Below are 53,269 nucleotides of genomic sequence, written 5' to 3'. Positions count from 1 at the left end.
ACGCCTGTTTCTGTGGGAGGGCGAGGCGGCATTTCCCGGCGCGTTCCTGATCTGGCCGACATACTGGTGCGCCCAGTTCGCGTTGATGTGGGGGTTCGAAAGGTCGCGGGCGTGACCCGTCACACCATCCGGATCACGTCCTTGTCGATCGACAGCATGTAGCCGCGCCGCGCGATGGTCTTGACCAGAAGCTCGGCCATCATCTGATTGCCCAGCGAGTCGCGCAGGCGCTTGATGCGGGTGGCCCCTGCCGCCTCTTCGCAGTCCGAGGCATCGCGGCCCGAGATCACGCCTTCCAGCTCGGCCCCCGTCAGCACGTCTTCGTCCATCCGCGCTTCGGCCAGGACGGCGAGGGTTTCAAGCGCGGCTTCGGTCAGCGAGAATTCCATGTCGTTCAAAAGCACGGTTCGGTCGTTGCGGTTGATGACGAGGGATTTGACGCGAAGTCCGGCGCGCTCGATCTCGTCCATCCGGCGGTTCTGGCCGATGATGATAACGAGGAAGACGAGCGCCGCGACGAGGAGCGCGGTGGCGAAGACCATCAGCACGAAGATGACCACCCGATAGCTGGTGAGCGTGTCGGAAAAGGCGGTGCCGGACTGGGCGAGGATTTCGAGCAGCTTGATCTCGGCCTCGCCCGTGAGCGCATCGTTCTCGATGAAGATCTGTTCGACCCGCGCGTTGAACGCGTTGGCCGACGGCAGGTTCAGGAAAAGAAAGATCGCCGCGACGGTGAGGATCGCGACGATGGCGGCGATGCCGATGGCGACCACGCGGTTGCCGGTCAGGCGCGTGTCAGTAGCGAAGGAAGTAGGGGCCGGCACTCGCTTTCCTCTCCTCAAGACCTGCATCGCCGAACACGCCCAGAACATTGAGCAGCGTCCAGCCGTCGGCGGCGATTCGGCGGCTCACCTCGGGCGCGGCGTCCTGGGCCGAGCCGCAGGCGACATCGGGCAGTTCGATGACACCGTAATGCAGTTTCAGCGGGTTGTCCTGTTTGGCCTTGTAGTCGGCATAGCAGGCGGCAGTCGCCGGAAGGGCGAGCAGGGTGGCGGCGGCAATGGCCGTGGAAAGAAGGCGTGTTTTCATGGGGGTAGAGATGCGCCGGAAGCCCCTGTTATGCGATATCAAACCACCTTTTCCGGGCCGCTATCCGATGTCAACGCGGCGATATTCCATGTCCGGGGCGAGGGCGGGCAGTTTGGGTTCATCGACATCGCGGATCACTCCGCACACACCCAACAGGACCCGAAAGGACACGTTATGAAATTGATTTCCAAGATCACCCGCCCGGTCACCGCCATGGCGCTCGCCGCTTCGGTCGCCTTGTCGCCGGTGGCCGCCACCGAAGCGCGCGCCGGGAGCGAAGAGGCCCTGATCGCAGGCGCCATCGGCACGATCATTCTGGGTGCCATCGCGACGCAGGCGATCGGCAACGGCAACATTCGTTTCCACTCCAATACGCAGTCGCATTATCAGCCGCGCAATCCCGCGCCGACCTATGGCAATACGCATGGCGGACGCCATGATGGGAACCGGGGCGGCCATCACGACAACCGCGGAAACCATGGCGGCAACCGGCACAACGCCAAGCAACTGCCGTCGAGCTGCATCGTGAACAACATTCCGGGCGAGCGCGGCGTTCTGTTCGGCAACCGCTGCCTTCAGCGCAACTTCACGGGCGCCTCGCGTCTGCCCGCGCAGTGCAAGGATCATGTCTACAACCGCAACACCGGGAACGTCCGCAACGTCTATCGCGGTCACTGCCTGCGCCAGTATGGCTACACCATCGCCGCGCGGTAAGAACATCGAGCAGGGAGCGGCACGTCTGTCCCCGATCTTCCGAATGCCGCTCCTCCCCGGCGGCGGGCCCATAGAAGGCCCGCCGCCTTTTTCTTGTCCTTGCCTGCGGGGTTTCGTTGCCGCAGGTAGGCGGCATGACCGATGGACCTGATTATTCGCATGAGACCGTCGCGTTCGCCCGTGGCCTTGCCCGTGTTGCGGGTGTGGACGAGGTGGGGCGCGGGCCGCTCGCCGGCCCCGTGACCGCTGCCGCCGTGATCCTCGACCCTGACAACATCCCGGACGGGCTGAACGACTCCAAGAAACTGTCGGCGAAGAAGCGCGACGCGCTGTTCGACGCGATCATGGCCGGGGCGCAGGTGGGCATCGCCCATGCCAGCGTCGAAGAGATCGACACCCACAACATTCTGCGCGCCTCCCACATCGCGATGATGCGCGCGGTCGAGGCGCTGTGCACGCCCCCGGATCACCTGCTGATCGACGGCAACCTGATCCCGCGCGGCTGCACTGTTTCTGCCGAGGCCGTAATCAAGGGTGACGGCAAATCACTGTCCATCGCCGCCGCTTCGATCGTGGCGAAAGTGACACGCGATCGGATCATGGTGGACTTGGCGCAACAGCACCCCGGCTATGGGTGGGAGCGCAATGCGGGTTATCCATCAAAAAGCCACATTTCGGCACTCCAAGAATTAGGTGTGACCCCACACCATAGGCGATCCTTCAAGCCGGTCCACAATATCTTGTGTCCACCAAAACTGTAAGACACTGATTTAAAAAAGAAATTGACCACGAATCGCGTCTGACTCAAACTTATCCACAAGATACGAGGTCGAAAACGACCCGGGGAACGAGGCAGACGAATGAACAAAATGATCCCTGCGGCAGAGGCTCTGCCGCTCAATCAGATTTTGCCCGGTGATTGCATCGAGGTGATGAACAGCCTTCCGGAAGGCTCTGTCGATCTGATTTTTGCGGACCCGCCCTATAACCTTCAGCTCAAGGGCGACCTGCATCGCCCGGACAACTCCAAGGTCGACGCGGTCGATGACGAATGGGACCAGTTCGCGAGCTTCAAGGTCTATGACGATTTCACGCGCGAATGGCTGGCCGCCGCGCGCCGCCTGCTCAAGCCGAACGGCGCGATCTGGGTGATCGGCTCTTACCACAACGTGTTCCGCATGGGCGCCGAGCTTCAGAATCAGGGCTTCTGGATTCTGAACGACGTTGTGTGGCGCAAGTCGAACCCGATGCCGAATTTCCGGGGCAAGCGCCTGACCAATGCGCATGAAACGCTGATCTGGGCGCAGAAGTCCGAGGACAGCAAGGCGACCTTCAATTACGAGGCGCTGAAGTCGCTGAACGAAGGCGTGCAGATGCGGTCGGACTGGGTCATCCCGATCTGCAACGGCGGCGAGCGGCTGAAAGACGACAACGGCGAAAAGGCGCATCCGACGCAGAAGCCCGAGGCGCTGCTCCACCGCGTGCTGGTCGGCACGACCAACCCCGGCGACGTGGTGCTCGACCCGTTCTTCGGCACCGGCACCACCGGCGCCGTGGCCAAGATGCTGGGCCGCGAATTCATCGGGATCGAACGGGAAGAGGCCTATCGCAAGGTGGCCGAGAAACGCATCTCGAAGATCCGCAAGTTCGACAAGGAGGCGCTGACAGTCTCGACCTCCAAACGTGCCGAGCCGCGCGTCGCTTTCGGGCAACTGGTCGAGCGCGGGATGCTGCGCCCCGGCGAAACCCTGATCGGCCCGCGCGGCCAGATCGCCAAGGTCCGGGCCGACGGCACGCTCATTTCGGGCGAAGCGCGGGGGTCGATCCATCAGGTCGGCGCGGCGCTGGAATCGGCGCCTTCGTGCAACGGCTGGACCTACTGGGCGTTCAAGCGCGACGGCAAGACCGTGTCGATCGACGTTCTCAGACAACAGATTCGCGCAGAAATGCGCTGACGGCATTGCCCCTCGGGGCAAACGGCGTACCGCCTGTGCCAGTGGCATCGACCACGGCACAACTTACCCCGCCCTCGTGGCGGGGTTTTTTTGGTTTGGCGTTGAACCGGGGCGGGGGCCGGGGGCACCTTGTCAAAAAGAGGACAGGTCCATGAAGCTACTGATTATCGCCGTGGGGTCGCGGGGCGACGTGCAACCGTTCGTGGCCTTCGGGCGGGCCGCCACGGCGGCGGGGCACGATGTGGTGCTGTCGGCACCGCAGGGGTTCGACGCGATGATCCGGGCGGCGGGGCTGACCCCCGCGCCGCTTCCCGTCGATTTTCAGGAGCTTCTGCAACAGCCGGAAATGCAGGCCGCGTTCAACTCGCTCACCGGGCGGCTCAAGGCGTTTCGCTGGGCGAACGAGATCATGAACGACCAGCTGTCCGAGATGTGGCGCATCGGGCTCGAGGTGTCGCCGGACCTGATCCTTTATCACTTCAAGGGCGCGATGGGGCCGTATCTGGGCCGCAAGCTGGGCGTGCCCGCGCTTCCCGTTGCGCTTCAGCCGGGGTTCGCGGCGACGGGCGAATATCCAATGTTCCTGATGGGGTCCAATGACCGGGGGGCTGCGCTCAACCGTGCGACGCACCGGATCATCCATGCCACGATGCGCATGGGAACGAATGTGATGGTGAAGCGGTGGATCAAGGCGACGGGGGCCGAGATCGGACCCTTGATGGAGGTGCGACTGGGCTATGCACCCACCGGTGCGCCGACCCGGCTTCACGCGTTTTCGCCCACGCTGGTTCCGCGCCCCGCGGATTGGGGCGCAGGGGACGTGCAGACCGGGTACTTCTTTGAAGACCCCGATGCAGGTTACCTGCCCGACCCCAGCCTCGCGGCGTTTTTGGAGGCTGGCCCTCCGCCGATCTACGCGGGCTTCGGGTCGATGCCGGGTCTGGACCACGAACGCACGACGCGGGCGCTGCGCGGGGCGCTGGAGAAGACCGGGCAGCGGGCGGTTCTGGCGACCGGCTGGGGTGGGATCGAGGGGTTCGAGACGGGCGAGAACATCCACGTCCTCGACGCCGTGCCGCACACATGGCTGTTTCCGCGCGTCTCGGCGGTGATCCACCACGGCGGATCAGGGACCACGCATGAAGGGCTGCGATGGGGAAAACCGTCGGTCGTCTGCCCGCTGTTTGCCGATCAGCCTTTCTTCGGCGCGCGTGTCGCCGTATTGGGCGCAGGGCCGGACCCGATCCGGCAAAAGCGGCTGACGGCAGACAACCTCGCCGCCGCCATCGATGTCGCGCTCAAGCCCGAGACGGCGAAGCGAGCAAGCGCGCTGGGCGATGCGATACGGACTGAGACCGGGGTCTCCGATACGCTTGCCTTGGTCGAACGGCTCGCCTAGCGCGGGCCGGGGATTGGGTGCTCGCCGTTCTTGTAGGGCCCCCAATCCTCGATCTCGGGGTAATACTGCCGTCGCCATGCCCGCACGCGCTTGTTCATCACGCGCCGCCAGATCGGCGGAACCATCGCGCCCATCGCCATGAGCGGATAGCCATAGGGAAGCTGCGGGGCCTGTGTTTCGTCGTAGGTCTGGAGCAGCGGAAAGCGCCGCGCGGGTTTGTAGTGGTGGTCCGAATGGCGTTGCAGGTTGATGAGCAGCCAGTTCGTCGCCCGGTGGCTCGCATTCCACGAATGATGCGGGCGCACGGGTTCGTATTTCCCGTCGCCCAGATGTTTGCGGGTCAGGCCGTAGTGTTCGACATAGTTGGTCAGCTCAAGCTGCCAGATCGCGATGAACGCCTGAAACAGAAACAGCGCGAGGCCGAGCCAGCCGCCGATCAGAAGCGCAAGGATCACCGCGCCGCCCTGTAGCGCCCAATAGCGCCAGAACGGGTTCGCACCGTCCCAAGGCGACAGATCGCGCCGCGCCAGCATCGCCCGTTCCGCCCGCCACGCCGACACCGGGCCTTCGCGCAGGACGCGGAAGAAATAGCGGTGGAAGCCTTCGTTATACCGCGCCGTGACCGCATCGCGGCGGGTGCCGACCCACGGGTGATGGACCAGCAGGTGCTCGGTGCGGAAATGGGAATAGAGCACGGTGGCAAGCAGCAGGTCGGCAAGCCAGCGTTCGAAGCGATCCTTCTGGTGCATGAGTTCGTGGGCATAGACGATGCCGATGGAGCCGCCCATGACGCCGACGCCGAAGAAGACGCCGAACTTCTCCCACAGAGCGAGGTGTTCTGCCCGCGGAACGAAGGCGATCATGCCGTAAAGAGTGACGACCTGGATGGGCAGCCAGATCCAGGTGATGAGGGAATACCAGTAAAGATGCGCATCGGTCGCGGCGGGGTCAGGGTTGTCCTCGTTCCGGCCCAGAAGCCGGTCGAGCGCGCTGAAGGCCCACCAGGTTCCCGCAATGGGCAGGATCAGTGCCCAGCCGCCATATGTCGCCGCGAGGAGGACGAGCGGGATGATAACCAGCGACGACCAGAAGGGCGCGGCGTGACGGAAATCTATGGCGGTGTCGGTCGGGGCCATCTGCTCACTCCTTGTCCCCCGTGGCCGAGTCTACGCCCGGTCGGGGAAACGGGCAACGGGGCCGGTCAGGACAGGGTGCCGCGGGCCAGATCGAACGCTTTGCGCATGACGGTGGGCAGGTCGGACGGGGCAAGGCGCGGCTCGAAATGCCCGCGTTCGGGGGCGGCGTCCTGTGGCAGCGTGGCGGTGCGGATACGCAGGATCAGGTGGAAATGGGTGAAGGTGTGGCGCACGTCGCCGGGCAACTCGGCCCAGTCTGCTGCGATGGGCGGCAGATCCTCGGCCTCGTCGCCCCAGTCGCCCCCCGGCCAGCCCAGCATCCCGCCCAACAGCCCCTTGTCCGGGCGCGTCTCGACCAGCCACGCCCCATCTTCGCGCCGCGCGACATAGGCGATGCCGTGGCGGATCGGCTTGGGTTTCTTCGCCTCACGGGCGGGCAGGGCGGCCTGAATACCTTTGGCTCGGCCCGCGCAATCGTCGCGCCAGGGGCAGATACCGCAGGCGGGCGACTTGGGGGTGCAGATCGTCGCGCCAAGGTCCATGACCGCCTGTGCATAGTCGCCGGGCCGCGCCTTGGGCGTAAGCGTCGCGGCGGCGTCGCGCAAGGCGGGCTTCGACCCCGGCATGGGCGCCTCGATGCAGAAAATCCGGGCCATGACCCGCTCGACGTTTCCGTCCACCACCGTTTCGCTTCGGTCAAAGGCGATGGCGGCGATGGCGGCGGCCGTGTAAGGGCCGATCCCCGGCAGCGCCTTCAGCCCGTCGAGCGTATCGGGGAACACGCCGTCCAACTCGTGCGACACGACCCGCGCGCACTTCAATAGGTTGCGGGCGCGGGCGTAATAGCCAAGGCCCGCCCATTCGCCCATCACGCGCGCATCCTCGGCTGCGGCCAGATCATGCACCGTGGGCCAGAGCGCCATGAACCGGGTGAAGTAATCGCGTACGGCGGCCACCGTGGTCTGCTGAAGCATTACTTCGGACATCCAGACCGCGTAGGGGTCAGGCGTCACTCCGGCGGTCCGATCCGCCGGCCCCACGCGCCACGGCATCGCGCGGGCGTGGCGGTCGTACCAATCCAGAAGCTCCCCGGCCATCACCCCGGCGTCACGCATGTTTTATCCTTGTAACCTGATCGATCATGGCGTCCCTTGCCCGCGAACCGTAGTATCCGGCCTGACATGGAGAGGCCAGTGACCGACGCCAAAACCAAACGTGAGCGCCGCATGCGCGGGTTCGAGCGGACCAGCAAACTGCTGGGCAGCCGGATTCGCAAGGCGGGCGAATCGCGCGGGTTCGCGGTCACGCGGCTTATCACCCATTGGGACGAAATCGCGGGTGAAGGCGTCGCCCAGATTTCCCGGCCCGTCGAGGTGTCTTATGGCCGGGGCGGGTTCGGTGCCACGCTGACCCTGCTGACCACCGGGGCCAACGCGCCGATGCTGGAGATGCAGAAAGAGCAGATCCGCGAAAAGGTGAACGCGGTCTATGGCTATGCCGCGATTTCGCGCATCCGCGTGACCCAGACCGCACCGACAGGTTTCTCCGAAGGGCAGGTGGAGTTCGCGCCGCGCAAGGCCGAGACCCCGAAAGAACCCGATCCCGAAATCACCTCCCGCGCAAGGGCGACCGCCGACGGCGTGGAGAGTGAGGCGCTCAAGGCCGCGCTGGAGGCGCTGGCGGCGAACGTCTATACCCGCAATTCATCGAAAACATGAGGCAGACCCCATGAACAAGATCCTTCCCATCGCGCTCGGCGCTGCCGTCCTTGTCGGCGGCGGAGCCTATTTCGCCACGCAGTCCGGGCCGACCCCCGGCACGTCGGCCCTGTCGCCGATTTCCGCCGCCGTCGCGCAGGACGCCGACGTCGAGCTCGCACCCGACATGGTGCTGGGCGAAGAAGACGCCCCGATCACGATGATCGAATACGCGTCCTTTACCTGCCCGCATTGCGCGGATTTCCACGAACGTGTGTGGGAAGACCTCAAGGCCGACTACATCGACACCGGCAAGGTCAAGTTCGTGAACCGCGAAGTGTATTTCGACAAGTATGGCCTGTGGGCCGGTCTGGTCGCCCGCTGCGGTGGCGAAATGCGCTATTTCGGCGTGATGGACATGCTGTTCGAGACCCAGAAAGACTGGATCGGGAACGGGCAGGAGGCCGCGATTCTCGAGAACCTCACCACCATCGGCAAAAAGGCCGGTCTGAGCGAGGAACAGGTCACCGCGTGCGTGAACGACAAGGAAATGGCGCAGTCGATGGTCGCCGCCTATCAGCAGAACGCGGGCGCGGACGAGATCACCGGAACGCCGACTTTCATCATCAACGGCGAGAAGTATTCGAACATGACCTATCACGATCTGAAAAAGATCCTCGACGGTCTGGCCGAAGGCTGAACCCGGTTCTTTCGAACGAACGAAATGGCGGCTCACGGGCCGCCATTTTTCGTTAGCGCGCAGCCATGAAGGCGAGGCGGATGAGCGTGCGTTCGATCAGCGCCATCTGCGGGGCCTTGGATGTCGAGCGCAGCGTGAGGTCGGCCTCGATAATCATGTCGAGCGCGGTTTCCAGCTTGGCCGCACCCCAGCGCGCGGCCTGACGGGTCATCCGGTCGCGGGATTTGAAATGCACCGGGGGACGGGCGCGGAAGATGCCCTTGTTCGGCCCCTCCGGGTCCGATGCGGCCATGTGCAGCGTGCGGAAATGATTGGTCGTCGCGATGGCAAGGCGCGTGGGCGCGATGCCCTGCGCTTCGAGCCGGGTCAGCAGCGGTCCAAGTTCCGGCGCGCGCCCTTCGGCGGTGGCGTGAAGCAGGTCGTCGAGCACCGCTTCGGTCGAGGCGGGTGCGCAGGCGTCCACATCGTCAGGCGTCAGCAGCGACGGGTCGCCCAGCTTGTAGAGCGACAGCTTTTCGACGGTCTGGCGGAAATCGCCGGGGTCGAGGGAACGGGCGAGAGCTTCGAGATCGCGCATCGCTTCTGGGTCGATCTGGTTCAGACCGGCCTTTCTGAGTTCGTCCTGAATCTCGTCGCGCGACATCGGGTCGTCGTAGATGCCGATTGCGAAGGCCGAGGGGTGTTTCTCGAAATATTTCCTGAGCTTGCCCGTGGGCTTGAGGTTGCCGCCGGTGACGACGACATGGGCATCGCCCGGCTGCCAATCGTCCAAAGCTTGCGTGATCTTGTCGCCATGCACGTCGGTCGCGTCCTCGACGAACACAGCGCGCGGACCGGGGAAAAAGCCCTGTGCCTTGATTGCGTCCGACAACGCCGCCGGATCGGCGCGCAGATCGCCCGCGAGCATCCGCGTCAGGCGCATTTCCTCTTCGGCACCTTCGCCGAGCAGGTTCCTCAGCAATTCCTGCCGCTTCAGCGCCACCCGCATCGCGTCGGTGCCATAGATCAGCGTGCCGGTGGTGTCCGGCGCGGGCTTGGCGAAATGGCGGTTGGCTTCGGCGGGTTTGAGTTTCATGGGCTCACACTAGCCTGAACCGAATTGGCGCGCCCATCGGAAATGAGCGCGCCTTGGGGTCAGGCGACCACGTTCACGATCCGGCCCGGAACGACGATGACCTTCTTCGGCGCATTGCCGTCCAGCGCGCGTTTCACGCCGTCGGTGTCGAGGGCGAGTTTCTCGACCTCGGCCTTGTCCATATCCTTGGGCACGGTGATCTCGTCGCGCCGCTTGCCGTTCACCTGAATCGGCATGGTCACGGTGTCTTCCACCAGCATCGCTTCATCCGCGACGGGCCATTCGGCTTCGGCCACAAGCCCCTCGCCACCCAACATCGCCCAGACCTCTTCGGCAAGGTGCGGAGTCATCGGGGCCATGAGCTGCGCCATGACGCGCATGGCGGTCCTCTTGGTTTCGGCGCCTGCCTTGGATTTCGACAGGGTGTTGGTGAACCCGTAAAGCTTGGCGATGGAGGTGTTGAAGGCGAAGCCCTCGATCCCGTCCGTCACGGCCTTGATGGTCTTGTGCATCTCGCGCAGCAGGTCTTCGTCGCCTTCGCCGGTTCCCGTCGCCTCGGCGATCTCGGCGGCGATGCGATAGACGCGGGCGAGGTGTTTGGAGGCACCTTCCGCGCCCGATGCCGTCCATTCCACGTCCCGCTCGGGGGGCGAGTCGGACATGACGAACCAGCGGGCGGTGTCGGCACCGTATTGCGCGATGATTTCGAGCGGATCGACCACGTTCTTTTTCGACTTCGACATCTTGGCCGAGGGGATGACTTCGACCGCTTCGCCTGTCGCTTTCAGGGTCGCGCCAGAGTCGCTCACCTCCACGTCTTCGGGGAAATGATAGACAGCGCGGCCTTCGGCATCGCGGGTCTGGTAAATCGCGTGCGTCACCATGCCTTGCGTGAAGAGCGCATTGAACGGCTCCTTCGACTTCTCCGGCAGATGGCCGCAGATATGCATCGCGCGGGCGAAGAAGCGCGAATAGAGCAGGTGGAGAATCGCATGTTCGATGCCGCCGATGTATTGATCGACGTTCATCCAGTAATCCGCCTCCTCGGCCACGGTCGGCGTCGTCGCGCGCGGAGCGGTGAAGCGGGCGAAATACCACGAGCTGTCCACGAAGGTGTCCATCGTGTCGGTCTCGCGCTTGGCGGGCTTGCCGCAGGACGGGCATTCGCAGTCGCGCCACGTCGGGTGCCGGTCGAGCGGGTTGCCGGGCGTGTCAAAACTGACGTCGTAGGGCAGTTCGATCGGCAGGTTCTCTTTCTTCTCCGGCACCACGCCGCAGTCGCCGCAGTGAACAACGGGAATCGGGCAGCCCCAATACCTCTGCCGGGACAGGCCCCAATCGCGCAGGCGGTATTGGGTGTGGCCTTTGCCCCAACCCTGTTTCTCGGCGTAGTCGATGGTGGCCGCAATGGCCTCTTCCCCGGTGGCTTCGTCCAGCCCCGCGAAGTGGTCGACCCACTTCACCTTGTCCGATTTCGGCGGCACGAAAGCCTCGGCCTCGACCGGCTTCGGGTCGTTCAGCGCAAAGAAGGTGTCGATCACCGGCAGGTCATACTTGCGACAGAAATCCAGATCGCGCTGGTCATGCGCCGGGCAGGCGAAGATCGCGCCGGTGCCGTAATCCATCAGGATGAAGTTGGCGATCCAGACAGGCAGTTCCCAGTTGGGGTCCAGCGGGTGTTTCACGCGCAGCCCGGTGTCGTAGCCCAGCTTTTCGGCGGTCTCGATCGCCTCGGCTGTGGTGCCGCCCTTACGAGCCATGGCGCAGAATTCGGCCACTTTCGGATCGGCGGCTTCCAGTTCCTTGGCCAGCGGATGATCGGGCGAGATACCCACGAATGACGCGCCCATCAGCGTGTCGGGGCGGGTCGTATAGACCTCGATCGGGGTGCCGCCGTCCGTCCGTTCGAACGCAAACCGCAGACCTTGCGATTTCCCGATCCAGTTGGCCTGCATCAGCCGCACCTTTTCGGGCCAGTCCTTGAGCGTGTCGATGGCCTCAAGCAATTCTTCCGAGAAGTCGCTGATCTTGAAGAACCATTGGGTCAGCTCGCGCCGCTCGACCTCGGCGCCGGAGCGCCAGCCCTTGCCGTCGATCACCTGCTCGTTCGCCAGCACCGTCATGTCGACCGGGTCCCAGTTCACGACGGCGTTCTTGCGGTAGACGAGGCCCTGATCGAGGAAGTCGATGAACAGCGCCTGCTGCTGGCCGTAATATTCAGGGTCGCAGGTGGCGAATTCGCGGGTCCAGTCCAGCGACCAGCCCATCGGCTTCATCTGCGACTTCATTTCCGCGATGTTGTTGTAGGTCCAGTCCTTCGGATGACCGCCCGTCGCCATCGCGGCGTTCTCGGCGGGCATCCCGAAGGCGTCCCAGCCCATCGGGTGCAGCACGGAAAAGCCGCTCGATTTCTTATACCGCGCGACCACGTCGCCCATGGTGTAGTTGCGCACGTGTCCGATGTGGATTCGGCCCGAAGGATAGGGAAACATCTCGAGCACATAGAACTTGGGCTTGGCCGGATCGCGGGTCGCGGCGAAGGTGCCGGCCTCGTCCCAGGCGGCTTGCCATTTCGGCTCGATTGTCGATGCGTCGTAGCGGGACATTGCTTCGTGGTCCTTCGGAAATGAAAACGCCGGGCTGTTGCCCGGCGCTTGAATAATTGGATGTGGCGCGAGGGTCCAGCGACTTACAGGTCGTAGTCCTGAATACGAAGCTGACGGGCGCGGCCCAGAATGGCGTCTTCGATCGCGTGCTGCGTGGCCGAGGATACGGCGCGACCGCCACGGGTTTGCAGCGCGACGTTCAGACCGCGTGCATCCAGCGCCGGGTCCGAGACGTGAACGGTGGCGCGATACGCCTGACCGCCGCCCGGCGGGACACCGTAGCCAAAGACGATGACACCCGAGAAGGGATCGACGACTTCGACCGGCATGAAGCTGAGAACGTCGAGCGAGGCGTTCCAGAGGTACTTGTTCACTTCCAGTGTGGTGTTGGGATCGTCGCGGTCCGCGAACAAGTCCCAGATCGTCGAGCGTTCTGGGGCGCGACGGGCCCGGTCCGGTCGGGCGATGACCTGACCGTCGGCGGTGCGCACGGTTTCCGTCTGGCCGCCGAACAAATTGCCGAAACCGCCCGAACAGCCGGCCAAGGCGACGAGACTGGCAAGGATCACAGCCTTGGCGGTGAAGCGCCCGTAAGTCATATGAATGCCCCGTTCCACTGGTTTGCTCCTACCTACCCAAGCCAAAAAGCGCGGGCAAGCGTTTTCCCGGTGGTAAGCGGGCAAGCGTTTTCCCGGTGGTAACAGGACCACGGGTAGCGCCGCCACCCCTATAGAGACTCAATATGTGCGACAGGGGCGGGGTTTGGCGGGGGTCACCGGGGCATGTGTGGCAACTCTGCACCATCACGCGGCACATTAGGTCGGGGCCGTTTGCATCGCTTGCATCGGAGCCGGGAAAGAGAGAGGAAACAGCATACTCAATTCGGATTCCCCTGAATTGAGGTGCACCTTTAGATAAACGAGGGAAACGAAATGAAAAAGATTCTCCTTGCTTCGACGGTTCTGGTGGGCACCACCGGTTTCGCCGCTGCGGACGTGTCGTTCACCGGTCGCGCCTATGCTGGTCTCGGCTACAACATCACCACCGGCACCCTGCTTCCGGAACTGTCGGCGCTCTTCACCGCCGGCATGATGACCACCACGGATCAGGGTCTTGAGGCTGGCGCCTCTGTGACCGTTCTGGCCGCTGGTCAGTCGATGCAGAAAGACCCGTCGGACGCTCAGTTCGGCACCAACGACTGGCCGCCGGCGGCCGGTGTTGTGCTCGGCGCCAACGTCTACCTGTCGGGTTCCTGGGGTAAAGTTGCTGTCGCTTACGACACCAACGCGGACGGCGACGCCACCACCCCCGGTGACCAGGACATCACCGTCACCTACACGAACACCTGGGGCAACTTCGGCCTGAGCGCCTTCGGCGTCCTCGTCGCTCCGGGTTCGACCGCCACCACCAACGGCGACCTCGGCGTGAAAGGCACCTACTCGTTCGGCGATTACTCGGTTTGGGCCGCTGTTGAGCGTGACGCCAACGACGCCGACGGTAACACCATCGACCTGAAAGCTGGTGTGTCGGCTTCGATCTCCGGCTTCACCGCTGCTGCCGAAATCAAGTACGACCTCGGCAACGCCACTCCGTTCTCGTGGGCTGCTTCGGCTGGCTACGCGACCGGCCCCTACTCCATCTCGGCGTTCTTCAACTCCGACATGGAATACGGCGGTAAGGCTGCTTACGACCTCGGCGGCGGCGTCGCGATCGAAGCTGGTTTCGCCCACTCGAACGGCGTGAACTCGCCGGTTTCGAACGTGGTCTGGGCTGGCGTCTCGATGGCGTTCTAATCCGACCAGGATTTGAATTGGGAAGAGCGGGCCTTGTGCCCGCTCTTTTCATTTTGGGCCTCTCGTGATTTGTCAGGGCGACATTGAGAGGAACCCCGATATGGCCCTGTCCGACATTCTCCAGCAAATCCGCGACGAAGAGGCCCGCGTGGGGCGCGAGGCCGGTTCGACGCGTCTGATCGCCGTGTCCAAGGTTCAGCCATTGGACCGTGTCGTGTCCGTGCTGGATGAAGGCCACCGGCTGTTCGGCGAGAACAAGGTGCAGGAGGCCGCCGGAAAGTGGCCGGACCTGCGTGCCCGCTACGAGGGCATCGAACTGCACCTGATCGGCCCGCTCCAGACCAACAAGGCGCGTCAGGCGATGGAACTGTTCGATGCGATCGAAACCGTGGATCGCCCCAAACTCGCCAAGACCATCGCGCGACTCGCCGAGGAGCTGGGCCATTGCCCGAAGCTGTTCGTGCAGGTGAACACGGGCGAGGAGGAACAGAAGGCGGGGGTAATGCCGGGCGATGCCGATGCGTTCATCGCCGATTGCCGCGACCTCGGGCTGACCATCGCCGGCCTGATGTGCATTCCGCCCGTGGATGAGGAACCGTCGTTGCACTTCGCTCTTCTGGCAAAGATCGCTGCGCGCAATGGGCTCGACGAGCTGTCCATGGGTATGTCCGGCGATTTCGAGAAAGCCGTGGCGCAGGGCGCGACCTATGTCCGGGTCGGCTCTGCGATATTCGGTGAACGGGTCTACGCCTGATCCGTGTAAAGCGGGTCAGGGCCTGACGAGGATTCGCGAGCGCGGCGTCCAGCGGGCGAGAATCCAGCGCAGGTGATCGGGCCGGAAGGCAAGGCACCCAGCCGTCGGTTTGCGCGGTCCACGCCAGCAATGAACGAAAATGGCCGACCCCTTGCCGTGGCTCGCCTCCGGCCAGTTCCAGTCGGTCACGATGAACATGTCATACAGGGGATCGGCGCGGCGCAGTCGCTCGTGTGACGCGCAGTAAGGCGCCCGGACGGCGTGATTGTACTGCGCGTCTTCCGGCGCATCGCACCAAAGGTCGTGCGGGCCGATTGCGCGCAGGTCTATCGGGGCTGGCGGGCGCATGACGCGGTCGGCCCGGTATCCGCCGCCCATCAGGCGCCAGGTTCCGGCGGGTGTTGCCCCGTCGCCTTCGCGTTTGTCGCGTGTGATGCCGCCGCGCCCGATGGCGACCGGAAAGTGCCGTCCGGCGAACCGTGCGCCCCAGCGCGTCACCACCATGTCGCCGCGCCGTGGCGTCACAGCAGGTGGCCCGATTTCGCGGCTTTGGTGTCCAGATAGTCGGTGTTGTGCGCCCCGCGCCCGACCTGAAGCGGCACGCGCTCGGTCACGGCGATCCCGTTCGCCTCCATCATCGCGACTTTGGCGGGGTTGTTGGTCATGAGGCGCACGGCGGAGAATCCCATCTGGGCGAGAATCTCGGACCCGATCCTGAAATCGCGTTCATCGTCCTCGAACCCAAGCCGATGGTTCGCTTCCACCGTGTCAAAGCCCTGATCCTGAAGCGAATAGGCCCGCATCTTGTTAGCAAGGCCGATCCCGCGCCCCTCTTGGTTGAGGTAAAGCAGGACGCCCGAGCCATTCTCGCCCATCGCGGCCAGCGCGGCGCGCAGTTGCGGGCCGCAGTCGCATTTGAGGCTGCCCAGCAGATCGCCGGTGAAACAGGCGGAATGGAGCCGCGCGAGCACCGGGTGATCGCGATCCGGGCGCCCGATCTCGACCGCATAATGCTCCTCCCCCCCGTCGACGGGGCGGAAGATGTGCAGCCGCCCCGCCTCGGACACTTCAAGCGGCACGCGGGCCGAAACGACCTCTTCCATCGCCGTGACGGGCGGATCGTCGGGCCGGCCGGTCAGGTCGACACGGGTCAGGCCGTGGCTCAAGGCGACTTCGGCCCCATTGTCGACCGGCACGACCAAGGCTGCGGGCAGCAGCATGGCGGATTTGGCGAGGGCGATGGCGGCGCGGGCCACGCCCTCATCCCCGCCGCGTTCGGTCATGAGCGGCCCCTTCATGGGCTTCATCAGGTCGTCTTTCGGGTCGGCGACGCCCAGAACCCATTCGACCCCCTCGTCGCGCGGCACATGCACCCGGGCGACGTGATCGGAGTAGGCCCGCGCCTTGAGTGTCGCGGCACGACGCGGCGTGATGGCGAGCAGGAGGGGGCCGAACCCGCGCAGATCGCCAAGGCGACCCGCATCGACCGTTTCGGCGGCCGCCACCAGCCCGGCATGACCGCCGATCTCAAGCACGACCGGAAGCCCCATGCGCAGGTCGGCACGGGCGCGGGCGGTGAGTTCGGTCTGGGTGGGCTTGAGCGTCATTTTCGTCCTTCCACCGCACTTCAATAGGCCCGGTCCACGGGAATGTGAAACATTTCGACTGATCCCGACACGACCGCGTGAACGTATTGCCACAAACATTGCCGGGTCCGTGATGGGACCCAAGGTCTGTGAAAACAACACGGAGGGCCGAAGATGGCGACCCAGAAAAACATTCTACTCGTCGACGACGACGAGGACCTGCGCGAGGCGCTGGCGGAGCAGTTGGTGATGACCGAAGACTTCGAGGTCTTCGAAGCGGCCAACGGCGCGGACGCCATGCAGAAGGTCAAGGAGCAGATCCATGACCTCGTAATCCTCGACGTGGGCCTGCCCGACACCGACGGGCGCGAGCTATGCAAACTGATGCGCAAGCAGGGTGTGAAGTGTCCCGTGCTGATGCTGACCGGGCATGACAGCGACGCGGACACGATCCTCGGGCTCGACGCCGGTGCGAACGATTATGTGACAAAGCCATTCAAGTTTCCTGTGCTTCTGGCCCGTATCCGGGCGCAGCTTCGTCAGCACGAGCAATCGGAAGATGCCGTGTTCCAGCTTGGGCCGTACACGTTCAAGCCCGCGATGAAGATGCTGATCACCGAGGACGAGAAGAAGATTCGTCTGACCGAAAAAGAGACCAATATCCTGAAATTCCTCTACCGGAGTCAGGAAGGCGTGGTCGCGCGCGACGTGCTCTTGCACGAGGTCTGGGGATACAATGCCGGGGTCACGACCCACACGCTGGAAACCCATATCTACCGCCTGCGCCAGAAGATCGAGCCTGATCCGGGCAACGCACGGCTTCTGGTGACGGAATCGGGTGGCTACCGGCTTGTGGCGTGATCGCAACAGGGGTGATCGCCTGCCTTATTCATGCCGGGATTCACGGGTAACCTGATCCTGAACATGATATTGTTTCCATATTGGCGACGATACAAAATCCCCTCGCCGTGTCGGGGTAATGACACGGCATCCTCCCTGTTGGACTGACCCGGCTTCGCGCCGGGTCTTTTTTGTCCAAGGGGTCAGCCGCGCGTCAGACGGCCCGCGATCGGGTCGATCGGCTGGATGAGCTCACGATTGGCGAGCCATTGCGGGCGCGGTTTGCTGGCCGCAAACGGGCTGACCGGTCGGTTCGTCACCGCATTGAACACGAAAAACGCATTCGAGCGCGGGTCGGGCGTGATGTTCCCGTTGGAACCGTGAAGCGTATTGCAGTCGAAAAAGACCACGGTGCCCGTCGGCCCGGTCGCCGTATCCAGCCCGAAATGCTGGGCGAAGCGGGTGATCGTGTCCGGTTGCGGCACGCCGACCTCCTGCGCCTTGAGCGAGCTTTCATGATTGTCGTCCGGCGTTTCGCCCAGACAGGCGATGAATTCACCCTGCGAACCGGGAATCAGCATGAGCGGGCCGTTCGTCGACGAATTGTCGGTCAGCAGGACCGAGGCCGACACGGCACGCATCCGGGGCAAACCGTCCTCGGCATGCCAGGTCTCGAAATCCGAATGCCAATAGAACTCCTTGCCCTTGAAGCCGGGTTTGTAGTTGAGCCGCGACTGGTGAAGATACACCCGGTCGTTCAGCAGGAACTCGGCCACACCGGCAAGGCGGGTATCGGCGGCGAGACGGGCGAAAAGCGGCGAGTGCTCGTCCAGCCGGAACACGGTGCGCACGTCGTCGGAATTGGGCTCGGTCACGAAATCCGCGGGCCGCTTGTCCGCATCCGTGTCGCGCAGACGCTTGGCCGTATCGACCAGCAGCTCCAATTCGTCGGATGAGAACATGTCACGACGCACGAGATAGCCGTTCTCGCGGTAATGCTCCGCCTCGTCACGGGAAATCGGGGCGGCCTCCGACCAGTCGGACCACAGCACCGGGTCGCGGCGCGGCGTGATCTGTTCGCGATCCGGCAGACGGGTCGGGTAAGCGTCCACCGCATTGAAGTGCTGGAGTGTATCGTGTGAGATATTCATGGTTTCGATCCTCTTGGATTTCTAATTGTGATCAGCAGTCCCACTTAGTGGGCGTGGCCGGGCAACGCGGGGTTGCGCGTGTGGGTTCCAAATCCGGCGAACTTGTAATGTTCGCGGGTGGAACTGACCCGGACCCCCGGATAGGGTGCCCGCAGAATCTCAAAATGGGAGCAGTCATGTCCTTCACACTTGCCACGTGGAATATCAACAGCGTGCGGCTTCGCGCCGACCTCGTGTCGCGCCTGCTGGCCGACGAAGCGCCGGATGTTCTGTGCTTGCAGGAGTGCAAATCGCCGGTCGACAAGATCCCGCACGACATCTTCAAGGCGCGCGGTTACACCCACATGGTCGCGCGGGGTCAGAAGGGCTACAACGGTGTCGCGATCCTGTCGAAGCTTCCGCTTGAGGACGCAGGCGATCAGGATTTCGCGCGTCTGGGCCACGCCCGACACATCGCGGCCAAGCTGGAAAACGGCGTGACGATCCACAACTTCTATGTTCCGGCAGGCGGCGACAAGCCGGACCGCGAGATCAACGAGAAGTTCGGGCAGAAGCTCGATTACCTCACCGAAATGCGCGACTGGTTCCATGCCGAGAAGCCCGAGAAGGCGATCCTCGTCGGCGATCTGAACATCGCCCCGCGCGAGGATGACGTTTGGAACCACAAGCAGCTTTTGAAGATCGTCAGCCACACGCCGGTCGAGGTCGAGCACCTTGGCGCGGCGCAGGATGCGGGCAAATGGGTCGACATCACGCGGCAGGACATCCCCGAGGGGTTGCTGTATTCGTGGTGGTCCTACCGCTCGCCCGACTGGGACACGGCGGACAAGGGGCGGCGGCTGGATCATATCTGGGCCACGCCCGACATATCGAACGCGGCGCATGGCAGCCGTATCCTGCGCGACGTGCGCGGGTGGGAAAAGCCTTCGGACCACGCGCCGGTGTTCGCGACCTTCGATCTTTAGCGTTAGGATGCCGCAGGACGGCGGGCTTGGACGCGACGGAATGCACGCCCATATTGGGGGCAACAGACAGACAAGGAGCCAGACATGCTGGAACTGGGTCAGACGAACGGCGCCGCACCCGCAGGCGGCAACGTAAAGGACATATCCGAGGCGGATTTCATGGCCGAAGTGGTCGATGCCTCGCAAGAGGTGCCGGTCATAGTGGATTTCTGGGCGCCGTGGTGCGGGCCGTGCAAGACGCTGGGCCCGGCGCTGGAAGAAGCCGTCAACGCGATGGGCGGCAAGGTCAAGATGGTCAAGGTCAACGTGGACGAGAACCAGCAGATCGCCGGTCAGCTTCGCGTGCAGTCCATCCCGACGGTCTATGCGTTTTCTGGCGGTCAGCCGGTCGACGGGTTTCAGGGCGCGCTGCCACCGAGTCAGGTGAAGGAGTTCGTCCAGAAGGTCGCCGCGATGGGCGGTGACGGGGGCGATGGGCTGGCCGACGCCATCGCGGCCGCCGAAGAAATGCTGGACGCAGGTCAGGTGGACGACGCAGCGCAGACCTTCGCCGCCATTCTGGAAGAAGATCAGGCGCTTGCCGCAGCTTACGCAGGTCTGGCCAAGTGCCACATCGCGAAAGGCGACGTGGAGGGGGCCGAGGCGGTGCTGAACGGCGCGCCCGCCGGGATCAGCCACGCGGCCGAGATCGACGCGGTCCATGCCCAGATCGCGCTTGCCCGTCAGGCCGAAAGCGCGGGTCCGGTCGACGAGTTGCGCGCCAAGGTCGACGCGTCGCCCGACGATCATCAGGCCCGATTCGATCTGGCGCAGGCGCTCTATGCTTCGGGCCAGACGGAGGAGGCCGTTGCGGAACTGCTCGAGCTCTTCCGGCGGGATCGGGAGTGGAACGACGGGGCCGCCAAGCAGCAGCTTTTCACGATCTTCGAGGCACTGGCCCCGAACGACCCGATCGCCCTGACGGGGCGTCGCAAACTCAGCTCGATGATCCTCGCCTGAGATGAGCCCGCGCACGGATCTTCCGGACGTTCTGCCGATCTTTCCGTTGCCGGGTGCGGTGGTCCTGCCGCGCGGCAGGCTGCCGCTCAACATCTTCGAGCCGCGCTACCTTGCGATGTTCGACGATGCGCTCAAGACGGATGGCCGGCTGATCGGCATGGTCCAGCCCGCGGTGGCCGATGGTTCGCGCCTGCACACCATCGGCTGCGCGGGGCGGATCACGCAGTTCACCGAGACCGACGATCACCGCTACATGATCCAGCTGTCGGGAATCAGTCGCTTCCGCATTCTCGAAGAAATCGACGGGTTCACGCCCTATCGTCGCGTGAAGGCGGGTTGGGACAGTTTCGAGCGTGATCTGGGGCGGTCGGAAAAGGATCCGGGTCTCAACCGCGGCCCGTTCCTCGACCTGCTCGCGCGTTACTTCGACGTGGCCGACCTTCGGACCGATTGGGGCAGCCTCAAGGAAGCCGAGGACGAGTTGCTCATCAATTCGTTGTCGATGTTGTGCCCGTTCGACCCGGAGGACAAGCAGGCGTTGCTCGAAGCGCCTTCGCTGACCACCCGGCGCGAAACGCTCGTCACCCTGATGGAGTTCGCGCTGGCCACCGGGTCGGGGGGAGAGGGCAGCCTGCAATGACCGAAGCGACGTTCGACCGCCATATGCTCGAAGCTCTGGTTTGTCCGATGACGCAACGCGCGCTCGACTACGACCCCGAGAAACACGAGCTCGTGTCCCGTGCCGCCGGACTGGCCTTTCCGATCCGCGATGGCATCCCGATCATGCTGATCGACGAGGCACGCAAGCTTAAAGACTGACGCAAGCAAGCGGTGCGGGCTGACGCCCGCGCATGGTGTGCCGTGAACATCTGTTCCCGATCTTCACGGCGATAGGGGGCCAGCCCCCCCGGCCGCATTTGCGGGGCAAATGCGACCACCCCCCGAGGTTTTCCGAAACGAAGAAGAGTCAGCGGTTGCGGCTTTCGGCCTCGGCCACGATCGAGAAGTTGCGGTCGGAGATAGTCCCGCCCTTGCGCAGTTCGCCCAGGACCACGGTGGTCTGCTGGCCCGCGTCGTCAGTAATGACCCATTGTCGCAATTCGGTCGGGTTGCCGGTGAAGGTGAGCTGGATGTTCCCGTATTCGGGATGCTCCGGATCCTGTGCCGTCACGGTCGTCGCGGTGCCGTCGTAGTTGTGGCCGACGACCATGCCGTTCCGTCCGAGGTCCACGTTCTGAGCCAGGATCAGGTTCAGGGGCGTGCGGGCGAGCGGGTATTGTTCGGGCCCGGTGTTCGACTTGGCGTCGAAGATCGCCAGTTGCCCGGCAGAGGCCAGCACGAGCGTCTGTTCCGGCGGGTTGTATTCGAACCGCGCGCGCCCAGGGCGCTTGATGTAGATCGTCCCGGTCGAGATCGTCCCGTCGGCGTTGATCTGGGTGAACTCGGCCTGAGCGGTTTTGAGTCCGTTCAGGTAGGTCGAGAGCGCGCCCAGCGAAAGCTGTTGCGCGGCGGCGGGTAGGGCGGTGGCGGCCAGCACGACGGCCGCTGCGATTAGTCGAATCTGTTTCATGGCACTCATTTAGTCAGCTTGGTCGGGCGTTTCACCCTACAACGCTGTCATCTGAGCGGGAACCGGCCCGATAGGCGATATCAGGCCGGTGTTATCCTTAGACATCTGATGCGCGAGGTCACTGCTCGGGGATCAGGATCTCGCGCTTGCCGACGTGATTGGCGGGCGAGACGAGGCTTTCCTCTTCCATCTGCTCCACAAGGCGCGCGGCCTTGTTGTAGCCGATGCCAAGCTTGCGCTGGATGTAGGAGGTGGAGCACTTGCGATCCTTGATGACGATCGCGACCGCCTGATCGTAAAGCGCATCTTCGCCGTTGGTGTTGCCCCCGGTGTTGAGACCGAGTACGGCGTCGATGTTGTCGGCCTTGTCGTCATCCGGTCCTTCGACCACGCCGCCCACGTATTCGGGCGGGCCGTAGGATTTGAGGTAGGTGACGATCTCTTCGACCTCTTCGTCCGAGACGAAGGGGCCGTGGACGCGTGTGATGCGGGCGCCGCCGGCCATGTAGAGCATGTCGCCCATACCCAGCAGTTGCTCGGCGCCCTGTTCGCCGAGGATGGTGCGGCTGTCCACTTTCGACGTGACCTGGAACGAGATGCGCGTGGGGAAGTTCGCCTTGATCGTGCCGGTGATGACGTCAACCGAGGGGCGCTGCGTGGCCATGATGATATGGATGCCGGATGCGCGCGCCATCTGGGCGAGGCGCTGGATGCAGGCTTCGATTTCCTTGCCTGCGACCATCATCAGGTCGGCCATTTCGTCGACGACCACCACGATGAACGGCATCTTCTCGGGCGCGAATTCCTCGGTCTCGAAGATCGGCTCGCCCGTATCCTCGTCGAAGCCCGTCTGCACGGTGCGCGAGAACATTTCGCCGCGTCCCTGCGCGTCCGCCACGCGGCTGTTGTAGCCGTCGATGTTGCGCACGCCCATCTTGGACATCTTGCGATAGCGTTCTTCCATCTCGCCCACGACCCATTTCAGCGCGACGACCGCCTTTTTCGGGTCGGTCACGACGGGGGACAGAAGGTGCGGGATGCCGTCATAGACGGAAAGTTCCAGCATCTTGGGGTCGATCATAATCATGCGGCACTCTTCCGGCGTCAGGCGGTAGAGGAGCGACAGGATCATCGTGTTGATCGCGACCGACTTACCGGAGCCGGTGGTGCCCGCGATCAAGAGGTGGGGCATCTTGGCGAGGTTGGCCACGACCGGGCCACCGCCGATGTCTTTGCCCAGCGCAAGCGGCAGGCGCATGTTGGTGTCGCCGAAATCGCGGGCCGACAGGATTTCTCGCAGGACCACCTTTTCGCGGTTCGCATTGGGCAGTTCGATCCCGATCACGCTGCGGCCCGGCACAGTCGAGACGCGGGCGGACAGCGCCGACATCGACCGGGCGATGTCATCGGCAAGACCGATCACGCGGGAGGCTTTGAGGCCCGGCGCAGGCTCAAGCTCGTACATCGTGACGACGGGGCCGGGGCGGACCGAGACGATCTCGCCCTTCACGCCGTAGTCGTCGAGCACGGTTTCCAGCATCCGAGCGTTCTCTTCCAGCGCCTCGTCCGACAGGTGATGTCGCTCGATGTTCGTCGGGTTCATCAGGAGGTTCAGCGGCGGAAGTTCGTATTCCACGTCGTTCTCGGTGAAGGCGAGCGACGGCTGCGCTTCGGCCATCGCCCGGCTGGAGGGCTTGGTCGCCTTGCGGGGCGGATGCTGAACGACCTTTTTCGGCTCCGGCATCGGCGGGGGCGAATAGGCGTCCGGCATGTCGGGCGCGGGTTCGTAGGGCGCGGCGTCGAAGTCGGCGTCATACCCCGGACCTATGTCGTCGTCGCGACCCGGCATCCAGTCGTCGAGGATGCGCGGCTCATGCGGGCGGTCGTAGGCCCGCATGTCAGGCTCGAGGGCGAGGGGTTCGCCCTCATCCTCGTAAGGTTCGGCCAGATATTCCTCGGTCGCGTAGTTCTGGACCGGGTAGTCTTCGACCGCGTCGTCGGCCATGTCGGCGAAGATGTTGCCCCGCTCGAGCTGGGGTTCGGCCACGGGCGCGGGTTGTGCGGCCTGCGCGGCGGTCACAGGCGGTTCCGGGCGCATCGACGGGTCGAGCCGGATCACATGCTTGGGGTGCTGCGCCTTGGCGCGGGCCGCGGCGCGGGCGATCATGGCCGAGGTGGTGTTGGCCGGTTCCTCTTCCTGCTCATAGATCGGCTGCCCGGTCAGTTGCGCGGTGCGATTGCGGAGGGCGTTCGCGATCTTGGCCGAGATACGGTCGGGGTTGTCGCCGCCTTCGGGATCGGCGCCGTGGAACGTGTTGTCGATCAGTTCCGGCTCGGGCTCGGGCGCACGTTTCATCACCCGCGACAGCAGACCGCCCTTGGGTTGAGGCTGCGGTTGCGGCTGTGGCTGCGGTGCGGGGGCCGCTTCCGCGTATGCCATCTGCGGTTGAGGCGCGGGTTGAGGCGCGGGCGCCCGGCGCATGGGCGGTTCGACCGGGGCTTCGGCCCGGATCACACGGTTCGCGGCCATGGGGGGCGGGCTGTCGAACGCCTCGTCGGGTTCGTAGAGCGGTTCGTCCTCCGGCTGGGTCCAGCTTTCGCGGGTTTCACGGCGGCTCGCCTGATAATCCTGCACGCCACGCGCGGCGGCACCTGCTGCGGATGCCGCCGACGCGGCGCCCGCGCGGGCACCCATGGCGGCCCCACGTGCGCCGAAGCGGGCGAGTTTGAGAAGCCCCGCATAGGTCATCACGACGCCCACGATCAGGAACCGCGCCATGCGGCCCAGCTCATAGCGCGTCACGCCCAGCGCGAAGGCGCCGACGATCAGGGCGGCGAAGGCGAAAAGGATGGCCAGCAGCTTGATCCCGAACGCGGCGGAACCGGGCATGACCCCGAGCACGGCGCCCAGAACGGTGTCTCCGAAGAGCCCGCCCATGCCGAACGAATGGGTCCAGTCGACCGGCGGCACGAGGGTCGAGGCATAGACCGAGGCCAGCGCGACGGCGATGGGGGCGAAGATCGCCCGGGCCATGGCACGTTCCTCACCCCGGTGGAGGATGTAGCGGGCGCCCCAAGCGGCGAAGGCGGCGGCAAAGCCCCAAGCCCCGTAGCCCAAGATGATGGCGAGCGGCGAGGCGAGGGTCGCGCCGAACTGGCCGAGCGCGTTTTGCGCCGGGCCTTCGGTCGCCGACATCCAGCCGGGGTCTTCGGCCGAGTAGGTGGCCATCATCAGGGCGATGGCCACACCCACGACGAACAGCGCGAGGCCAAGGAGTTCCTTGCCCCGTCGTTCGATCATCGCCTGCGTGGCTTCATCGAAAATCGGATCTCGTTCCCTGACGTGGTATGCCATGTTGTCCTCGTCCTCAGTTCAGGAGGCAGTCGCGCATCGTTTCCAATGTGCGCTGCGTCTCTTCTTTCGGGGCGACAAGCGCCACTCTTATGTATTCTTTTCCGGGGTTTAGCCCGTTCACGTCCCGCGCGAGATAGGCGCCGGGCAGCACGCGAATGCCGGTTTCGGTCCAGAGTTTTATCGCCGCCGCCTCGCCGTCGTCGACGGGCAGCCACAGGAAGAACCCGGCCTCGGGCTTGTGGTATCCGGGGTAGTCCGCAAAGACCGCGTCGGCGATCGCATACTTCTCTTGATAAAGCTTGCGCGAAGCGATGACGTGATCTTCGTCGGCCCAGACCGCCGCCGCCGCGTGCTGCAATGGAAGCGGCAGGGGCGCGCCGGCATAGGCGCGAAGCTGGCGGATGCGGGCCATGTTTTCGGGGCCGGACGCCACGAAGCCAGACCGCAGTCCGGGCAGGTTCGAGCGTTTGGAGAGCGAATGGAAGATCACCACCCGCTCCGGGTCGGCGCCGCCGAACATCGCGACCTCCATCGCGCCGGGGGGCGGGGCGTCGCGGTAGATTTCGGAATAGCACTCGTCCGCGAAAATGCGGAAGTCGTGCTTTTCGGCCAGAGCGATCAGGTTGGCCCAGTAATCGCGGTCGGCCACGGCACCCTGCGGATTTCCGGGTGAACAGATATAGGCGATCGCGGTCCGGGTCAGGATCTCGGGCGGCAGGCTGGCATAGTCGGGCAGGAAGCCGTTTTCGGCGGTGGCCGAGACGAATACGGGTTCGGCACCCACGGCAGCGGCGGCCACGGCGTAGACCTGATAGAACGGGTTCGGGATGAGGATGACGGGCTTCGCCCCACGCACCTCTTCCGGGCAAAGGGCGATGGCCGCGTTGAACAGCCCCTCGCGCGTGCCGTTCAGCGGCATGACCTGATTTTCGGGCGATATGTCAATGCCATAGCGGCGTTTGAGCCAATCGGTGAAGGCGCCCCGCAGCTCCGGCGTCCCTTCGTTCGGCGGGTATTTCCCGAAGTCTTCGGCGGTTTCGGCAATGATGCGCGACACGAAATCCGGCATGTCGTGTTTCGGCTCGCCGATGGTCATATGCACGACATCGCCGCCCGGCGCATGTGCGTCGAGCAGAGACCGCAAACGCGGAAACGCATATTCTGGCAGGCCCGCAAACCGCTCGGGGAACGCTGTCATCGTCTCAGTGCCTCAAGGTTCGGGATCGTTGTCGCCCCGATTTGGGACGAGGATAACGGGATTGTGTGGCCCGGTCCAGAAAAAGGCGGGAATCCACGGGGTTATGTGGCTTTTGGGTTCTGCGAGGTTTCGCTGCGGGCTTGCGCCCACAGCGATCCGCTGGGAGGGCGCTGCCCTCCCAGACCCTCCCGAGGTATTTTCAGACCGAAGAAGGGATCAGGTCAGCGCGTGTTCGGCGGCGGCCCCGATACGAAGCAGCCGTTCCTCGCCCAACGGTTTACCGATGAACATGATCCCCGCGCTGGGCGTGCCGGTCGGCAGGGTCAAGGCGGCCCCGTCGAGGAGGTTGCCGTAGCGCGTGTTCCTGAGCGTCATGAGGTTTTCGGCGACGTAGTAGTCGTCATCTTTAAGCAGGCGTTCGGCCTGTGGCGGCATGTTGGGGGTCGTGGGCAGGACGAGCGCATCGTAACCGGCGATTTGCGCGCGAACGCTGGCGCGGATCGCGTCCAGTCGCTGCCATGCCGCGATGTAATCGGAGGCGGTGAAGGCTGCGCCGGATTGGAAGCGGTCGCGGATTCGGGCGAACATCGCGTCCGGGTCGGATTCGATCCGCTCGCGCCAGGTGCCCCATGCCTCTGCCGTGTAGAGCAGGGCCGACATTGACTGCGCCTCGTCCAGTTCGGGGATGGCGCGGCGGTCGATCCGGGCGCCCGCTGCCGCGAGTTTGTTCAAGGCTTTCTCGAACGCAGCGGCGGGCGTTTCGCGGGTGTCGGTGAGCGCGTTTTCCAGCACGAGGAACCGCGTGCCGGAAAGCGATGCGCCACCGAGGTCTGCTGGCTTGCCGCCTTCGAGCGCGGCGAGAAGAAGGGCTGCGTCTTCGACCGTGCGACACAGTGGTCCCACAGTGTCGAAACGGGCGGCAAGCGGCACGACGCCTTTCAGCGACAGCCGCCCATGCGTGGTTTTCAGACCCACGAGGTCGTTCCACGCCGAGGGGACGCGCACCGAACCGCCTGTATCCGACCCGATCCCCGCCGCGGCGAGGCCGTGGGCGACCGAAGCTGCGGCACCGGAGGATGAGCCGCCGGGCACCGCATCGGGGCTGTTGACGTTCGGCGGCGTGGCGGTGACCGGGTTCAGACCGAGGCCGGAAAAGGCGAGTTCGGACATATGCGTCTTGCCGAGACAGACCAGCCCCTGAAACGTCGCAGAGACGAGAACCTCGGCGTCCGATTTGGGTCGGCGGTCCTTCAGAAGCGCCGATCCCGCCTCGGTCTCGATCCCCGCCGTATCGAACAGGTCCTTCCACGAGATCGGAACACCGTCGAGCGGCCCCACCCGAAGCCCGGCTTTCGCGCGGCCTGCGGCGGCCTTGGCTTCGGCGAGGGCGCGGGGCCGGGTGATGCGGGCGTAGATGCGCGCGCTTTCCGGGTGCGTCTCGGCGGCGTCGAGATAGGCTTCGGTCAGGTCCACCGGGTCGATCGTGCCCGCGCCGATGCCACGACCCAGATCGCCCGCACTCATCCAAAGCCAGTTGTCGGCCATTTGCCCCTCCGCTGTTTTCGGGCAGGCTAGCGACGGCAGGGCGCATGGACAATCCCGACGCAGGGGCGCAGAAACGGCGCATGACGACAGACACCGATATCGTGATCGTGGGCGGCGGGCTGAACGGGCCCGCTCTGGCCTTGGCTCTGGGTGACGCCGGTTTCGACGTGACCGTGATCGACGCGCTTCAGGCAGGGGCGCGTGGCGAAGACGCGTTCGATGGGCGCGGTTATGCGCTGGCGCTTGCCTCGCAACGGTTGTTGAAGGCCATCGGGGGCTGGGGCGCGGTCGCGGAGAACTCGACGCCACTTCTGGAAATCCGCATTTCGGACGGTAAGCCGGGGACCGGTCCGGGGCCTTTCGTGCTGGAATTCGACCATGCCGAGATCGACGAGGGCCCGATGGGCTACATGGTCGAAGATCGGTTTCTGTCGCGCGCGCTGGCGGGCGCGGTCGAAGCGCATCCCCGCGTGACGGTGCTGTCGGGTGAGACGGTGGTTGCGCAGGCGGTCGAAGGGTCGACCGCGACCGTGACGCTTGCCGGTGGACGCACCCTTTCCGCCCGGCTGATCGTCGGCTGCGACGGGCGTGCATCCGGCACGGCGCGGCGGGCCGGGATCGACCGTTGGGGTCACGACTACGGGCAGACCGCCCTTGTCTGCGCCATCGCGCATGAACACCCGCACCATGGTGTCGCGCATCAGTTCTTCATGCCGCCCGGACCGCTCGCCATTCTTCCCTTGCCCGGAAATCGCTCGTCCATCGTCTGGACCGAAACGACCGAGGATGCGGCGCGCGTGCATGCGCTGGATGAGGCCTTATACCTCGACCATCTGCGCCCGCGGTTCGGCGATTTCCTTGGCGACATCTCGATCGCGGGGGAGCGGTTCACCTATCCCCTGAACCTGACCGTTGCCGAACGTTTCGTCGACGACCGTGTCGCGCTGGTCGGAGACGCGGCCCACGGCATGCACCCGATTGCGGGGCAGGGGCTGAACGCCGGGCTCAAGGACGTTGGTGCCCTTGCCGAAGTCCTGACGCTCGCCAAACGCCGGGGCGAAGATTTTGGGCGGCGCGACGTGCTGGACCGATATCAGCAGTGGCGCAGGTTCGACGTAATGCAGATGGTGCTTGCTACGGAAGGTGCCAACCGTCTGTTCTCGAACGACAATCCGATCTTGCGTGTCGCGCGGGACGTGGGTCTTGGCCTAATCAACGCCATGCCGGGCATCAGGCGCGGCTTCATCCGCGAAGCTGCCGGACTGACCGGAGATTTGCCGAAACTGCTGGAAGGGCGTCAGATCTAGCGTTTGCCGCAGGTCTTGAGTTGCAGGTCGTAGATGGCCGCGCGCGCCGCAACTTCGTCCGAAATCCTGAGGAGCCAAGATTTGCGGTTGTGCGTGCCGCGCAGGTAGCCCGCCCGACCTTCGTGATAGGCAAGGTACTGGTTCTTGGCGTCACCCAGTGCCACTCCGGTCTCGGCGACTGTCTGGGTCATATACCAGCCGATGAAATCGGTGGCATCGCGGATGTCGTGGCGCTTGGCCCCGCGCTTGCCCTGCTCGTCGCGGTAATCGTCCCACGTGCCGTCCAACGCCTGAGCATAACCATAGGCCGAGCTTTGGCGGCCCATCGGAATGACGCCCAGCGTGTATTGCATCGGGGTCCGGTTGTTCCCGATGAATTTCGATTCCTGATAGATGAACGCCATCTGAACCGGCACCGGCACACCCCATTTACGCTCCGTCGCCTTCATGGCGCGCAGGTATTTCGGGCGTTCTTTCACGATGGCACAGGCGTCATCCAGATTTTGCGGCGCAGAAAAGTTCTGTCCGCAGGATACGAGTGCCGCCGCAACGACGGTCATTATCAGGGCGCGGAGAAACCTGCTCATCTGCCTCTCGCTATGGTCTTTTGTTTTTTTCGACCATAACGGATTCAAGGCGATTTGAAAATGGTACGGTTTTTCAGACGAAAAAGGCGAGGGTGAGCGGCAGGGTCACGACGGCGACGAGGGTGGATACGACGACAAGCCCGGCGACCTCGTTCGGGTCGGTATCGTACTTTTCGGCCAACAGGTAATTGGCCACCGCGACGGGCGTGGAGAGCTGAACCGTGAGCACCGCAAGAGCAGTCGGTTCCAGGCCGAACGCCTTACCGATCGACCAAGCGATGACCGCCCCGAACCCGATCTTGAGAAGCGAATATCCGAACGCCCGGATCAGGCCGGACGGGCGCAGCCGGGCGACCGCGACGCCCAGCGTGAGTAGCATCAGGGGGATGGCGAGCTGCGCGATCAGGTCGAGCGTGTTCGTGAGGAACGTGGGTGTCTGCCAGCCCATCACCAGAAACAGCGTGCCCGCGAGGGTGCCGATGAGGATCGGGTCCTTGAGCACACCGATCGGCGATCCGCCGCCGGAGACGAGCCAGAGACCGACCGTGAACGACAGAACCGCCATGACGGCGAAAACGACGACGGCATAGTCCAGCCCGACGTCGCCAAAGGCGAAAAGCGCGAGCGGCAGCCCGAGATTTCCGGTGTTGCCGAACGTGAGCGGGGCAAGGAAGCTTCGCACGCTCGCGCCGCGAAGCTTCAACAAGATGAAGAAAACCGCCGCGACCGCCACATATGCGCCGAGTGCCGCCACCGAAATCGCGGTCAGGGCCGAGGGCTCGATTTCGGTATCCATGAGCGCCGTGAAAATCAGGGCGGGTGTGCCCAGTGTCATGGCGAGTTTGGTCACGAAATTGATTCGGTACTCATGGCCGAGTTTGACCCAACCAAAGCCAATTGCCGCCAGCAAAAACACGGGCGCGACGATTTCCAGCACTGTCAGAACGAGGTTCACAATCTGTTTCCCCTGAATCACATGACCCCCGATGGACAGGGGCTACCCGAGTGACTAGTAGTGGTGTGGGGACTGTTGATCTATGTTGAAAACGCACGCGAAATATCATCTCGGGCAAATCGTGCGCCATCGCAAACATCCGTTTCGCGGTGTCATTTTCGATGTGGATGCGATGTTTTCCAACACGCAGGAATGGTACGACGCGATTCCCGAGGAAAGCCGCCCGCCCAAGGATCAGCCGTTCTATCACCTGTTGGCCGAGAACGATCAGACCTATTACGTGGCATATGTGTCCGAGCAGAACCTGGTCGAAGATTATTCGGGCGAGCCTGTGACGCATCCGGATGTCGAGGATCTGTTCGGCGATTTCGAAGACGGCCATTATCCGCTGCACTTCCAATTGAACTGAGCAGACAGGCAGACCTGAATCGAACCGGGCGCCGCAAGGGCGCCCGTCGTGTTTTAAGCCCTTGGGAAGAGAACCTCGGTGCCGCGCACTGGGTGGGGGCTGTTAAGCGCGGCACCGAGGGAAGCATTGCAGCTACAGGTCCCGTTTTGCCCCCGCAATCTGTCCGCGTTTGGGAACCAATCGGGCAATTTGGGGGCATTTCGTCTCGACATGGTTAATGGCGATGCGGCGCTAAGTGCTCGCGTCGAACTCGGTAAAGTCGATGGCGAAGGTCAGCTCATTGCGCGCCCCGTCGCGCCGGTAGGTCATGTCGCGTGTCAGGTCGTGGATGATGCCCCAACCGAATCCGCCCTCCGGCAATTCGTGGGTTTCGACCGTAAGATCGTGGCGCTGGGCGGCGGGGAGTCGCTCCCCGGGCATCGGCATGCCGTCATCGCGAATGCGCAGCGACAGGGCATTGCCCGCGCGCCACGCCTCCAACTCGATGATCCCGTGGCCCCGATCCGTGAACGCATGTTCGACGACGTTGTTCAGCACTTCGGCGAGAACGAGTTCGGCGAAATCGCAGCCGTCCCGATCCACGCCCATGTCGTGAAATGCGGCGACGGAGGCGGACAAGGCGCGCCGAACCGACCGCTCGCCTGCCGGAAACAGAAGATGCAGACCACCATTTCCGGCAATCGGTCCCGCCCTGTGCCTGTCGCGCGCGTGTCCCATGAAGCTCAGAGGCTCACTCTGCATTCGCAAGCCCCGCCAGAACGGCATCCACGCTGTCGTGGATGGTGAAGACCCGGTCCATGCGCGTCAGGGCGAAGACCTTCGCCACGCTCCGGGTCAGTCCCGCGAGTTCGAGTTGCTGTGGCCCGACCGCCTGTTTCATCGCGGCGACGATGGCCCCCAGCCCGGAACTGTCGACAAAGGTCACCGCCGAGAGGTCGAGGATCACACGGTCCGGTCCGCCCACGATCAGGTCGCGCATCTGGTCCTTGAACTGGATCGCCACGGCGGCGTCGATCCGTGCCTCGCCCACGTGGACGACGCGCGTGTCCCCGGTGTCCCGAATGCCGAGCTCCATTGCCAATCTCCTTCGCGGGCGTTTTGATGGCGCCAAACTAGGAAAGCTTCGTTACCAACCGGTAAGCGCGGCGCAGAAAAGCGACGGGAGACAAAGATGGAAAACGTGGTGATCGCGGGGGCGTCCCGTACGGCCATGGGCGGCTTTCAGGGCGTGTTCGACGGGGTTGCGGCTGCGGATCTGGGCGGCGCCGCCATCAAGGCCGCGATGGCCGATGCGGGGGCCGCCGCCGACCGAATCGAAGAGGTCCTGATGGGCTGCGTCCTGCCCGCAGGCCAGGGTCAGGCACCCGCGCGGCAGGCGGGGTTCGCGGCTGGCTTGGGCGAAGAGGTGCCCGCGACGACGATGAACAAGATGTGCGGGTCCGGAATGAAGACCGCCATGGTCGCCTTCGACCAGCTCGCGCTGGGCCAGACCGGGATCATGGTCGCTGGCGGGATGGAGAGCATGACGAACGCCCCCTACCTTCTGCCGAAGATGCGCGGCGGTGCGCGGATCGGGCACGGGCAGGTGATCGACCACATGTTCCTCGACGGTCTGGAAGACGCCTATGACAAGGGCCGTCTGATGGGGACCTTCGCCGAAGATTGCGCCGAGGCGTTCCAGTTCACGCGCGAGGCGCAGGACGAATACGCCATCGGGTCGCTGAACAACGCGCTCGAAGCGCAGAAATCGGGGGCATTCGACGGCGAGATCACACCGATGACGCTCACCACCCGAAACGGCGACGTCGTGATTGGCGAGGACGAACAGCCGGCCAAAGCGCGTCCCGACAAGATCCCCACCTTGAAGCCTGCGTTCCGCAAGGACGGCACCGTGACCCCGGCCAACTCGTCCTCGATTTCTGATGGCGCGGCGGCCCTCGTCATGGCGGGCGAAGGGGCGGCCGGGGCGGCCGGTCTCAGGATTCGCGCGCGCGTCCTCGGCCATGCCTCCCACGCGCAGGCCCCCGCGCTCTTCCCGACCGCCCCGGTTCCGGCAGCGAAAAAGCTGCTCGACCGGATCGGCTGGGCCAAGGAGGACGTGGATCTTTGGGAGGTGAACGAAGCCTTCGCGGTCGTCCCCATGGCCTTCATGCAGGAGATGGGCCTTGCCCGCGAGATCGTGAACGTGAACGGCGGCGCCTGTGCGCTGGGCCACCCGATCGGCGCCTCGGGCACCCGGATCATCGTGACGCTGTTGAACGCGCTCGAAAAGCGGGGCCTGAAACGTGGGGTAGCGGCCATCTGCATCGGCGGCGGCGAAGGCACGGCCATCGCGATCGAGCGCGTCTGACCTTCTCTGTTTCAAGAAACCTCACGGGGGTCCGGGGGTGTGAAACCCCCGGCCTCGCCACCTGGAGATCCGCATGGATTATGCCGAACTCGCCCAACGCATCCGCGCCCTGACCGAGGAGGAAACCGACGAGGTCGCCCTTATGGCGACCGTCGCCTGCGAGGTGCACATTTTCGACGACCGCTTCGACTGGACCGGGTTCTACCGGGTGACCGCGCCGGAACTGCTGAAGATCGGACCCTATCAGGGCGGCCACGGCTGCCTGACCATCCCGTTTTCGCGCGGCGTCTGCGGTGCGGCGGCGCGGACGGGTGAGGTGCAGCGGGTGGCGGATGTCGAGGCGTTTCCGGGGCATATCGCCTGTTCTTCGTCGACCCGTTCTGAACTGGTCATCCCGGTGCGTGACGGGTCGGGCAAGGTGATCGGCGTGTTCGATATCGACAGCGACCGGCCCGACGCCTTCACCGAATCTGACGCTTCGGCACTCACGGCCATTCTCGACGAGGTCTTTTCAAGATGCTGACCGGCTCCTGCCTCTGCGGCGCGATCCGCTTCACCGTCGCCGGGACGCTCGCCGAACCGGGCGCTTGTCATTGCACCCAATGCCGCAAGCAGTCGGGGCATGTCTGGGCCTCGGGCGAAGTGGCCCTGTCGGATGTCGACATCACCGGAGAGCCACGCTGGTATGCCGCCAGCACCGAGGCGCGGCGGGGGTTCTGCCCCACTTGCGGATCGTTTCTTTTCTGGCAGGCAAACGGGTCCGACCAGATCGGAGTGGCCTTGGGGGCCATCGACGGGCCGACCGGCGTAACCGGGTTCCGGCACATCTTCACTGCCGACAAGGGCGATTACTACGCCATCCCCGAAAGCGAATTGCGATGATCCTCGGCCTCGATCCCGCGACCGTGCTGGCCTTTCTCGGGGCGGGGGTGGTGCTGAACCTCACCCCGGGTGCGGACGTGATGTTCGCGACCGCTTCGGGGGTGTCGGGCGGGCCGCGCGTGGGGGCCGCCGCCGCTTTCGGCGTCACGCTGGGCGCGCTTTGGCACACGGTGCTGGCCGCTGCCGGGCTGTCGGCTCTGCTCGCGGCCTTTCCGCTGGCCTATGATGCGGTGCGATATGCGGGCGCGGCCTACCTTCTGTTCCTCGCGTGGAAAAGCTGGCGCGCGGGGGCGGTGGCGCAGGGCGACGGGGTGCAGAAGCTGGGCCGGGCCGTGTGGCGCGGGTTCCTGACCAATGCGCTCAACCCCAAGGTGGCGCTCTTCATCCTCGCGCTTCTGCCGCAGTTCACCACGCCCGAGGCCGGGCCGCTTTGGGTGCAGATCCTCGTCCTTGGGGCGATTTTCGCGGGAACGGGCTTTTTCATCACCGCGGGGTACGGCGTCACCGCCGGCCTGGTCGGGGCAAAGCTCGTCCGCCATGCCCGGCTCCTCAACCGTGTCGGCGCCGTCGTGTACGCGGCGTTGGCGCTGCGTCTCGTACTGGCCGGCGGGCAACGCTAGGCTTGCGCGCGTCGCGCGGCTTTGCGAAAGGCCGGGGATGGATGACTTTTACGACCCGCCCGACGATCCGCTAGACATCATCCACATGGATCATGAGGTTCTCGTGGTGAACAAGCCGTCGGGATTGTTGTCCGTCCCGGGCAAAGGCGAGCATCTGGCGGACTGTCTGATCGCACGGTTGCAAGCGGCGTTCCCCGAGGTGCTTCTGGTTCATCGGCTCGATCGCGACACATCGGGCGTGATGGTGTTCGCCCTGACCCCGCACGCGCAGCGCCACCTTGGATTGCAGTTCGAAAAGCGGCAGGTGAAAAAGACATATGTCGCGCGCGTCTGGGGCGATGTTCAGGAGGATACGGGCACCGTCGACCTTCCGCTGATCGTCGATTGGCCCAACCGGCCGCGCCAGCATGTCGATTTCGAGAAGGGTAAGCCCGCCGTTACAGACTGGAAGGTGCTGAAGCGGGAAGGTGCGACCACACGAATGCGGCTGTTTCCACAGACCGGGCGCAGCCACCAGTTGCGCGTTCACATGTTGGAGCTTGGCCACCCGATCTGCGGCGATCCGTTCTACGCCGAAGGTCCGGCGCGCGACTTTCCCCGCCTGATGCTACACGCGGAAAGCCTGAGGTTTCGCCACCCGGACGGCGGCAAGGGCATGAACTTCCGCGCGAAGGTCCCGTTCTGACCGGTCTTGGGCTCGGCTTTCAGGCGGCGCCGCGCCATGACTACCAGAATACTAGGATTCTGGCGATTATATACCTTGCAAACACGCCCGAAAGGATAGGTAGGTCGATCCGTTGAGTCGGTGCTAGCCTGAGCCTCTATTGATTGGAGGAATTGGCATGGCGAAATGCCCTCAGTGCGAGAAAGCGATAACGAGTGTGCGGTTCAAGACGATGGAAAGCAGGCAATCATTTGGTTCTAATTCGCTCAACGTGATTGCCCATTGCTGTCCTTATTGTGACTCGGTTCTTTCAGTCGAAGTTGACCCGATCGCGGTGAAGACCGACACAGTAAATCTGATTCTTCGCCGTCTCGGTCGAACCTAGAAGAGCATGTAGCGGCGTTTGGGTTTTTGGCGTCGACGTTTAGCATGGTATTATGATACCACAGTGACTGGGGTATTTCAATACCCCAGCGTCAACTACTGCTCGGGCAGGTAGACCCACCCGCCTTCGCCAGCAATCTCTTGGAATGTCGCAAGGCCGCCGTCCTTTATGAAGGTGTCAGCCTTCACCCCAACGTAACCGGGGAAGACGTCAGGAGACGGTGCCATACCGGCAGTCTGAATGCTTTCCTGAATAGCGGCAGTATTCGAGGCGACGTCGTTAACCCCTGCCTCGATCCGTAGCAATATCGCGTTGTTCGCCGCCACGGTTTCCTCAAGCCGGTCCATCTTTGTAAGGATGAACCCTCCTAATGCTACACCTGCGGCGGCAAGCCCACCAATCAGCCACTTGATGGTGGTGAACTGCCCAATGGTTTCTGACCGAAACCCATCAATTGCGATTCCGACCTCGCGGACGGTTTCATACTCATTCGCCATCGTCGCGATCCTTTTCTGCGCGCTTCTTTTCCTCGCGCATCTTCTTTAAGGCTTCATCAAAGGCGCGTTCGCTCTCGTCTGCTTCGATCTCGCGGGCGAGTTCTTTGAACTTGTCAGATTGGCTAGTGGAATTGTTGTTCATATTTTCCGGCGTCCCAAAACTTTACATCGTGGACGAACAAGAAGGGGTCTTGGTCTTCGTAGACAACCGTCAACGACGGCATCCCTATTGATCGGCTCCCTTGGTATGTGAAAGCACGAACCTTCCCGCTTTCTGTCAAAGGTTTTCCCTCCTCAGGGTCGTAGGCAATAACAAGTGTCGCAGCTTCCCAAGCCATTTCAGCCCTCGGCCACTTGCCCTCGGCGTCATTGATCGCTTTGCGTGCTGCCTCTTCTTCAATAATCTGCCGCTTCACTACGACAGCCCAAGTTCGCTTGCCCGCATGAGCGCCCATTCAAGTTCTTCACCTTTGGGTTCGCGGACCCGTTCGGCTAAGATCGCATACAGCGGGATATCATCGCCTTGTGATACAATTTCCCATCCGTAGTCGTGCGACTCCTCACTAATTTCCGCCGCGCTAAGACCGTCTACGTATGAAATCCAGTAGCTTAGGTCTCTCGCTTGAGATTCGTTCAGCAAGCCCGGCGGGGGCGCCGTGAGCGCAATTGGACGCTTCACTGTCCGACTATGGAATTTCTCATCCCGAACCGACACTCGGCCTTCTCGCTCAAGTTCGGCAAGAATTGGGTAAACACCGCGTGGTCGGGGACCGAATTCGTCTCGCTGGTAGGCCCCGCCGCTGAACACCTCGCCTTCAATTGTGTAGCGCCGCGCTTCAAAGAACCACATGACTTTGAAAAGCTTGACTAAGCCCCACCCATCGCGGTCGCGAACTTGCCACGCCACTTGGTGTATCAAATCCTTGAACTTTTCGCGGTTGAACTCAGCCACTTTCTTTCTCGCAGTCAATCATGAGGCGTTGGGCATACCCGCAGCCTGCCATGCCCCCTTACTATAGAACAAACGTTTTCCTTTGATAGATTTCAGAGCGATTTCACAACGCATTGTGTCCTCAACGCCCTTGGCCGACCGATGGTTGTAGCGGAAGTCATACTCCGCGAGATAGCGGTGCAGGTGCTTCTTGTCGCAGTGTTGGTAGATGCCCTTCATGCCCCGCTTGAAGATGCTGAAATAGCCCTCGACGGTGTTGGTCGTGACGTCACCGCGAACGTATTCGTCCTTGCTGTGATCCACGCTTTCGTGCGCCGCGAATTGCTTGCCGATGGGCTTATACCAAGGCGCTTGGTCCGTCATGAGGCGGCTTTCGCGGTCGATGTTCGCGTTGAGGATCGGCAGGATTTCCTTTTGCGTCACCTTGTCCACGACGAACGAGCGGGCCGTGCGGTTCTCGCGATCCACCAGTGAAAGCACCTTCATCTTGTGATGGTAGACGCGGCGCGAGCCTTTGTAGTCGGGGTCCGTGCCGATGAACGTCTCGTCACTCTCAACGGTGCCGCCAGCGCCGCCCATGACCTCAAGATTGCCTTCGCGCATCGCCTCACGAACGCGGTGAGCCATGAACCAAGCGGTCTTGTAGGTCACTTCCAGAGCGCGGTGCAGTTGATGGGCCGAAACGCCCTTCTTGCTGGACGTCATGAGATAGACCGCTTGCAGCCACTTGTGCAGCGGAACCTTCGACGCCTCGAACACGGTGCCGACCTTGACGGTGTATTGCTTCTTGCAGTCCTTGCAGCGGTGTAGACCGTGGCGCACCCGCTTCTCAGGGTTGGCCGGAATCTTGTGCGCATTGTTCACGACGCCGCAATGCGGGCACTCGGGACCGTCGGGCCACAGAACGCTTTCCAGATGGTCGTAAGCGGCTTCTTCATTGTGAAAGTAGGGGCGGCTCAAGATGCTCATAACACTGTCCTTTCTCTACAGTGTCATATGGGAATCCGGCCCCGTGTTTGCAAGGTATATAATCGCCAGGATTCTAGTATCCTGATCTTCAAGCTAAACCTCTATAAAATAACGCTATTCAAGCGTGAGATTCGGGATCGGCTCCAGCGTGTTAACCAATTCGCCCCTGAGCGGCTCGTGCTGTGCGGGCAGTTTCAGCGCCTCCCCCAGCGTTTCCACCGGCTCGTCGGCATCGAAACCGATGTCGAGCGTCGCGACCTCGAACAAAACGCCGCCCGGCTCGCGGAAATAGATCGAGTGGAAGTAATTCCGGTCGCGCACTTCGGTCGGTTTGAGGCCTGCGTCGATCACCGCGTCACGCACGGCAAGCAGGGTCTCATCATTGGGGGTGGCGAATGCGATGTGGTGGACCGACCCGGCCCCTTCGACCGATTTCGCGACGTCCGGCGCCGCCATCACGTCGATGATGCCGACCGGGGCTTCCATCGTCAGGCGCGTGGTGGTGCCTTCGACCCCGGCTTCGGCGTAGCCCATCGCGGTCAGCACATCGAGCGTGGGCCGGGGGTCGGCGATCATGAGCGTGACGGAATGGAACCCCCGGATGCCCATCGTCTTGGGCAGCGCGCGCCATGGCTCGCGATCATCGTCGCATTCGACCAGAGCGAGCGTTTCGCCGTCGGGGCCCGGAAACCTGAGTTGCGCTTCGCCGAAGACCTCGATCCGGGTCGCGCCCTTCAGCCGGGCTGCCCAGTCGTCCAGCGATCCGCGCGGCACGGAAAAGGCGGTCACGGCCACCTCGCCGGTCCCGCGATGACCCTGTTTCCATTTCCGGTCCGGGAAATGCGTCATGACCGTGCCGGGGGTGCCCTTTTCGTCTCCGAAATACAGGTGGTAGACATAGGGATTGTCGAAATTCACCGTCGTCTTGACCCGGCGCAGGCCGAGCGTGCCGGTGAAGAAGGCGTCGTTCTCGGGCGCGGGGCCGGCGAATGCGGTCACGTGGTGCAGACCGTGGATATGCGGGATCATCTTTTCCTCCGTTTTGGCGATTACGGCGATGCGCTTTGGGTGGATGATAACAGGATTATCCTTATCGTGCGGATATGAGCTTTTCCGGTGCGAAACTGATCCTGCTGATCGGCGGCAAACTTCTGACAATCCGGCGCGACGACGACCCGTCGATCCCATGGCCGGGGCTGTGGGACTTGCCGGGTGGCGCGCGTGAAAATGATGAAAGCCCGGAGGCCTGCGTGTTGCGCGAAACGGCCGAGGAAACCGGGCTCACACTCGCGCCCGAGGCGCTGGTCTGGCGAAAGCATTACCTGCGACCCAACCCTGCGTGGTTCTTTGCGGCCAAGCTTGGCGCGGATGCGTTCAGCCGCGTTCGTCTGGGCGGCGAGGGGCAGGCGGTGGCCCTGATGCACCCCGCTGATTGGGTTCTGCGTGACGATGTGATCCCGCATTTCAGAATGCGCGTTGCCGAGGCGATGGAGGATATGCACGATCTGTGATTGCTTACGGGGGCGGACCGACCGGAACATCTGACTTGATGGTGAAGGCCGCTCCCCGCATAGTGTGCCCGACATTTCAGCACACGGAGTAGACGCCCATGAATTCCGAGGATTTCCTGTCCCAGTTTGTGGGGTCGAATATCGTCCTCCTTCTTATCGCGCTGTTCATTATCGTCTCGATTTTTCTGGGCGTGCGGATCGTGCCGCAGTCCGAGAAATTCGTGGTCGAGCGGTTCGGGCGGCTTCAGGCGGTGCTTGGGCCGGGGATCAACTTCATCATCCCGTTCCTAGATCGGGTGCGGCACAAGATCTCGATCCTCGAACGCCAGCTTCCGACGATGAGTCAGGACGCGATCACGCGGGACAACGTGCTGGTGCAGGTCGAGACCAGCGTGTTCTACCGTATTCTGAACCCGGAGAAGACGGTCTATCGCATTCGCGATGTGGACGGGGCGATTTCCACCACCGTCGCGGGTATCGTGCGGAGCGAGATCGGGATGATGGATCTGGACGACGTGCAGTCGAACCGGACGCAGCTGATCGCGCGCATCAAATCGCAGGTCGAGGATGCGGTCGATAACTGGGGGATCGAGGTGACGCGGACCGAAATTCTCGACGTGAACCTCGATCAGGCGACGCGCGACGCGATGCTTCAGCAGCTCAATGCCGAACGGGCCCGTCGGGCGCAGGTGACCGAAGCCGAGGGTAAAAAGCGCGCGGTCGAGCTTCAGGCGGATGCCGAGCTTTATGCCGCCGAACAGATCGCAAAGGCGCGCCGCATTCAGGCCGATGCCGAAGCCTATGCGACCGAAGTCGTGGCCAAGGCCATCGCCGACAACGGGCTTGAGGCGGCGCAGTATCAGGTCGCGCTGAAACAGGTCGAGGCGCTGACCAAAGTGGGTGACGGGCCCGGCAACCAGATGATCCTGCTGCCCGCCGATGCAGTGGACGCCTTCAAGAACGCCTTTGGTATGCTCAAGGGCCGTTCATGATGATGCTTTGGGAAATCTGGTGGGTCTGGATCGCGGCGGCGCTGGTCCTCGCAATTTTCGAGGTGTTCACGGCCGGTTTCGTGTTCGTGGGCTTCGCGCTGGGCGCGGCGGTCGTGGGAGTCTTGCTCGCCGTCGGCGTGTCGATCGCGCTCGCATGGGCGCTTGTGGTCTTCGCCATCGTGTCGGTCGCCGCCTGGGTGATCCTGCGTGCGGCCTTCGGTGTGCGACGCGGGCAGCGCCAGACCTTTCACCGCGACATCAACGAGGATTAGTCGGCAGGCGCCACCATGCGGGCGACGGCCCGCACCGCGCCGAGTTGCTTGCCCTTGACCAGCCATGAGACCGCAAAGGCGAGGACGCCGATGGTTTCGAGGATGAACATGTATTTGTAGGGCGCGAGAGTTTCGGTGATCCGGTCGGACAGCACGTAGGGGACGAGCGCCAGCAGGGCCAAGATCATGACGCCCCCGCAGCCGACGAAGATCAGGTTGTCGCCGGTCCAGACCATTTTCCCGTCCGAGTCGCGGTCCGACTTGGTGAACTGAAAGATCGACATCAGCGCCAGCAGAACGAAAAAGCCCGTGGCCGAGCCGAAGTGTAGAAGGTTCGGGTGCCCCTCGATCCCGAGGTTCACGTCGGGCAGCGCGACCATGTCCGGGCTGTCGACCACCACCGGGAACAGCGCGACCCCGATGGCGAAAATCCCGGCACCGCTGGTCAGGACGTTGTCGGACAGCGTTTCGTCGTCGGTCTTCGCATAGCCCTTGTAACTGACCAGAAACACGCCGATCGCACACATGGTGCCGACGAACACGCCGCCCATGTGGGTGTAGTAAAACTCGCTGATCGAGGGCGCGAAGACCGTATCGGGCAGCAGGCCATAGATGATGAGAACGGCGGGCAGGAAGAAGCCGAGCCAGCCAAGCGCGCGGCGGACGTTCAGATATTCGATGACGAGGGCGTTCTTGTCCTCTTCGATGTCGCCTTTGATTTCCTTGCCAAGCTGATCCACGGCGCTCTCCCCGTTGCCTGGGGGTAGTCTACCATGGTCGGTCGCCCGGCCTAGTCAGCGCAGCCTTACCTGTGACGGCATCGCAATCGCCCTACGGCAGGCTTGCGAGGATCGCTTCGGCGGCGGCGCGCGGATCGGGCGCCGACTTGATCGGGCGGCCGACGACGATGTGGTCGGCGCCGTCCGAGATGGCTTTTTCGGGTGTCGCGATCCGTTTCTGGTCGCCCGTCTCGGCGCCTTGTGGGCGCACGCCCGGCGTCACGATCAGCTTGCCGCTGGCCTCCGGCAAGGCCCGGATCATCGCGGCTTCGTGCGGCGAGGCGATCACGCCGTCCGCCCCGGCGGCCATGGCCCGGCGCGCGCGTTCCACGACAATGTCCTGCACGTCGCCCTGCGACATCAGCATGTCGTCGAGGTCGGCGCGGTCGAGCGAGGTCAGGATGGTGACGGCAAGGATCTTGAGGTCCGAGGCCCCTTTGCCTTCCTGCGCCGCGCGCACCACATGCGGATCGCCGTGGACCGTCAGGAAGTCCAGCCCGTAATTCGCAAGCCCGCGCACTGCGGCCTCGACCGTATTGCCGATGTCGAAGAGTTTCATGTCGAGGAAGATGCGCTTGTCCATCTCGTCGATCAGTTCGCGGGCCAGGGCGAGGCCCCCGCCGGTCAGCATACCGAGGCCGATCTTGTAGAACCCCACCGGGTCACCAAGCCGTTGCGCCAGTTCCAGCCCGGCCAGCGCGTTGGGAACGTCGAGTGCCACGATCAGGCGGTCGTCGGTCTTGGTCATGTTCTCGGCCATGGGGCGATCCTTTCCGGTTTCGGCACTTGTGCGAAAGCCGCCCGGTTCCGTCAAGCGCTCAGCCGAAATGCCGGCGCATGGCGGGTGCATCCACCGTCAAACAAAACGGGTCGCTTCGATGCCTGTGTCATCCGGCCTTGGCGCGCGGTGAGAAGGGCAGACGACCGACCGCCGACATGATGTCGACCGAAATCTGTTCTTCGCCACGGCGAAACCCCGGCATGGCGCGCGCCTGATCGAGCGCATGGGTCACGAGGTCGTAGGTGATGAGCGATGAGGGGCAGTCGTGCGCCCTATGCGACTGGCAGATGAAATTCACATGCCGTTGGCGCGCGCCCCCATCGGGCAACATCGCCATGGATACGGCGGCGCGGAAGCATTTCGTGCGATCGTCCCAGCGCAGATCGCGGATGTCTATGTCGGTCACTTTCATGGTCGGTCCTGTTTGCCCCACGGCGCGGACCATCGCCGAAAGTGGTGAACATTCCGTTCGCGATTGGTTGCGCGAAGGTGAACGGACATATGCAATTTTCGTGATCACAGGCTTGCGAGGGGGGTGACGCCCCCCCATCTATGATCCAAGGCCCAGACAGGGGTGTGCCGCAGGGCGGGCACCACAATTCACAGGGCGCTTAACGAGAGGAAAATGCCATGAATTTGGAAAAATTCACCGAACGGTCGCGTGGGTTCATTCAGGCCGCCCAAACGATCGCGATGCGCGAAAACCACCAGAAACTCGCGCCCGAGCATCTGCTCAAGGCCCTTATGGACGACGAAGAAGGCATGGCTGCGAACCTCATCCGTCAGGCGGGTGGGGAGCCGAAGCGGGTCGTCGAAGCCGTCGATGCCGCCGTTGCCAAGATCCCGCGTGTGACGGGGGACGCCGGGCAGGTCTATCTCGACAATGCCACGGCCCGCGTGCTGGACGAGGCCGAGAAGGTCGCGAAGAAGGCGGGCGACTCGTTCGTCCCTGTCGAACGTCTGCTCACGGCGCTGGCGCTGACCAAATCGGCGGCCAAGGATGCGCTGGAAGCGGGCGCGGTGTCGGCGCAGAAGCTGAACGCCGCGATCAACGACGTGCGCAAGGGTCGCACGGCTGACAGCGCGTCGGCCGAGGACAGCTACGAGGCGTTGAAGAAATATGCGCGCGACCTGACCGAGGCCGCCGAGGACGGCAAGATCGACCCCATCATCGGGCGGGACGAAGAAATTCGCCGCGCAATGCAGGTGCTGTCGCGCCGCACCAAGAACAACCCGGTCCTGATCGGTGATCCGGGCGTCGGTAAAACCGCGATCGCCGAGGGCCTTGCCCTGCGCATCATCAACGGAGACGTGCCCGAAAGCCTCAAGAACAAGAAGCTCATGGCGCTCGACATGGGCGCGTTGATTGCCGGCGCGAAATACCGGGGTGAATTCGAAGAGCGGCTCAAGGCCGTCTTGAACGAGATCCAGGCGGCGGCTGGGGAAATCATTCTGTTCATCGACGAGATGCACACGCTTGTGGGCGCGGGCAAGACCGACGGCGCGATGGATGCCGCGAACCTCATCAAACCGGCGCTCGCGCGGGGGGAACTTCACTGTGTCGGTGCCACGACGCTGGATGAGTACCGCAAGTACGTCGAAAAGGACGCGGCGCTTGCCCGGCGGTTCCAGCCGGTGATGGTGGACGAGCCGACGGTCGAGGATACGATCTCGATCCTGCGCGGCATCAAGGAGAAGTACGAGCTGCACCACGGCGTGCGAATCTCGGACTCCGCGCTTGTGTCGGCGGCGACCCTGTCCAACCGCTACATCACCGACCGGTTCCTGCCGGATAAGGCCATCGACCTTGTCGACGAGGCGGCGAGCCGTCTGCGGATGGAGGTCGACTCGAAACCCGAGGAACTCGACCAGCTCGACCGCAACATCCTCCAGCTTCAGATCGAGGCCGAGGCGCTCAAGAAAGAGGACGATGCCGCGTCGAAAGATCGGCTCGAGAAACTCGAGGGCGAGTTGTCGGCGTTGCAGGAGCAATCGGCGAGCATGACCGCCAAGTGGCAGGCCGAACGCGCCAAGCTGGAAGGCGCGCGCGAGCTGAAAGAGCAGCTTGACCGGGCGCGGGCCGATCTGGACATCGCCAAGCGTGAGGGCAACCTCGCCAAGGCCGGTGAGCTGTCCTACGGCGTGATCCCGGACCTGGAGCGCAAACTCTCCGAAGCCGAGAAGGCCGAGGAAGAGGGTGATGTGATGGTCGAAGAGGCCGTCCGGCCCGAGCAGATCGCGCAGGTGGTCGAGCGGTGGACGGGAATCCCGACCTCGAAGATGCTCGAAGGCGAGCGCGAGAAATTGCTGCGGATGGAAGAGGGCCTGCACAAGCGGGTCATCGGTCAGGATCAGGCGGTGCGCGCGGTGGCCAATGCCGTCCGTCGGGCCCGTGCGGGTCTGAACGACGAGGCGCGGCCCTTGGGCAGCTTCCTGTTCCTCGGGCCGACCGGCGTGGGTAAGACCGAGCTGACGAAAGCCGTGGCTGAGTTCCTGTTCGACGACGACAGTGCGATGGTGCGCATCGATATGTCGGAGTTCATGGAGAAGCACGCGGTCGCGCGTCTTATCGGCGCCCCTCCGGGCTATGTCGGCTATGACGAGGGCGGCGTTCTGACCGAGGCGGTGCGGCGCAAGCCCTATCAGGTCGTCCTGTTCGACGAGGTCGAAAAGGCGCACCCGGATGTGTTCAACGTGCTGCTTCAGGTGCTGGACGACGGTGTTCTGACCGACGGGCAGGGACACCGCGTCGACTTCAAGCAGACGCTGATCGTGCTGACCTCGAACCTCGGATCTCAGGCCTTGAGCCAGCTTCCGGACGGTGCGGATGCCGGGAAGGCCAAGCAGGACGTCATGGACGCCGTGCGGGCGCATTTCCGGCCCGAGTTCCTGAACCGTCTGGACGAAACCGTGATCTTCGACCGGCTGGGCCGGGCGGATATGTCGGGCATCGTGGATATCCAGCTTGGCCTGCTCGCCAAGCGACTGGCCAAGCGCAACATCACGTTGACGCTGGACGATGATGCGAAGCAGTGGCTCGGGGATCAGGGTTATGATCCGGTCTATGGTGCGCGCCCGCTCAAGCGCGTGATCCAGAAGGCGCTCCAAGACCCGCTGGCCGAGATGATCCTGTCAGGCGACGTGCTGGACGGGGCGACGATCCCGGTCACGGCCGGGGCCGACGGGCTTATCATCGGGGACCGGGTGGGAAACTCGACGAACCCGAAACCGAATGATGCGGTCGTCCACTAAGGACGCACGCGTTGGTGCGAGAAAGGGCGGGGGAGACCCCGCCCTTTTTCTTTGCCTTGACCGACTCGGGTCGTGCGAGTAAACACTCGCATGTGCGAGCGAGTGTTTACTCGCACTACGGATCGGGAGGCGACCCATGAAAACTCACATCAATTCGTTCTTCGAAGGGCCGATGGCCAAACAGGCGATCATCGTGCCCGTACTCATCATGCTCATCTTTTCCGTCTTCACGCTCACCGCACCGATGGACCCGGAGAAGACGGCACAGGCGGTGACGCTGGGGATCGTCAATAAGGACGAAGGCTTGCCGATGCCGCCCGTCAAAGTGTCGGAGCGGATGTTGCAGGGCTTGGGCGGTCAGATGCCCTTCGCCACGCAGTCCTTCGACAACCGTGACGACGCGGTTGCGGCGCTGGAAGCCGGCGATCTGAGTGTTCTTCTCGTTTTTCCTACCGTTTTTTCGGCCAAGGCGTTCAAGGGCGAGCAGGCGCGGTTCGAGATCGTGACATCGCCCGCCGTGACCGTTGCGGAGTTCCAGATGGCGCAGCAGTTGGAGCGAATGTTGCCAGCCGCGATGTCTGCCGGAGTCGCCTCGCTGCGCCTCGCGATGAAAGAGGGTAGCATGCCGACCGGAGAGATGCCGGTGGCGGCGGATGTGACCTCGGTCGTTGACGCCGGTCCGATGGCGTCGATGCAAGCGCCGTTCGCGATGCTCTATACCACATGGCTCGCCTCGCTCGTCGGCGCCGTGATGATGACCCTTGCAACGCGCGGGCGGGCGGATCGGGGCACGGTTGCCCTGACACGCACGCTGATTCCGGTTCTCGTTATGGGCCTCGCTTCGCTCTGTCTTGCGCTGGTCGTGGGGGCCACCGCCGGCTGGGGCGCGTTCCTGCCCGCCTGGGCCGTCGTCTGGCCGACCGCCATCGCGCTGTCATGGCTGTTTGTCGGCCTGCTCTCGCTTCTGGGGCTGTGGGTGGTGATCCTTCTCCTCCCGCTCGCTTTTTACCAGTCGGCCATCGGCGGGGTCATGGCCCCGGCAGCCGCAGCGCCCGAGTGGCTGTCGCGGATCACGAGTTGGGCCGGTCTGGAGCAGATTGGCGCAGCTTATCGTGGCGCGGTGCATGGGGTCGCCATGCCCTATCCGGTTGTCCTTGTCGCCATCATCGCGATACTCGGGCTGGCCCTGATCTGGATCCGCGCGGCGCTTCCCGCACGGGCCGGGGCGACCGGAGCCACGACCGCCGCATGAACAAAGCCGACAGCCGGTTCGAAAGCGATGCCTTCAGGGCCGTGTTGGACGCGGTCGAGAAGGAAGAGGGTCCGAGTGCGCCGAAAAAACGCCTCGCGATCCTCGCCGCGCTCGACTGCTTTGCCGAGTTCGGGTTCGACGGCACTTCGACCAAGATGATCGCCGAACGGGCCGGGATCGGCGAGGCGACGATCTTTCGTCATTTCCCGTCGAAGAAGGCGCTGCTGCTCAGGATCACGCAACCCGTCGTCCGGCATATCCTGACCCCGGCGGCCGAGCAGGAGGCGCACGAGCTGATCGACCGGCACAAAGGGGATCGGCGGGCGGTGCTGCGGGCCGTAATGCTCTCGCGGCTGCATTTCATGCGCGTGTACGAACCGCTGGTGAAGATCCTTTTGCAGGAGGCGCTGGTGAACCCCGACCTGCGCGCGGTGATGATCCACGAGGCGACGCCGCTTTTCGATCAGCTGTCCGGCACCGTGGCGATGTTCGGTCCGCAGACCGAGCTTGAGCGGGAACGCTTCTTCCGCACGCTGGGATCGTTCATAATGGGGTACTTCCTGCACCGTTCGATCCTTGCGCCGAACCGGGATTGGGACGATGCGACCGAGGTGGATTTCATGCTGACCGTCATGTTCGACGGATTGGATGCCACGCTCGACCGGTGTTGACGCGAGGTTCGGCAATCGACCGTTTGGAGTTCGCCCGGTCTGGCGTATCCTCTTGCCGGGAGGAGCCATCATGAGAAAAGTCGATGCATTACTGTCGGAGTATGGCGAGAGCCATCAGAACCCGACGAACAAGATGGTGCACTGGATTTGCGTGCCGGTCATCTTCGTCTGCGTCATGGCACTGATCTATGCGATCCCGCCCATTGCCGGTGTGAACCTGTTGTGGCCCGTCGCCGTCGCCGCGCTCATATACTATGCCGTGCTGTCGCCGCCGCTTGCCGTGGGCTTCGTGGTGGTGCTGATTGTCGGGTATCTCATCATACAGGCTTTGGAAGCTGTGGTGCCGCTGCCGATCTGGGCGACGGCGCTGATCCTGTTCGTGCTCGCCTGGATCGGGCAATTCTGGGGTCACAAGGTCGAGGGCAAGAAGCCGTCGTTCTTCAAGGACGTGCAGTTCCTGCTGATCGGGCCCGCGTGGCTGATGTCGTTTCTCTACGCGCGCGCGGGCGTGAAATACTGAAACGACCCCCGCCGCAGGGGGGCAGGGGCCGTTCCGGGGGCGGATGAGATGCGGGGTTACATCTCGCCCGACGGGATCAGACCGTCCTCCTGTGCCGAGGCAAGCTCGTCCATGTCGAGAACGCCGTCCCCGTTCGTGTCTGACGCGGTAAAGATGTCTTCATTCACGTCGTCATAGGCCGCCATGAGTTCTTCGACCGAGATGACGCCGTCCGCGTCGATATCGACCACCTTCACGTCCTGCGCGATGGCGACAGATCCGATGGTCAGCGTGGCTGCGATGGCAAGGTTCGCGATCTTCATGTTCATGTCCTCTCTATAAGGGTCCCGTCTGTCGGGGTGAGGACACTTGGTCACGCCCCATTGCCCGGTGCATCGGGGATCTGGCACACGGGCGGTTTTGGGCGCCGGATTGCGCGGCGAGGCCGTTCGGGCAGGCGGAAACAGGATCGTCAAAGGCGGGCTTTCGCCACACGGCGGAAGCGCACCGACCTGCGGGGGGCCGGCGGGCGAAAGGCCGCTCTCGTTCAGGTCGTTTTCATATCCGCGTGCGACGGCTGGATACGGTCCGGTTTTCCCTTGTTCGCGCGACTCGCGCGCGGCATGATCGGGTCAACCGGGGCACGAGACCCCTTTGAGCAGCACCGAACCGGGAGGCGGTATGAGCCCCGACGTCGAACGCATCCTCACCAAGATCAAATTCGGCAAACCGTTCCGCGCGCATGACGTGACCATCATTCACACTCTGGTGGACGATACGCGGGTGAGTTTCTGCGTCGACATGGAGAACGACCCGATCCAGCGAAATCACCGTCGCGGCCAGTTCTATGAGCAAAAGGAACTGAAGGATCTGAAGCGGCTGTTTCCCGAAGGCGGCACCTTCGTCGATATCGGCGCGAACGTCGGAAACCACTCCTTATATGCGGCGCTCATTCTGAAGGCCGGCAAGGTGATCCCGGTGGAGCCCAATCTGCTCGCCTTCCGCCTTCTCATTCATAATGTGCTCATCAATCGGCTGGAGCATGTGTTCGACCTGTCCAAGCTGGGCGTCGGGCTGTCGGACAAGGCCGAGCAGGGCTACGCCATGCAGAAGCGCGAGCGCAACCTCGGCGGGGCCAAGATGCTGCCGGGTGAAGGCGACCTGATGGTCGTGCCGGGCGATGCGCTGTTGGCGGGCGTGACCCCCGACCTCATCAAGATTGACGTCGAGGGGATGGAGATGATGGCACTCGCCGGGCTGGAGGACACGATTTCATCCCACAACCCGGTTCTGCTGGTCGAGGTCGACAAGGAGAACGAGGATGCGTTCTTCGCTTGGGCCGAGGCGCATGACTACGTCATCGACAAAACGGTGCAACGCTACCGGCTGAACAAGAACCACCTGCTGATCCACAAATCGCAGGCGGGCGACGTAGCCGCCGAGTAGAGGGGAAGCGCGCGATGGAAAACGAGATGAGCACGACCTTCTGGGTTCTCGAATACCTCGCCATGTTCTTCATCTTCCTGATCGGGGCGGTGGTCGCGCTCGTCCTGATCTGGTGGGCGGTCGACAAGTTCCAGACCGCTGACGCCGTTCGCCGCAACTATCCGGTTATCGGGCGCTTCCGGCACCTGTTCACCTCGCTGGGTGAATTCTTCCGGCAATACTTCTTCGCGATGGACCGGGAAGAGATGCCGTTCAACCGGGCGCAGCGCGACTGGGTCTATCGGGCGGCGGCCGGCAAGGACAATACGGTGGCCTTCGGCTCGACCCGCAATATCTCGACCCCCGGCACGTCCATCTTCGTCAACGCGGCCTTTCCGCCGTTGGGGTTCCAGTATGCCAAGACCGCGCCGATGGTGATCGGGCCGACGGCGGCGAAACCGTATGAGGCGCCGAGCTTCTTCAACATCTCCGGCATGTCCTATGGCGCGCTGTCCCAGCCCGCCGTGCGCGCGTTGTCGATGGGGGCCAAGAAAGCGAACGTCTGGCTGAACACCGGGGAGGGCGGCATGTCCGACTATCACCTCGAGGGTGGATGTGATGTCGTCTATCAGATCGGGACCGCCAAATACGGGGTGCGCGACGAACACGGCAAGCTTTCGGACGCGAAGCTGCGCGAGGTGGCGGCACGGCCCGAAGTGAAGATGTTCGAGTTGAAGCTCGCGCAGGGGGCCAAACCCGGCAAGGGCGGCATTCTTCCGGCGGCCAAGGTGGATGAAGAGGTCTCGCGCATCCGGGGCATCCCGGTCGGCAAGGCGAGCGAGTCGCCCAACCGCCACGAAGAGATCGACGATTGGGACGATCTTCTCGACGTCATCAGCCACATTCGCGAGGTCACGGGGAAACCCGTCGGGTTCAAGACGGTGGTCGGCGCGGTCGATCCGTTCTCGGACCTGTTCGACTGCATCATGCGGCGCGGCCCCGACAGTGCGCCGGACTTCATCACGATCGATGGCGGTGAGGGCGGCACGGGGGCCGCGCCCATGCCGCTCATCGACCTCGTCGGGATGCCGATCCGCGAGGCGCTGCCGCGGATCGTGGACCTTCGCGACCAGCGTGGGCTTCATGACCGCATCCGCATGATCGCGTCGGGAAAGATGGTGAACCCGTCTGACGTGGCATGGGCCATTTGCGCGGGGGCCGATTTCGTCGTGTCCGCGCGCGGGTTCATGTTCAGCCTGGGCTGCATTCAGGCCCTGAAGTGCAACAAGAACACCTGCCCGACCGGGGTGACCACGCACGACCCGCGTTTGCAGAAGGGGCTGGTGCCCAAGGACAAGGCGGCGAAGGTCGCGAGTTTCGCCAAGAACATGATCCACGAGGTCGAAACCATCGCGCATTCCGTGGGCGTCGCCGAACCGCGCCAGATGCGGCGGCGGCACGTACGGATCGTGCAGGGCGATGGCCGCTCGATCCCGATGAACGAGATTTATCCAAGTTACAGTACTCACGCACTATCGTGATGCACCTTTATTGGGCCGGTTCTCGTTTCTTCCGTAAGACGGGAGAAAGAAGGACGTAGGAGGACCCAATGGGATACAAACCCGACCTGACTCGTGACGATGTCACACCGAAGGCGCTTTTTCTGAATCGGCGGCAGATCATGGCAAGCGCCGCTGGCCTCATGGCCGGTGGCCTCGCCGCTCCGGCCTTGGCGCAGAACGAACTCGAGCCCAACACGCTCGAAGAGATCACCAACTACAACAACTACTATGAGTTCGGGACCGGCAAGGAAGACCCGGCCAAGAACGCGCATATGCTGACGGTCGATCCGTGGTCGATCGAAGTGGGCGGTTTGGTGGATCGCCCCGGCACCTATTCCATGGCCGACATCATGGATGGGATGACGGTCGAGGAGCGCATCTATCGGTTCCGCTGTGTCGAGGCGTGGTCGATGGTGATCCCGTGGAACGGGTTCGAGCTGAATCAGCTTCTGGAAAAGGTCGGTGTTCAGTCCGGCGCCAAGTATGTGGCGTTCGAAACCGCCTATCGCCCCGACGAGATGCCGGGCGTCCGGTTCCCCGTCGTGGAATGGCCCTATGTCGAGGGTCTGCGGCTGGACGAGGCGATGCACCCTCTCACTATTATGGCCACCGGAATTTACGGTGAGCCGATGCCGAAGCAGAACGGCGCGCCGATTCGGCTGGTGGTGCCGTGGAAATACGGGTTCAAGTCGATCAAATCGATCGTGCGGATTTCGCTGGTCGAGGACGAACCGCCGACAACCTGGAACAAGGCGAACGCGCGCGAGTACGGCTTCTATAGTAACGTGAACCCGAACGTGGATCACCCGCGCTGGTCGCAGGCCACCGAACGCGTGATCGGGGCCGGCATTTTCGCCGCGCGTAAAGAGACGCTGATGTTCAACGGATACGAAGATCAGGTCGCCAGCCTTTATGCCGGCATGGACCTGTCCGAGAACTACTGATGTCCGAGCTTGCCCGCACCATAAACGGCGCGCTGCGAAAAGTGCCCGCCTGGCCGATCTATCTGATCGGGGTGATCCCGCCCGCGTGGCTCTTCTATCAGGGGGTCACCGGAAACCTCGGCGTCGACCCGGTGAAGAAGATGGAACACGAGATCGGTCTTCTGGGTCTTCAGGTTCTGATCGCCACGCTGGCCATCACGCCGCTGTTCAAGATCACCAAGATCAACCTCGTGAAGTTCCGGCGCGCGCTGGGGCTGGTCGGCTTCTTTTATATCGTCTGCCACCTCGCGGTGTGGCTGTTCCTCGATGTTCAGATCTGGAGCCAGATCTGGGCCGACATCGTAAAGCGTCCCTACATTACTATAGGGATGGGGGCGTTCGCCCTTTTGATCCCGCTGGCGGTCACGTCGAACAACTGGTCGATGCGGAAACTCCGCAAGACGTGGAAGTCGATTCACAAGCTGTTCTATCCGGCGATCATTCTGGGCGGGATTCACTTCCTGCTCCTGCGCAAGGGCATCCAGCTGGAGCCGGTGCTCTATGTCGTGGGGATCGTCCTGCTGCTCGCGATGCGCGTGAAGCTCCCCAAACGCGCGCGCCGGACGGCGAACGCCTGAAGACGAAG

60 protein-coding genes (1 of these 60 only partly in view) are annotated in these 53,269 nt (G+C 63.5%); 32 read left to right on the top strand and 28 right to left on the bottom strand.

Features of this window, described 5'->3' with window-relative positions; translation table 11 throughout:
* A protein-coding gene (locus tag FCT00_RS05115; RefSeq protein ID WP_138422090.1) for a lysoplasmalogenase crosses the window boundary here: on the top strand, positions 1-115 show its 3' portion. Its footprint begins 512 nt before the window's first position; 115 of the gene's 627 nt are visible here — the last part of the coding sequence; its start codon lies off the left edge, out of view; its stop codon occupies positions 113-115.
* 4 nt (positions 116-119) lie between these two features.
* On the opposite strand, the gene FCT00_RS05110 is transcribed toward FCT00_RS05115, so the two are convergent.
* Positions 120-824, bottom strand: coding sequence for a winged helix-turn-helix domain-containing protein (locus tag FCT00_RS05110; RefSeq protein ID WP_085986920.1), 705 nt, complete (start codon positions 822-824; stop codon positions 120-122).
* Positions 796-1,089 carry a hypothetical protein gene (locus FCT00_RS05105; RefSeq protein WP_138422089.1) on the bottom strand — a complete coding sequence of 98 codons (294 nt, stop codon included), beginning with the start codon at positions 1,087-1,089 and terminating at the stop codon, positions 796-798. Before FCT00_RS05105 ends, FCT00_RS05110 begins: the two co-directional genes overlap by 29 nt.
* A gap of 174 nt (positions 1,090-1,263) precedes the next feature.
* Between FCT00_RS05105 and FCT00_RS05100 the strand changes: the two genes are divergently transcribed.
* The 4 genes from FCT00_RS05100 to FCT00_RS05085 all read left to right on the top strand — a co-directional run bounded on the left by FCT00_RS05100 (position 1,264) and on the right by FCT00_RS05085 (position 5,157).
* Positions 1,264-1,803, top strand: a complete 540-nt coding sequence (locus FCT00_RS05100; protein WP_138422088.1) for a hypothetical protein — start codon at positions 1,264-1,266, stop codon at positions 1,801-1,803.
* 134 nt (positions 1,804-1,937) lie between these two features.
* Positions 1,938-2,564: a ribonuclease HII gene (locus FCT00_RS05095; RefSeq protein ID WP_138422087.1), complete on the top strand. Its 627-nt coding sequence runs from the start codon at positions 1,938-1,940 to the stop codon at positions 2,562-2,564.
* A gap of 99 nt (positions 2,565-2,663) precedes the next feature.
* Positions 2,664-3,758 (top strand): site-specific DNA-methyltransferase, encoded by a 1,095-nt coding sequence (locus FCT00_RS05090; protein ID WP_008333236.1) that lies wholly within the window; start codon positions 2,664-2,666, stop codon positions 3,756-3,758.
* 151 nt (positions 3,759-3,909) lie between these two features.
* Positions 3,910-5,157, top strand: coding sequence for a glycosyltransferase (locus FCT00_RS05085; protein ID WP_138422086.1), 1,248 nt, complete (start codon positions 3,910-3,912; stop codon positions 5,155-5,157).
* On the opposite strand, the gene FCT00_RS05080 is transcribed toward FCT00_RS05085, so the two are convergent.
* Together FCT00_RS05080 and mutY are read right to left on the bottom strand one after the other, a co-directional pair.
* Complete coding sequence (locus tag FCT00_RS05080; RefSeq protein ID WP_138422085.1) at positions 5,154-6,293, bottom strand: alkane 1-monooxygenase; 1,140 nt, start codon at positions 6,291-6,293, stop codon at positions 5,154-5,156. The two genes, FCT00_RS05085 and FCT00_RS05080, sit on opposite strands and share 4 nt — an antisense overlap.
* Positions 6,294-6,358: 65 nt before the next feature.
* A complete protein-coding gene (gene mutY, locus FCT00_RS05075) occupies positions 6,359-7,408 on the bottom strand; it encodes an A/G-specific adenine glycosylase (RefSeq protein ID WP_138422084.1) in 1,050 nt (349 codons plus the stop codon).
* A 111-nt stretch (positions 7,409-7,519) separates the two neighbouring features.
* On the opposite strand from mutY, the gene FCT00_RS05070 reads away from it, so the two are divergent.
* Together FCT00_RS05070 and FCT00_RS05065 are read left to right on the top strand one after the other, a co-directional pair.
* On the top strand, positions 7,520-8,011 hold the full coding sequence (locus FCT00_RS05070) for a DUF721 domain-containing protein (protein ID WP_040885733.1): 492 nt from the start codon (positions 7,520-7,522) through the stop codon (positions 8,009-8,011).
* 10 nt (positions 8,012-8,021) lie between these two features.
* Complete coding sequence (locus tag FCT00_RS05065; RefSeq protein ID WP_138422083.1) at positions 8,022-8,690, top strand: DsbA family protein; 669 nt, start codon at positions 8,022-8,024, stop codon at positions 8,688-8,690.
* A 52-nt stretch (positions 8,691-8,742) separates the two neighbouring features.
* Here the strand turns inward: FCT00_RS05065 and holA are convergent, their stop codons facing one another.
* From holA to FCT00_RS05050, 3 genes are all read right to left on the bottom strand, one after another.
* Positions 8,743-9,765 carry a DNA polymerase III subunit delta gene (holA, locus tag FCT00_RS05060; protein WP_138422082.1) on the bottom strand — a complete coding sequence of 341 codons (1,023 nt, stop codon included), beginning with the start codon at positions 9,763-9,765 and terminating at the stop codon, positions 8,743-8,745.
* A gap of 59 nt (positions 9,766-9,824) precedes the next feature.
* Positions 9,825-12,371 (bottom strand): leucine--tRNA ligase, encoded by a 2,547-nt coding sequence (leuS, locus tag FCT00_RS05055; protein WP_138422081.1) that lies wholly within the window; start codon positions 12,369-12,371, stop codon positions 9,825-9,827.
* An 83-nt stretch (positions 12,372-12,454) separates the two neighbouring features.
* Complete coding sequence (locus FCT00_RS05050; protein WP_008333220.1) at positions 12,455-12,970, bottom strand: DUF3576 domain-containing protein; 516 nt, start codon at positions 12,968-12,970, stop codon at positions 12,455-12,457.
* A 333-nt stretch (positions 12,971-13,303) separates the two neighbouring features.
* On the opposite strand from FCT00_RS05050, the gene FCT00_RS05045 reads away from it, so the two are divergent.
* Together FCT00_RS05045 and FCT00_RS05040 are read left to right on the top strand one after the other, a co-directional pair.
* Positions 13,304-14,164: a porin gene (locus tag FCT00_RS05045; RefSeq protein WP_008333217.1), complete on the top strand. Its 861-nt coding sequence runs from the start codon at positions 13,304-13,306 to the stop codon at positions 14,162-14,164.
* Between the two features lie 100 nt (positions 14,165-14,264).
* Complete coding sequence (locus FCT00_RS05040) at positions 14,265-14,918, top strand: YggS family pyridoxal phosphate-dependent enzyme (protein ID WP_138422080.1); 654 nt, start codon at positions 14,265-14,267, stop codon at positions 14,916-14,918.
* Between the two features lie 15 nt (positions 14,919-14,933).
* On the opposite strand, the gene FCT00_RS05035 is transcribed toward FCT00_RS05040, so the two are convergent.
* Complete coding sequence (locus tag FCT00_RS05035; RefSeq protein ID WP_138422565.1) at positions 14,934-15,422, bottom strand: L,D-transpeptidase family protein; 489 nt, start codon at positions 15,420-15,422, stop codon at positions 14,934-14,936.
* A 17-nt stretch (positions 15,423-15,439) separates the two neighbouring features.
* On the bottom strand, positions 15,440-16,525 hold the full coding sequence (ribA, locus tag FCT00_RS05030; RefSeq protein ID WP_138422079.1) for a GTP cyclohydrolase II: 1,086 nt from the start codon (positions 16,523-16,525) through the stop codon (positions 15,440-15,442).
* A 153-nt stretch (positions 16,526-16,678) separates the two neighbouring features.
* Here ribA and FCT00_RS05025 point away from each other — a divergent pair, with 153 nt between their 5' ends.
* Positions 16,679-17,365: a response regulator transcription factor gene (locus tag FCT00_RS05025; RefSeq protein WP_008333211.1), complete on the top strand. Its 687-nt coding sequence runs from the start codon at positions 16,679-16,681 to the stop codon at positions 17,363-17,365.
* A 182-nt stretch (positions 17,366-17,547) separates the two neighbouring features.
* Here the strand turns inward: FCT00_RS05025 and thpD are convergent, their stop codons facing one another.
* Positions 17,548-18,495 carry an ectoine hydroxylase gene (gene thpD, locus FCT00_RS05020; RefSeq protein ID WP_138422078.1) on the bottom strand — a complete coding sequence of 316 codons (948 nt, stop codon included), beginning with the start codon at positions 18,493-18,495 and terminating at the stop codon, positions 17,548-17,550.
* A 176-nt stretch (positions 18,496-18,671) separates the two neighbouring features.
* On the opposite strand from thpD, the gene FCT00_RS05015 reads away from it, so the two are divergent.
* The 4 genes from FCT00_RS05015 to FCT00_RS05000 all read left to right on the top strand — a co-directional run bounded on the left by FCT00_RS05015 (position 18,672) and on the right by FCT00_RS05000 (position 21,278).
* On the top strand, positions 18,672-19,460 hold the full coding sequence (locus FCT00_RS05015; RefSeq protein WP_008333209.1) for an exodeoxyribonuclease III: 789 nt from the start codon (positions 18,672-18,674) through the stop codon (positions 19,458-19,460).
* A gap of 84 nt (positions 19,461-19,544) precedes the next feature.
* Complete coding sequence (gene trxA / locus FCT00_RS05010; protein WP_138422077.1) at positions 19,545-20,459, top strand: thioredoxin; 915 nt, start codon at positions 19,545-19,547, stop codon at positions 20,457-20,459.
* A gap of 1 nt (position 20,460) precedes the next feature.
* On the top strand, positions 20,461-21,099 hold the full coding sequence (locus FCT00_RS05005) for an LON peptidase substrate-binding domain-containing protein (protein WP_008333199.1): 639 nt from the start codon (positions 20,461-20,463) through the stop codon (positions 21,097-21,099).
* Positions 21,096-21,278, top strand: a complete 183-nt coding sequence (locus FCT00_RS05000; RefSeq protein ID WP_138422076.1) for a Trm112 family protein — start codon at positions 21,096-21,098, stop codon at positions 21,276-21,278. Before FCT00_RS05005 ends, FCT00_RS05000 begins: the two co-directional genes overlap by 4 nt.
* Before the next feature lie 148 nt (positions 21,279-21,426).
* Here FCT00_RS05000 and FCT00_RS04995 read toward each other — a convergent pair whose 3' ends face one another.
* The 4 genes from FCT00_RS04995 to FCT00_RS04980 form a co-directional block, all read right to left on the bottom strand.
* Positions 21,427-22,029: a LolA family protein gene (locus FCT00_RS04995; protein WP_138422075.1), complete on the bottom strand. Its 603-nt coding sequence runs from the start codon at positions 22,027-22,029 to the stop codon at positions 21,427-21,429.
* Between the two features lie 118 nt (positions 22,030-22,147).
* Positions 22,148-25,384: a DNA translocase FtsK gene (locus FCT00_RS04990; protein WP_138422074.1), complete on the bottom strand. Its 3,237-nt coding sequence runs from the start codon at positions 25,382-25,384 to the stop codon at positions 22,148-22,150.
* A 13-nt stretch (positions 25,385-25,397) separates the two neighbouring features.
* Positions 25,398-26,582, bottom strand: coding sequence for an aminotransferase class I/II-fold pyridoxal phosphate-dependent enzyme (locus tag FCT00_RS04985; protein WP_138422073.1), 1,185 nt, complete (start codon positions 26,580-26,582; stop codon positions 25,398-25,400).
* A 216-nt stretch (positions 26,583-26,798) separates the two neighbouring features.
* A complete protein-coding gene (locus FCT00_RS04980; RefSeq protein WP_138422072.1) occupies positions 26,799-28,127 on the bottom strand; it encodes an amidase in 1,329 nt (442 codons plus the stop codon).
* A gap of 80 nt (positions 28,128-28,207) precedes the next feature.
* On the opposite strand from FCT00_RS04980, the gene FCT00_RS04975 reads away from it, so the two are divergent.
* Positions 28,208-29,434 carry an FAD-dependent monooxygenase gene (locus tag FCT00_RS04975; protein ID WP_138422071.1) on the top strand — a complete coding sequence of 409 codons (1,227 nt, stop codon included), beginning with the start codon at positions 28,208-28,210 and terminating at the stop codon, positions 29,432-29,434.
* Here FCT00_RS04975 and FCT00_RS04970 read toward each other — a convergent pair.
* Both FCT00_RS04970 and FCT00_RS04965 read right to left on the bottom strand, forming a co-directional pair.
* Entirely contained in the window at positions 29,431-30,021 is a 591-nt protein-coding gene (locus FCT00_RS04970) for a transglycosylase SLT domain-containing protein (protein ID WP_040885038.1), read from the bottom strand. The genes FCT00_RS04975 and FCT00_RS04970 overlap by 4 nt on opposite strands.
* A 73-nt stretch (positions 30,022-30,094) precedes the next feature.
* Complete coding sequence (locus tag FCT00_RS04965; protein ID WP_138422070.1) at positions 30,095-30,976, bottom strand: AEC family transporter; 882 nt, start codon at positions 30,974-30,976, stop codon at positions 30,095-30,097.
* 82 nt (positions 30,977-31,058) lie between these two features.
* Between FCT00_RS04965 and hspQ the strand changes: the two genes are divergently transcribed.
* A complete protein-coding gene (hspQ, locus tag FCT00_RS04960; RefSeq protein WP_008333273.1) occupies positions 31,059-31,385 on the top strand; it encodes a heat shock protein HspQ in 327 nt (108 codons plus the stop codon).
* Between the two features lie 231 nt (positions 31,386-31,616).
* On the opposite strand, the gene FCT00_RS04955 is transcribed toward hspQ, so the two are convergent.
* Both FCT00_RS04955 and FCT00_RS04950 read right to left on the bottom strand, forming a co-directional pair.
* The gene (locus tag FCT00_RS04955) at positions 31,617-32,126 is read right to left on the bottom strand and encodes an ATP-binding protein (RefSeq protein ID WP_171042890.1); all 510 of its coding nucleotides are present in this window, start codon (positions 32,124-32,126) and stop codon (positions 31,617-31,619) included.
* Complete coding sequence (locus FCT00_RS04950; RefSeq protein WP_138422068.1) at positions 32,116-32,460, bottom strand: STAS domain-containing protein; 345 nt, start codon at positions 32,458-32,460, stop codon at positions 32,116-32,118. The genes FCT00_RS04955 and FCT00_RS04950 overlap by 11 nt, the downstream gene beginning before the upstream one ends.
* A 96-nt stretch (positions 32,461-32,556) precedes the next feature.
* On the opposite strand from FCT00_RS04950, the gene FCT00_RS04945 reads away from it, so the two are divergent.
* The 5 genes from FCT00_RS04945 to FCT00_RS04925 all read left to right on the top strand — a co-directional run bounded on the left by FCT00_RS04945 (position 32,557) and on the right by FCT00_RS04925 (position 35,922).
* Positions 32,557-33,735: an acetyl-CoA C-acyltransferase gene (locus FCT00_RS04945; RefSeq protein ID WP_138422067.1), complete on the top strand. Its 1,179-nt coding sequence runs from the start codon at positions 32,557-32,559 to the stop codon at positions 33,733-33,735.
* Positions 33,736-33,808: 73 nt separating this feature from the next.
* Positions 33,809-34,258, top strand: a complete 450-nt coding sequence (locus FCT00_RS04940; RefSeq protein WP_407943649.1) for a GAF domain-containing protein — start codon at positions 33,809-33,811, stop codon at positions 34,256-34,258.
* Complete coding sequence (locus tag FCT00_RS04935) at positions 34,252-34,617, top strand: GFA family protein (RefSeq protein ID WP_138422065.1); 366 nt, start codon at positions 34,252-34,254, stop codon at positions 34,615-34,617. Before FCT00_RS04940 ends, FCT00_RS04935 begins: the two co-directional genes overlap by 7 nt.
* Entirely contained in the window at positions 34,614-35,237 is a 624-nt protein-coding gene (locus tag FCT00_RS04930; protein WP_138422064.1) for a LysE family translocator, read from the top strand. The genes FCT00_RS04935 and FCT00_RS04930 overlap by 4 nt, the downstream gene beginning before the upstream one ends.
* Positions 35,238-35,274: 37 nt before the next feature.
* Positions 35,275-35,922, top strand: coding sequence for an RluA family pseudouridine synthase (locus tag FCT00_RS04925; protein WP_138422063.1), 648 nt, complete (start codon positions 35,275-35,277; stop codon positions 35,920-35,922).
* Positions 35,923-36,381: 459 nt separating this feature from the next.
* Here FCT00_RS04925 and FCT00_RS04920 read toward each other — a convergent pair whose 3' ends face one another.
* The 6 genes from FCT00_RS04920 to FCT00_RS04900 form a co-directional block, all read right to left on the bottom strand.
* Positions 36,382-36,783: a hypothetical protein gene (locus FCT00_RS04920; protein WP_138422062.1), complete on the bottom strand. Its 402-nt coding sequence runs from the start codon at positions 36,781-36,783 to the stop codon at positions 36,382-36,384.
* Complete coding sequence (locus tag FCT00_RS21405; protein WP_171042889.1) at positions 36,773-36,925, bottom strand: hypothetical protein; 153 nt, start codon at positions 36,923-36,925, stop codon at positions 36,773-36,775. The genes FCT00_RS04920 and FCT00_RS21405 overlap by 11 nt, the downstream gene beginning before the upstream one ends.
* A complete protein-coding gene (locus FCT00_RS04915; protein ID WP_138422061.1) occupies positions 36,906-37,199 on the bottom strand; it encodes a hypothetical protein in 294 nt (97 codons plus the stop codon). The genes FCT00_RS21405 and FCT00_RS04915 overlap by 20 nt, the downstream gene beginning before the upstream one ends.
* Positions 37,199-37,735, bottom strand: a complete 537-nt coding sequence (locus FCT00_RS04910) for a type II toxin-antitoxin system antitoxin SocA domain-containing protein (protein ID WP_138422060.1) — start codon at positions 37,733-37,735, stop codon at positions 37,199-37,201. The genes FCT00_RS04915 and FCT00_RS04910 overlap by 1 nt, the downstream gene beginning before the upstream one ends.
* An 18-nt stretch (positions 37,736-37,753) precedes the next feature.
* A complete protein-coding gene (locus tag FCT00_RS04905) occupies positions 37,754-38,704 on the bottom strand; it encodes an IS1595 family transposase (protein ID WP_138422059.1) in 951 nt (316 codons plus the stop codon).
* A gap of 114 nt (positions 38,705-38,818) precedes the next feature.
* The gene (locus FCT00_RS04900) at positions 38,819-39,733 is read right to left on the bottom strand and encodes a VOC family protein (protein WP_138422058.1); all 915 of its coding nucleotides are present in this window, start codon (positions 39,731-39,733) and stop codon (positions 38,819-38,821) included.
* 74 nt (positions 39,734-39,807) lie between these two features.
* Here FCT00_RS04900 and FCT00_RS04895 point away from each other — a divergent pair, with 74 nt between their 5' ends.
* The 3 genes from FCT00_RS04895 to FCT00_RS04885 all read left to right on the top strand — a co-directional run bounded on the left by FCT00_RS04895 (position 39,808) and on the right by FCT00_RS04885 (position 41,479).
* Complete coding sequence (locus tag FCT00_RS04895; RefSeq protein WP_138422057.1) at positions 39,808-40,215, top strand: NUDIX domain-containing protein; 408 nt, start codon at positions 39,808-39,810, stop codon at positions 40,213-40,215.
* 98 nt (positions 40,216-40,313) lie between these two features.
* Positions 40,314-41,207 (top strand): SPFH domain-containing protein, encoded by an 894-nt coding sequence (locus FCT00_RS04890; protein ID WP_008333300.1) that lies wholly within the window; start codon positions 40,314-40,316, stop codon positions 41,205-41,207.
* On the top strand, positions 41,204-41,479 hold the full coding sequence (locus tag FCT00_RS04885) for an NfeD family protein (protein ID WP_008333301.1): 276 nt from the start codon (positions 41,204-41,206) through the stop codon (positions 41,477-41,479). The genes FCT00_RS04890 and FCT00_RS04885 overlap by 4 nt, the downstream gene beginning before the upstream one ends.
* On the opposite strand, the gene FCT00_RS04880 is transcribed toward FCT00_RS04885, so the two are convergent.
* The 3 genes from FCT00_RS04880 to FCT00_RS04870 form a co-directional block, all read right to left on the bottom strand.
* Positions 41,476-42,219, bottom strand: a complete 744-nt coding sequence (locus tag FCT00_RS04880) for a DUF998 domain-containing protein (protein WP_138422056.1) — start codon at positions 42,217-42,219, stop codon at positions 41,476-41,478. The genes FCT00_RS04885 and FCT00_RS04880 overlap by 4 nt on opposite strands.
* A gap of 91 nt (positions 42,220-42,310) precedes the next feature.
* The gene (gene pyrF / locus FCT00_RS04875; protein ID WP_235888937.1) at positions 42,311-43,018 is read right to left on the bottom strand and encodes an orotidine-5'-phosphate decarboxylase; all 708 of its coding nucleotides are present in this window, start codon (positions 43,016-43,018) and stop codon (positions 42,311-42,313) included.
* Positions 43,019-43,145: 127 nt separating this feature from the next.
* Positions 43,146-43,451 carry a hypothetical protein gene (locus tag FCT00_RS04870; protein WP_138422055.1) on the bottom strand — a complete coding sequence of 102 codons (306 nt, stop codon included), beginning with the start codon at positions 43,449-43,451 and terminating at the stop codon, positions 43,146-43,148.
* Between the two features lie 218 nt (positions 43,452-43,669).
* On the opposite strand from FCT00_RS04870, the gene clpB reads away from it, so the two are divergent.
* From clpB to FCT00_RS04850, 4 genes are all read left to right on the top strand, one after another.
* Complete coding sequence (gene clpB, locus FCT00_RS04865; RefSeq protein WP_138422054.1) at positions 43,670-46,291, top strand: ATP-dependent chaperone ClpB; 2,622 nt, start codon at positions 43,670-43,672, stop codon at positions 46,289-46,291.
* 136 nt (positions 46,292-46,427) lie between these two features.
* Positions 46,428-47,543 (top strand): YhgE/Pip domain-containing protein, encoded by a 1,116-nt coding sequence (locus FCT00_RS04860; protein WP_138422053.1) that lies wholly within the window; start codon positions 46,428-46,430, stop codon positions 47,541-47,543.
* Positions 47,540-48,214 carry a TetR/AcrR family transcriptional regulator gene (locus tag FCT00_RS04855; protein ID WP_171042888.1) on the top strand — a complete coding sequence of 225 codons (675 nt, stop codon included), beginning with the start codon at positions 47,540-47,542 and terminating at the stop codon, positions 48,212-48,214. The genes FCT00_RS04860 and FCT00_RS04855 overlap by 4 nt, the downstream gene beginning before the upstream one ends.
* Before the next feature lie 70 nt (positions 48,215-48,284).
* A complete protein-coding gene (locus FCT00_RS04850; RefSeq protein ID WP_138422051.1) occupies positions 48,285-48,734 on the top strand; it encodes an Mpo1 family 2-hydroxy fatty acid dioxygenase in 450 nt (149 codons plus the stop codon).
* Positions 48,735-48,790: 56 nt separating this feature from the next.
* Here FCT00_RS04850 and FCT00_RS04845 read toward each other — a convergent pair whose 3' ends face one another.
* Positions 48,791-49,036: an EF-hand domain-containing protein gene (locus FCT00_RS04845; protein WP_040885042.1), complete on the bottom strand. Its 246-nt coding sequence runs from the start codon at positions 49,034-49,036 to the stop codon at positions 48,791-48,793.
* Between the two features lie 358 nt (positions 49,037-49,394).
* On the opposite strand from FCT00_RS04845, the gene FCT00_RS04840 reads away from it, so the two are divergent.
* The 4 genes from FCT00_RS04840 to msrQ all read left to right on the top strand — a co-directional run bounded on the left by FCT00_RS04840 (position 49,395) and on the right by msrQ (position 53,261).
* Positions 49,395-50,159, top strand: coding sequence for an FkbM family methyltransferase (locus FCT00_RS04840; protein WP_138422050.1), 765 nt, complete (start codon positions 49,395-49,397; stop codon positions 50,157-50,159).
* Positions 50,160-50,185: 26 nt separating this feature from the next.
* Complete coding sequence (locus FCT00_RS04835) at positions 50,186-51,679, top strand: FMN-binding glutamate synthase family protein (RefSeq protein ID WP_235888936.1); 1,494 nt, start codon at positions 50,186-50,188, stop codon at positions 51,677-51,679.
* Between the two features lie 68 nt (positions 51,680-51,747).
* Positions 51,748-52,644 (top strand): protein-methionine-sulfoxide reductase catalytic subunit MsrP, encoded by an 897-nt coding sequence (gene msrP / locus FCT00_RS04830; protein WP_008333323.1) that lies wholly within the window; start codon positions 51,748-51,750, stop codon positions 52,642-52,644.
* Positions 52,644-53,261 (top strand): protein-methionine-sulfoxide reductase heme-binding subunit MsrQ, encoded by a 618-nt coding sequence (gene msrQ / locus FCT00_RS04825; protein WP_138422048.1) that lies wholly within the window; start codon positions 52,644-52,646, stop codon positions 53,259-53,261. Before msrP ends, msrQ begins: the two co-directional genes overlap by 1 nt.
* Positions 53,262-53,269: the final 8 nt, after the last annotated feature.

It is taken from the genome of Maritimibacter alexandrii (genome assembly GCF_005871115.1).
GTDB lineage: Bacteria > Pseudomonadota > Alphaproteobacteria > Rhodobacterales > Rhodobacteraceae > Maritimibacter > Maritimibacter alkaliphilus.
This window is presented reverse-complemented; position numbering and strand designations above follow the sequence as displayed.

What these genes read in the sequence shown, in the direction of transcription:
- FCT00_RS05105 (WP_138422089.1), bottom strand. Translation starts at nt 1,089, where the DNA reads ATGAAAACACGCCTTCTTTCCACGGCCATTGCCGCCGCCACCCTGCTC.
- FCT00_RS05100 (WP_138422088.1), top strand. Translation starts at nt 1,264, where the DNA reads ATGAAATTGATTTCCAAGATCACCCGCCCGGTCACCGCCATGGCGCTC.
- FCT00_RS05095 (WP_138422087.1), top strand. Translation starts at nt 1,938, where the DNA reads ATGACCGATGGACCTGATTATTCGCATGAGACCGTCGCGTTCGCCCGT.
- FCT00_RS05090 (WP_008333236.1), top strand. Translation starts at nt 2,664, where the DNA reads ATGAACAAAATGATCCCTGCGGCAGAGGCTCTGCCGCTCAATCAGATT.
- FCT00_RS05085 (WP_138422086.1), top strand. Translation starts at nt 3,910, where the DNA reads ATGAAGCTACTGATTATCGCCGTGGGGTCGCGGGGCGACGTGCAACCG.
- FCT00_RS05080 (WP_138422085.1), bottom strand. Translation starts at nt 6,293, where the DNA reads ATGGCCCCGACCGACACCGCCATAGATTTCCGTCACGCCGCGCCCTTC.
- mutY (WP_138422084.1), bottom strand. Translation starts at nt 7,408, where the DNA reads ATGCGTGACGCCGGGGTGATGGCCGGGGAGCTTCTGGATTGGTACGAC.
- FCT00_RS05070 (WP_040885733.1), top strand. Translation starts at nt 7,520, where the DNA reads ATGCGCGGGTTCGAGCGGACCAGCAAACTGCTGGGCAGCCGGATTCGC.
- FCT00_RS05065 (WP_138422083.1), top strand. Translation starts at nt 8,022, where the DNA reads ATGAACAAGATCCTTCCCATCGCGCTCGGCGCTGCCGTCCTTGTCGGC.
- holA (WP_138422082.1), bottom strand. Translation starts at nt 9,765, where the DNA reads ATGAAACTCAAACCCGCCGAAGCCAACCGCCATTTCGCCAAGCCCGCG.
- leuS (WP_138422081.1), bottom strand. Translation starts at nt 12,371, where the DNA reads ATGTCCCGCTACGACGCATCGACAATCGAGCCGAAATGGCAAGCCGCC.
- FCT00_RS05050 (WP_008333220.1), bottom strand. Translation starts at nt 12,970, where the DNA reads ATGACTTACGGGCGCTTCACCGCCAAGGCTGTGATCCTTGCCAGTCTC.
- FCT00_RS05045 (WP_008333217.1), top strand. Translation starts at nt 13,304, where the DNA reads ATGAAAAAGATTCTCCTTGCTTCGACGGTTCTGGTGGGCACCACCGGT.
- FCT00_RS05040 (WP_138422080.1), top strand. Translation starts at nt 14,265, where the DNA reads ATGGCCCTGTCCGACATTCTCCAGCAAATCCGCGACGAAGAGGCCCGC.
- FCT00_RS05035 (WP_138422565.1), bottom strand. Translation starts at nt 15,422, where the DNA reads ATGGTGGTGACGCGCTGGGGCGCACGGTTCGCCGGACGGCACTTTCCG.
- ribA (WP_138422079.1), bottom strand. Translation starts at nt 16,525, where the DNA reads ATGACGCTCAAGCCCACCCAGACCGAACTCACCGCCCGCGCCCGTGCC.
- FCT00_RS05025 (WP_008333211.1), top strand. Translation starts at nt 16,679, where the DNA reads ATGGCGACCCAGAAAAACATTCTACTCGTCGACGACGACGAGGACCTG.
- thpD (WP_138422078.1), bottom strand. Translation starts at nt 18,495, where the DNA reads ATGAATATCTCACACGATACACTCCAGCACTTCAATGCGGTGGACGCT.
- FCT00_RS05015 (WP_008333209.1), top strand. Translation starts at nt 18,672, where the DNA reads ATGTCCTTCACACTTGCCACGTGGAATATCAACAGCGTGCGGCTTCGC.
- trxA (WP_138422077.1), top strand. Translation starts at nt 19,545, where the DNA reads ATGCTGGAACTGGGTCAGACGAACGGCGCCGCACCCGCAGGCGGCAAC.
- FCT00_RS05005 (WP_008333199.1), top strand. Translation starts at nt 20,461, where the DNA reads ATGAGCCCGCGCACGGATCTTCCGGACGTTCTGCCGATCTTTCCGTTG.
- FCT00_RS05000 (WP_138422076.1), top strand. Translation starts at nt 21,096, where the DNA reads ATGACCGAAGCGACGTTCGACCGCCATATGCTCGAAGCTCTGGTTTGT.
- FCT00_RS04995 (WP_138422075.1), bottom strand. Translation starts at nt 22,029, where the DNA reads ATGAAACAGATTCGACTAATCGCAGCGGCCGTCGTGCTGGCCGCCACC.
- FCT00_RS04990 (WP_138422074.1), bottom strand. Translation starts at nt 25,384, where the DNA reads ATGGCATACCACGTCAGGGAACGAGATCCGATTTTCGATGAAGCCACG.
- FCT00_RS04985 (WP_138422073.1), bottom strand. Translation starts at nt 26,582, where the DNA reads ATGACAGCGTTCCCCGAGCGGTTTGCGGGCCTGCCAGAATATGCGTTT.
- FCT00_RS04980 (WP_138422072.1), bottom strand. Translation starts at nt 28,127, where the DNA reads ATGGCCGACAACTGGCTTTGGATGAGTGCGGGCGATCTGGGTCGTGGC.
- FCT00_RS04975 (WP_138422071.1), top strand. Translation starts at nt 28,208, where the DNA reads ATGACGACAGACACCGATATCGTGATCGTGGGCGGCGGGCTGAACGGG.
- FCT00_RS04970 (WP_040885038.1), bottom strand. Translation starts at nt 30,021, where the DNA reads ATGAGCAGGTTTCTCCGCGCCCTGATAATGACCGTCGTTGCGGCGGCA.
- hspQ (WP_008333273.1), top strand. Translation starts at nt 31,059, where the DNA reads ATGTTGAAAACGCACGCGAAATATCATCTCGGGCAAATCGTGCGCCAT.
- FCT00_RS04955 (WP_171042890.1), bottom strand. Translation starts at nt 32,126, where the DNA reads ATGCAGAGTGAGCCTCTGAGCTTCATGGGACACGCGCGCGACAGGCAC.
- FCT00_RS04950 (WP_138422068.1), bottom strand. Translation starts at nt 32,460, where the DNA reads ATGGAGCTCGGCATTCGGGACACCGGGGACACGCGCGTCGTCCACGTG.
- FCT00_RS04945 (WP_138422067.1), top strand. Translation starts at nt 32,557, where the DNA reads ATGGAAAACGTGGTGATCGCGGGGGCGTCCCGTACGGCCATGGGCGGC.
- FCT00_RS04940 (WP_407943649.1), top strand. Translation starts at nt 33,809, where the DNA reads ATGGATTATGCCGAACTCGCCCAACGCATCCGCGCCCTGACCGAGGAG.
- FCT00_RS04935 (WP_138422065.1), top strand. Translation starts at nt 34,252, where the DNA reads ATGCTGACCGGCTCCTGCCTCTGCGGCGCGATCCGCTTCACCGTCGCC.
- FCT00_RS04930 (WP_138422064.1), top strand. Translation starts at nt 34,614, where the DNA reads ATGATCCTCGGCCTCGATCCCGCGACCGTGCTGGCCTTTCTCGGGGCG.
- FCT00_RS04925 (WP_138422063.1), top strand. Translation starts at nt 35,275, where the DNA reads ATGGATGACTTTTACGACCCGCCCGACGATCCGCTAGACATCATCCAC.
- FCT00_RS04920 (WP_138422062.1), bottom strand. Translation starts at nt 36,783, where the DNA reads ATGGCGAATGAGTATGAAACCGTCCGCGAGGTCGGAATCGCAATTGAT.
- FCT00_RS21405 (WP_171042889.1), bottom strand. Translation starts at nt 36,925, where the DNA reads ATGAACAACAATTCCACTAGCCAATCTGACAAGTTCAAAGAACTCGCC.
- FCT00_RS04905 (WP_138422059.1), bottom strand. Translation starts at nt 38,704, where the DNA reads ATGAGCATCTTGAGCCGCCCCTACTTTCACAATGAAGAAGCCGCTTAC.
- FCT00_RS04900 (WP_138422058.1), bottom strand. Translation starts at nt 39,733, where the DNA reads ATGATCCCGCATATCCACGGTCTGCACCACGTGACCGCATTCGCCGGC.
- FCT00_RS04895 (WP_138422057.1), top strand. Translation starts at nt 39,808, where the DNA reads ATGAGCTTTTCCGGTGCGAAACTGATCCTGCTGATCGGCGGCAAACTT.
- FCT00_RS04890 (WP_008333300.1), top strand. Translation starts at nt 40,314, where the DNA reads ATGAATTCCGAGGATTTCCTGTCCCAGTTTGTGGGGTCGAATATCGTC.
- FCT00_RS04885 (WP_008333301.1), top strand. Translation starts at nt 41,204, where the DNA reads ATGATGATGCTTTGGGAAATCTGGTGGGTCTGGATCGCGGCGGCGCTG.
- pyrF (WP_235888937.1), bottom strand. Translation starts at nt 43,018, where the DNA reads ATGGCCGAGAACATGACCAAGACCGACGACCGCCTGATCGTGGCACTC.
- FCT00_RS04870 (WP_138422055.1), bottom strand. Translation starts at nt 43,451, where the DNA reads ATGAAAGTGACCGACATAGACATCCGCGATCTGCGCTGGGACGATCGC.
- clpB (WP_138422054.1), top strand. Translation starts at nt 43,670, where the DNA reads ATGAATTTGGAAAAATTCACCGAACGGTCGCGTGGGTTCATTCAGGCC.
- FCT00_RS04860 (WP_138422053.1), top strand. Translation starts at nt 46,428, where the DNA reads ATGAAAACTCACATCAATTCGTTCTTCGAAGGGCCGATGGCCAAACAG.
- FCT00_RS04855 (WP_171042888.1), top strand. Translation starts at nt 47,540, where the DNA reads ATGAACAAAGCCGACAGCCGGTTCGAAAGCGATGCCTTCAGGGCCGTG.
- FCT00_RS04850 (WP_138422051.1), top strand. Translation starts at nt 48,285, where the DNA reads ATGAGAAAAGTCGATGCATTACTGTCGGAGTATGGCGAGAGCCATCAG.
- FCT00_RS04845 (WP_040885042.1), bottom strand. Translation starts at nt 49,036, where the DNA reads ATGAAGATCGCGAACCTTGCCATCGCAGCCACGCTGACCATCGGATCT.
- FCT00_RS04840 (WP_138422050.1), top strand. Translation starts at nt 49,395, where the DNA reads ATGAGCCCCGACGTCGAACGCATCCTCACCAAGATCAAATTCGGCAAA.
- FCT00_RS04835 (WP_235888936.1), top strand. Translation starts at nt 50,186, where the DNA reads ATGAGCACGACCTTCTGGGTTCTCGAATACCTCGCCATGTTCTTCATC.
- msrP (WP_008333323.1), top strand. Translation starts at nt 51,748, where the DNA reads ATGGGATACAAACCCGACCTGACTCGTGACGATGTCACACCGAAGGCG.
- msrQ (WP_138422048.1), top strand. Translation starts at nt 52,644, where the DNA reads ATGTCCGAGCTTGCCCGCACCATAAACGGCGCGCTGCGAAAAGTGCCC.